Origin of the sequence: Galbibacter sp. PAP.153 (assembly GCF_037029175.1) — a bacterium.
GTDB classification, from domain to species: domain Bacteria; phylum Bacteroidota; class Bacteroidia; order Flavobacteriales; family Flavobacteriaceae; genus Galbibacter; species Galbibacter pacificus.
This window is the reverse complement of the sequence record NZ_JAZEUN010000028.1, coordinates 1-45,440: the sequence shown is the minus strand read 5'-3', so window position 1 is coordinate 45,440 and position 45,440 is coordinate 1. Positions and strand designations below refer to the sequence as shown.

General features: G+C 38.7%; 45 protein-coding genes and 1 tRNA gene. 40 read left to right on the top strand and 6 right to left on the bottom strand.

Annotation, left to right across the window (positions count from 1 at the left end):
- The first annotated feature begins 305 nt into the window (after positions 1–305).
- From UXI14_RS15945 to UXI14_RS15915, 7 genes are all read left to right on the top strand, one after another.
- Positions 306–644 carry a hypothetical protein gene (locus tag UXI14_RS15945; RefSeq protein WP_277900558.1) on the top strand — a complete coding sequence of 113 codons (339 nt, stop codon included), beginning with the start codon at positions 306–308 and terminating at the stop codon, positions 642–644.
- A gap of 197 nt (positions 645–841) precedes the next feature.
- Positions 842–1,936 carry an alpha/beta fold hydrolase gene (locus tag UXI14_RS15940; RefSeq protein WP_335966977.1) on the top strand — a complete coding sequence of 365 codons (1,095 nt, stop codon included), beginning with the start codon at positions 842–844 and terminating at the stop codon, positions 1,934–1,936.
- A gap of 434 nt (positions 1,937–2,370) precedes the next feature.
- Complete coding sequence (gene folB, locus UXI14_RS15935; RefSeq protein ID WP_277900556.1) at positions 2,371–2,727, top strand: dihydroneopterin aldolase; 357 nt, start codon at positions 2,371–2,373, stop codon at positions 2,725–2,727.
- 91 nt (positions 2,728–2,818) lie between these two features.
- Positions 2,819–2,889 (top strand) — tRNA-Cys (locus UXI14_RS15930).
- Positions 2,890–3,092: 203 nt separating this feature from the next.
- Entirely contained in the window at positions 3,093–5,168 is a 2,076-nt protein-coding gene (locus tag UXI14_RS15925) for a hypothetical protein (protein WP_335966976.1), read from the top strand.
- 119 nt (positions 5,169–5,287) lie between these two features.
- Positions 5,288–5,842, top strand: coding sequence for a gluconate 2-dehydrogenase subunit 3 family protein (locus UXI14_RS15920; RefSeq protein WP_277900554.1), 555 nt, complete (start codon positions 5,288–5,290; stop codon positions 5,840–5,842).
- Positions 5,835–7,553: a GMC family oxidoreductase gene (locus UXI14_RS15915; RefSeq protein WP_277900553.1), complete on the top strand. Its 1,719-nt coding sequence runs from the start codon at positions 5,835–5,837 to the stop codon at positions 7,551–7,553. Before UXI14_RS15920 ends, UXI14_RS15915 begins: the two co-directional genes overlap by 8 nt.
- Before the next feature lie 2 nt (positions 7,554–7,555).
- On the opposite strand, the gene UXI14_RS15910 is transcribed toward UXI14_RS15915, so the two are convergent.
- Entirely contained in the window at positions 7,556–8,449 is an 894-nt protein-coding gene (locus UXI14_RS15910; protein ID WP_277900552.1) for a tetratricopeptide repeat protein, read from the bottom strand.
- 210 nt (positions 8,450–8,659) lie between these two features.
- Here UXI14_RS15910 and UXI14_RS15905 point away from each other — a divergent pair, with 210 nt between their 5' ends.
- Both UXI14_RS15905 and UXI14_RS15900 read left to right on the top strand, forming a co-directional pair.
- Positions 8,660–8,800: a DUF6364 family protein gene (locus UXI14_RS15905; RefSeq protein ID WP_335966975.1), complete on the top strand. Its 141-nt coding sequence runs from the start codon at positions 8,660–8,662 to the stop codon at positions 8,798–8,800.
- Positions 8,801–8,912: 112 nt separating this feature from the next.
- On the top strand, positions 8,913–9,335 hold the full coding sequence (locus UXI14_RS15900; RefSeq protein WP_335966974.1) for a PIN domain-containing protein: 423 nt from the start codon (positions 8,913–8,915) through the stop codon (positions 9,333–9,335).
- Positions 9,336–9,381: 46 nt separating this feature from the next.
- On the opposite strand, the gene UXI14_RS15895 is transcribed toward UXI14_RS15900, so the two are convergent.
- Positions 9,382–10,530, bottom strand: a complete 1,149-nt coding sequence (locus UXI14_RS15895; protein WP_277900550.1) for a DNA polymerase III subunit delta' — start codon at positions 10,528–10,530, stop codon at positions 9,382–9,384.
- A gap of 195 nt (positions 10,531–10,725) precedes the next feature.
- On the opposite strand from UXI14_RS15895, the gene UXI14_RS15890 reads away from it, so the two are divergent.
- The 3 genes from UXI14_RS15890 to UXI14_RS15880 all read left to right on the top strand — a co-directional run bounded on the left by UXI14_RS15890 (position 10,726) and on the right by UXI14_RS15880 (position 14,673).
- A complete protein-coding gene (locus UXI14_RS15890) occupies positions 10,726–11,916 on the top strand; it encodes a phosphoglycerate kinase (protein WP_335966973.1) in 1,191 nt (396 codons plus the stop codon).
- Positions 11,917–12,059: 143 nt separating this feature from the next.
- A complete protein-coding gene (locus tag UXI14_RS15885; protein ID WP_277900548.1) occupies positions 12,060–13,646 on the top strand; it encodes a lytic transglycosylase domain-containing protein in 1,587 nt (528 codons plus the stop codon).
- Between the two features lie 19 nt (positions 13,647–13,665).
- Positions 13,666–14,673, top strand: a complete 1,008-nt coding sequence (locus UXI14_RS15880; protein WP_335966972.1) for a DUF4837 family protein — start codon at positions 13,666–13,668, stop codon at positions 14,671–14,673.
- A 97-nt stretch (positions 14,674–14,770) separates the two neighbouring features.
- Here the strand turns inward: UXI14_RS15880 and UXI14_RS15875 are convergent, their stop codons facing one another.
- The gene (locus UXI14_RS15875) at positions 14,771–14,965 is read right to left on the bottom strand and encodes a twin-arginine translocase TatA/TatE family subunit (RefSeq protein WP_277900546.1); all 195 of its coding nucleotides are present in this window, start codon (positions 14,963–14,965) and stop codon (positions 14,771–14,773) included.
- Between the two features lie 180 nt (positions 14,966–15,145).
- Between UXI14_RS15875 and UXI14_RS15870 the strand changes: the two genes are divergently transcribed.
- The 4 genes from UXI14_RS15870 to UXI14_RS15855 all read left to right on the top strand — a co-directional run bounded on the left by UXI14_RS15870 (position 15,146) and on the right by UXI14_RS15855 (position 20,401).
- Positions 15,146–16,021, top strand: a complete 876-nt coding sequence (locus UXI14_RS15870; protein WP_277900545.1) for a M23 family metallopeptidase — start codon at positions 15,146–15,148, stop codon at positions 16,019–16,021.
- Between the two features lie 6 nt (positions 16,022–16,027).
- Positions 16,028–17,521 (top strand): GH3 auxin-responsive promoter family protein, encoded by a 1,494-nt coding sequence (locus UXI14_RS15865; protein ID WP_335966971.1) that lies wholly within the window; start codon positions 16,028–16,030, stop codon positions 17,519–17,521.
- A gap of 115 nt (positions 17,522–17,636) precedes the next feature.
- Positions 17,637–19,328: a hypothetical protein gene (locus UXI14_RS15860; RefSeq protein WP_335966970.1), complete on the top strand. Its 1,692-nt coding sequence runs from the start codon at positions 17,637–17,639 to the stop codon at positions 19,326–19,328.
- 5 nt (positions 19,329–19,333) lie between these two features.
- Positions 19,334–20,401, top strand: a complete 1,068-nt coding sequence (locus tag UXI14_RS15855) for a hypothetical protein (RefSeq protein ID WP_335966969.1) — start codon at positions 19,334–19,336, stop codon at positions 20,399–20,401.
- An 86-nt stretch (positions 20,402–20,487) separates the two neighbouring features.
- On the opposite strand, the gene UXI14_RS15850 is transcribed toward UXI14_RS15855, so the two are convergent.
- Positions 20,488–20,694: a uracil phosphoribosyltransferase gene (locus UXI14_RS15850; RefSeq protein WP_277900541.1), complete on the bottom strand. Its 207-nt coding sequence runs from the start codon at positions 20,692–20,694 to the stop codon at positions 20,488–20,490.
- Positions 20,695–20,742: 48 nt separating this feature from the next.
- On the opposite strand from UXI14_RS15850, the gene UXI14_RS15845 reads away from it, so the two are divergent.
- Entirely contained in the window at positions 20,743–21,666 is a 924-nt protein-coding gene (locus tag UXI14_RS15845; protein WP_335966967.1) for a DUF6427 family protein, read from the top strand.
- Here UXI14_RS15845 and upp read toward each other — a convergent pair.
- Entirely contained in the window at positions 21,655–22,311 is a 657-nt protein-coding gene (gene upp, locus UXI14_RS15840; RefSeq protein ID WP_335966966.1) for a uracil phosphoribosyltransferase, read from the bottom strand. The genes UXI14_RS15845 and upp overlap by 12 nt on opposite strands.
- Before the next feature lie 164 nt (positions 22,312–22,475).
- Between upp and UXI14_RS15835 the strand changes: the two genes are divergently transcribed.
- Genes UXI14_RS15835 through UXI14_RS15825 form a run of 3 tightly spaced genes read left to right on the top strand, consistent with a single transcriptional unit; the run spans position 22,476 to position 24,954 of the window.
- Positions 22,476–23,075: a DUF4254 domain-containing protein gene (locus UXI14_RS15835; protein WP_335966965.1), complete on the top strand. Its 600-nt coding sequence runs from the start codon at positions 22,476–22,478 to the stop codon at positions 23,073–23,075.
- A 14-nt stretch (positions 23,076–23,089) separates the two neighbouring features.
- The gene (locus UXI14_RS15830; RefSeq protein ID WP_335966964.1) at positions 23,090–24,127 is read left to right on the top strand and encodes a glycosyltransferase family 9 protein; all 1,038 of its coding nucleotides are present in this window, start codon (positions 23,090–23,092) and stop codon (positions 24,125–24,127) included.
- On the top strand, positions 24,124–24,954 hold the full coding sequence (locus tag UXI14_RS15825) for an alpha/beta hydrolase (protein ID WP_335966963.1): 831 nt from the start codon (positions 24,124–24,126) through the stop codon (positions 24,952–24,954). The genes UXI14_RS15830 and UXI14_RS15825 overlap by 4 nt, the downstream gene beginning before the upstream one ends.
- Before the next feature lie 295 nt (positions 24,955–25,249).
- Here the strand turns inward: UXI14_RS15825 and UXI14_RS15820 are convergent, their stop codons facing one another.
- Positions 25,250–26,296, bottom strand: a complete 1,047-nt coding sequence (locus tag UXI14_RS15820) for a ferredoxin--NADP reductase (RefSeq protein ID WP_335966962.1) — start codon at positions 26,294–26,296, stop codon at positions 25,250–25,252.
- Between the two features lie 160 nt (positions 26,297–26,456).
- Between UXI14_RS15820 and UXI14_RS15815 the strand changes: the two genes are divergently transcribed.
- From UXI14_RS15815 to UXI14_RS15720, 20 genes are all read left to right on the top strand, one after another.
- A complete protein-coding gene (locus tag UXI14_RS15815; protein ID WP_335966961.1) occupies positions 26,457–27,929 on the top strand; it encodes a DUF5687 family protein in 1,473 nt (490 codons plus the stop codon).
- A 4-nt stretch (positions 27,930–27,933) separates the two neighbouring features.
- Entirely contained in the window at positions 27,934–28,656 is a 723-nt protein-coding gene (locus UXI14_RS15810; protein ID WP_335966959.1) for an ABC transporter ATP-binding protein, read from the top strand.
- A gap of 348 nt (positions 28,657–29,004) precedes the next feature.
- Positions 29,005–31,467, top strand: a complete 2,463-nt coding sequence (locus UXI14_RS15805) for a hypothetical protein (protein WP_335966958.1) — start codon at positions 29,005–29,007, stop codon at positions 31,465–31,467.
- Positions 31,468–31,472: 5 nt separating this feature from the next.
- Positions 31,473–31,898 (top strand): polymer-forming cytoskeletal protein, encoded by a 426-nt coding sequence (locus tag UXI14_RS15800; protein WP_335966957.1) that lies wholly within the window; start codon positions 31,473–31,475, stop codon positions 31,896–31,898.
- On the top strand, positions 31,855–32,088 hold the full coding sequence (locus tag UXI14_RS15795) for an AtpZ/AtpI family protein (protein ID WP_277900532.1): 234 nt from the start codon (positions 31,855–31,857) through the stop codon (positions 32,086–32,088). Before UXI14_RS15800 ends, UXI14_RS15795 begins: the two co-directional genes overlap by 44 nt.
- A gap of 9 nt (positions 32,089–32,097) precedes the next feature.
- Positions 32,098–32,475: a hypothetical protein gene (locus tag UXI14_RS15790; protein ID WP_335966956.1), complete on the top strand. Its 378-nt coding sequence runs from the start codon at positions 32,098–32,100 to the stop codon at positions 32,473–32,475.
- Between the two features lie 189 nt (positions 32,476–32,664).
- A complete protein-coding gene (atpB, locus tag UXI14_RS15785) occupies positions 32,665–33,690 on the top strand; it encodes a F0F1 ATP synthase subunit A (protein ID WP_277900582.1) in 1,026 nt (341 codons plus the stop codon).
- A gap of 36 nt (positions 33,691–33,726) precedes the next feature.
- Positions 33,727–33,918 carry an ATP synthase F0 subunit C gene (gene atpE, locus UXI14_RS15780; RefSeq protein WP_277900530.1) on the top strand — a complete coding sequence of 64 codons (192 nt, stop codon included), beginning with the start codon at positions 33,727–33,729 and terminating at the stop codon, positions 33,916–33,918.
- Positions 33,919–34,001: 83 nt separating this feature from the next.
- Positions 34,002–34,502: a F0F1 ATP synthase subunit B gene (locus tag UXI14_RS15775; protein ID WP_277900529.1), complete on the top strand. Its 501-nt coding sequence runs from the start codon at positions 34,002–34,004 to the stop codon at positions 34,500–34,502.
- A 16-nt stretch (positions 34,503–34,518) separates the two neighbouring features.
- Entirely contained in the window at positions 34,519–35,070 is a 552-nt protein-coding gene (gene atpH / locus UXI14_RS15770; protein WP_335966955.1) for an ATP synthase F1 subunit delta, read from the top strand.
- A 59-nt stretch (positions 35,071–35,129) separates the two neighbouring features.
- Positions 35,130–36,707, top strand: coding sequence for a F0F1 ATP synthase subunit alpha (gene atpA, locus UXI14_RS15765; RefSeq protein ID WP_335966954.1), 1,578 nt, complete (start codon positions 35,130–35,132; stop codon positions 36,705–36,707).
- A 102-nt stretch (positions 36,708–36,809) separates the two neighbouring features.
- A complete protein-coding gene (gene atpG / locus UXI14_RS15760) occupies positions 36,810–37,673 on the top strand; it encodes an ATP synthase F1 subunit gamma (protein WP_277900526.1) in 864 nt (287 codons plus the stop codon).
- 336 nt (positions 37,674–38,009) lie between these two features.
- Positions 38,010–38,498: a hypothetical protein gene (locus UXI14_RS15755; protein ID WP_335966953.1), complete on the top strand. Its 489-nt coding sequence runs from the start codon at positions 38,010–38,012 to the stop codon at positions 38,496–38,498.
- A 157-nt stretch (positions 38,499–38,655) separates the two neighbouring features.
- On the top strand, positions 38,656–40,134 hold the full coding sequence (locus UXI14_RS15750) for a polysaccharide biosynthesis C-terminal domain-containing protein (protein WP_335966952.1): 1,479 nt from the start codon (positions 38,656–38,658) through the stop codon (positions 40,132–40,134).
- Positions 40,135–40,221: 87 nt separating this feature from the next.
- Complete coding sequence (gene dut, locus UXI14_RS15745) at positions 40,222–40,656, top strand: dUTP diphosphatase (RefSeq protein WP_335966951.1); 435 nt, start codon at positions 40,222–40,224, stop codon at positions 40,654–40,656.
- Between the two features lie 51 nt (positions 40,657–40,707).
- Positions 40,708–41,718, top strand: a complete 1,011-nt coding sequence (locus tag UXI14_RS15740; protein ID WP_335966949.1) for a sugar phosphate nucleotidyltransferase — start codon at positions 40,708–40,710, stop codon at positions 41,716–41,718.
- A gap of 64 nt (positions 41,719–41,782) precedes the next feature.
- Positions 41,783–42,529: a subclass B1 metallo-beta-lactamase gene (bla, locus tag UXI14_RS15735; RefSeq protein WP_335966948.1), complete on the top strand. Its 747-nt coding sequence runs from the start codon at positions 41,783–41,785 to the stop codon at positions 42,527–42,529.
- Positions 42,530–42,574: 45 nt separating this feature from the next.
- Positions 42,575–43,504 (top strand): tetratricopeptide repeat protein, encoded by a 930-nt coding sequence (locus tag UXI14_RS15730; RefSeq protein WP_335966946.1) that lies wholly within the window; start codon positions 42,575–42,577, stop codon positions 43,502–43,504.
- Between the two features lie 19 nt (positions 43,505–43,523).
- Entirely contained in the window at positions 43,524–44,303 is a 780-nt protein-coding gene (locus UXI14_RS15725) for a DUF4292 domain-containing protein (RefSeq protein ID WP_335966945.1), read from the top strand.
- Between the two features lies 1 nt (position 44,304).
- Positions 44,305–45,440 (top strand): peptidoglycan DD-metalloendopeptidase family protein (locus tag UXI14_RS15720; RefSeq protein WP_335966944.1); only part of this gene is annotated, 1,136 nt, incomplete at its 3' end.

Below are 45,440 nucleotides of genomic sequence, written 5' to 3'. Positions count from 1 at the left end.
AGTAAGCCTAAAATTACTAGTATAAAAAGGCGTGAAACTCAACTTACCGACTAGAGGTACTGGTATACCTTGGAAACGATAAGAGAGCCCACGCCCGCGGTCGTGAGCAAACTTACTTATCATCTCGTTTCCATAAAAAGTACCAGTTTTCTAGTCGAGACTCAAAGCAATTGCTTCTAATATTTTTCTAAAAGAAGAATCACAAAAATAGCCCTTTATCTTATAAGGCTCCACCAAATATAATTAAAATATTTTAACGACACAAACGTCGTTGAAATATTTTGATTTATTCTCTTCCTTTGAGTATGATTGATGAGGAAACCATTTTACATTACACCACTTCAATAGAGATGGTACTAAAAGAGCTAAGAGAGGAGAAAGGAATTGCTTCAGGACTAGGCAAGCAAGCATCTCAATCATTTGTTAATGGTGATTTCGAACAAAAGTATGGTTTCACAACAAATATGGGCCGAAACGAGTCTAACCCAAATTTTGAGATGAGGACTTTATTTTACCTCTGTGATTATTTTGATATTTCTGTAATAGATTTTTTTAAAAGAGTCTTTAATAAAAGGGAAAAAGAAATTTCCGATTTTTTAAAGATTAAAGAAAAAAGAAGGGAAAAACGTAAAAGATATAAATGAGCCAATCCAATGTGATTGGTATTTTTCTTTCATGGGGTTTTGGATTTCAGTTATTGCTCCTTGGCAAAATCTTTTTAACGTTTCATGGACTATCCATGATTTATCCCAGGCTTATTTATAAGAGATGCAACAATGTGATTAAAATTTTGATAGCATGCAACAAAGGTTTTATTTAATCTTCAAGATAAAGTGATTCAATGAAACAAATTATTTGTAGTGCCCTAAATTTAATTCTTCTTATTGCCCTTGTAGGGTGTAAAAACCCTAAAAAATCAGAACAGCAGAATTTTATTTCACCTATTTCCGAAAATGTCTCTTTCGAAAATTCCAAAGACCGTATTACCTTCAAGGGAACTTTATCTTTACCAAATGAACCGTCAACTTTTCCTGCTGTTATTCTAATAAGTGGAAATGGTAGAAATAACAGAGATTCTGAATTTGGTGACCATAAACCCTTTTTGGACATTTCCAACTATTTGACTAAAAACGGTATTGCGGTGTTGAGATACGACAAAAGGGGAGTGGGACAATCAGAGGGGAATTTTGATGCTGCAAATTCATATGATTTTGCCGAAGATGTAAGTGCTGCTCTAGATTATCTTTTAACGAGAAAAGAAATTCAAAAGAACAATATTGGCTTGATAGGTCACAGTGAAGGAGGTCTAATTGCGCCTATTGTAGCTTCAAATTCATCAGCTATAGCATTTATAGTTTCATTGGCGGGACCGAGTCTGCCAGGAGATAAAATCTTACTAAACCAACAAAGGGCCCTTGCTGAAATAAGAAGGGTGGACCAAGTTAAAATAAATCGATTGCAGAAAGTAAATCGAGAGGCATTTGAACTTGTAAAGCAGAATAAAAACGATACTGTTTTGAAAGAAAAAATGATAGCCTATATCCAGGAAATATCTAAAAACGACCCTGATAAACCAAAAGATATGACCTATGAAAAGTATGTGTCGGCACAAGTCAATTCGATATTAAGACCGTGGATGATCAATTTCTTGAGATATGACCCGAAAGTATATATAAGGAAAGTGAAATGTCCTGTTCTTGCACTTAACGGCTCAAGGGATTTGCAAGTTTTAGCAAAAGAAAATTTATCGATGTGGAAAAAGGTATTAGTGGAATCAGGCAATAAAAATGTAACTATTAAAGAACTTCCAGATTTAAATCACCAATTTCAGACTTGTGAAACAGGATTGCCAAAAGAATATGCAACGTTAAATGAATCATTTTCTCCTATTGCCTTACGCGAAATGACAGAATGGATAAAAAAACAAGTAAGATAAAGCTGCCAATAGCTATGCGTTCGTATGATCGGAACGTCATTCACTCTGATAGATTGTTGAATTTAGCAATGTCTTAACTTGGGTAAGGCTACATTTTTTGGGAGGAGGTCACATTGTCGAAAGCTGTTTTAAATCATCGAAAGTTTATGTGGGTTTCAGTAAAAGCACCGATAGCTTCCCGCAAGCCAATGGGGGAGGTTAACGGAATGCCGTGCAAATTATTTAAGGGCCAACTCACGTCATATAATACAATCTCCCAATAGAATAAATACTATTGGACAGGACAAAGGATCAATTTCAAAATTTTTTGTAACAGAAATGTGCTAAATTTGTTACAGGCTGTAAGTTGATATGGATCAAAATATCAAATTACATCCATCTTGTTTCTATAAACTCCTAATTTTAGCAGTACTTTTGCAGAAAAATAATTTGGTGTGGGAATAATAAAAGTAACCAATATACAGGTATATGCCTATCACGGCTGTTTGGTAGAAGAAGGAAAAATAGGCAGTGATTATCGGGTAGATGTAGAGGTGAAGGCCAATTTACAGCCATCTGCGGCGAGCGATCAACTTAAAGACACGGTAGATTATGTACAGATAAACCGTATTGTAAAAGAAGAAATGGCCATACGGTCAAAGTTATTGGAACACGTAGCCAAGCGGATTATCGACCGGATTTTAGAAGAAATAGCTATTGCCGATCAGGCCACGGTCGAGGTTTCTAAAATAAATCCGCCCATTGGCGGCAATGTAGAGCAGGTAACCATACAAATGACACTTGCCAGATAGTTTATGGTTTCAACCTTTAAGTTTTTAAATTAAATAAAAAACTCTTTTGGATTAAAAGCGATATTTTTGTTACATTTGCCGTCCGTAAAAGGGCATCGTGGCCGAGTGGCTAGGCAGAGGTCTGCAAAACCTTGTACAGCGGTTCGAATCCGCTCGATGCCTCAAAAATCCACCTTTTTTGAGGTGGATTTTTTTATGCCCCGAACCATGCGTTTCCAAGCAGACACAGCATCAATTTTTAAATGACCATTAAAAAGAAGTTACAGGCTCACCGAAAAAATAAACGTACATCTTACTATTTATCAGGCAATAGTTTTTTATTTTAGTGGATTAATACCAACCATTTTAACCAATTAAACCGCTTTATGAAAACCTATTTTTTTATTGCTATTTTCCTAAAAACCCTCTTTTTAACTGCTCAAATCCCTGTTTCCATACCCGAAAATCTCGCTGAAAACGAAACAAAATTCAAACTTCAGAAAAAAGAGATGGAAGTGACGTGGCCCATCGCAAATAAAAATGTGGCCAAAATGATACTTAGCCTTGAAGCAAACAAGCCTTTGTTCCGTTCCATCGGCATTATTGAAAATGGTAATTTGAAAGAAATAGCCACGCAATTGGAGCCCCGTTTTTTAATAAATGTTGGCAAAAGAACCTTAAAGCCTGAAAACGGATGGACCATTTTTTTTGATAAGGTGCCCACACGGCCCTATACTTCACATGTGCTGGAACTCAATAAAAAGGAGGTAAAGGTTACCAAGAGCGGAAACCGGACTAAAATTACAATAGGGGAAGTTACGGCACCCGATTTTTCCGGGAACATTGAAATAACAATCTATAATGGCGTGCCCCTTTTCAATATAGCAGCGGAGGTTGCTACCAAAAAAGACAGTACGGCGATTCTGTATGATGCCGGGCTGGTTGGTGCCAAAGCATGGGATAAAATTGCATTTATGGGCAATGGACATACGTTTCAGGAAATAAAACCGTCAATTGAAGATAAAAGTATAAATACAGCCGTAAAATACCGAACCATTATCGGCAGTTCCAAAAATGGGGCAATCGCTGTCTTCCCGCCTCCGCACCAATATTTTTACCCCTTGGATGAGGCCTTCAACTTAAAGTTTACCTGGTATGGGGCCAATTACAGGGAAATGATCCCGGGATATGGTATCGGTATTCGGCAGGATCCGGAAGGCGATCATAGATATGTGCCATGGTTTAATGCGCCCCCGGGAACGGAACAACGGCTTAATTTCTTTTGTTTGCTGGGCGTCGATGGCCCGGACGCATTGTTGGACTCGGTAAAAAAATATACACATGCCGACACATACAAATCCATTCCATCCCATAAAACAATGGCAAGTCATTTTCACAATGAATTTATAATGAACGTGGTAATGAAAGGGGGACCGGTCCCGCAAAAACCTGAATTTGTGGATGTTTTTAAGCAAATGGGGGTCGATATTGTCCACTTAGGGGAATTCCATTACACGGCGCACCCGAAAGGTCCCGATCCTAAGCGCTTGTTGGAACTGGACGCGTTGTTTGAACAATGCAGGCGGCTTTCTGACGATACATTTCTTCTGCTCCCCGGGGAAGAGCCCAACGAGTTTCTGGGCGGACATTGGATGGCCCTGTTTCCCAAACCTGTTTATTGGGTTATGAACAGGGAAGACGGTAAACCCTTTGTCTCCGAAGATGAAACCCATGGAAAAGTATACCGGATAAAAGACAAAGACGAAATGTTGCGTTTGCTTGAACTGGAAAAAGGATTGGCATGGACGGCCCACCCGAGGATTAAAGGCTCTACCGGATATCCCGATGCATATAAAGAGGAAGTGTTTTTTAAATCTGACCGGTTTTTGGGCGGCGCATGGAAGGCCATGCCGGCAGACTTGTCCCAACGACGGTTGGGGCTTCGCGTACTCGACTTAATGGACGATATGAACAATTGGGGCCTTCGGAAAAAAGTAATTGCCGAGTCGGATCTTTTTACCATTGCCCACGAAAACGAAATGTATGCCCATATGAACATCAATTATTTAAAAATGGACGCATTGCCAAACTTTAAAAATGGATGGCAACCGGTTTTAACGGCCATGACAGAAGGAAAATTCTTTTCAACTACAGGGGAAATTTTAATTCCGTTGTTTTCGGTAAACAATTCAGCTTCCGGGCAAACCGCATCGGGAGCCCAAAAAAAGAAAGCAACGATACAGATGAAGGTCGATTGGACTTTTCCCTTACATTTTGTGGAAATCGTAACTGGCGACGGGGAAAAAACGTATAGGGAGCGTATTTCCCTTGACGATACAAGAGCGTTTGGAACCAAGAATTTTTCGTTTTCCGTTGATCTGACCGGAAAAAAATGGGTGCGTGTAGAGGTTTGGGACGTTGCGGTAAACGGTGCCTTTACCCAAACGGTATACTTGGAATAAACATCAATTACGTTAAAATAAAACGCTTTTTTACTTTTATTCAACATTATTTTTATATTTACCTTCTATCATTAATCGTGCTGAAAAACAGATTGATGACAAACTAAAACGTTAAATCCATGAAAAGACGTACTGCTATTCGAAACCTTGGCCTGGTAACGGGAGGGCTTTTTTTATTGCCGTCCTGTAATTTTTCTGAAGAAAGGGTGCCTTTGGTGCTTAGCAAGCTTAAAATTACCACAGAAGAAGAAATATTGTTGGAAGCTATGATAGATACCATACTTCCGGAAACCGATACCCCGGGCGGGGTTTCGCTAAAAGTGCAAAATTTTGTCTGGACAATGCTGGACGATTGTGCCTCGCCAGAACAGCAAGCCTCTTTTTTAAATGGGTTAAGGGGGTTTAATGCATCCGTTAAGGAAAAACATGGAGATAATTTTGTTGATATGGACAAAAAGGAAAGGTTAGCAACATTGCAAAACCTGATGGACGATGAAACTTTAAACAAAGACCTTTCAAACTTTTTGCATACCACCAAGCATACAGCGGTTTGGGGCTATAAAAACACCGAGTATTACATGACGCAGTTAATGCCTTACAAATTAATTCCCGGCGCCTTTTCATACAGAACCAAAACAATAGACCCTAACGAAAAAATAAACATCAATGCCTAATTTTAATATAGATAGTACAAAGAAAAATACATTCGACGCGATTGTAATCGGTTCTGGAATGAGCGGGGGATGGGCTGCCAAGGAATTTACCGAAAAAGGCTTAAAAACCTTGGTGCTGGAACGTGGCCGCAATGTAACGCATATAAAAGATTACCCCACCACCAATTTAATGCCTTGGGAGGTAAAGGATGCCAACCAAGTTTCATACGATGTAAAAAAGGAAAACCCTATTGCCGCAAGGTGTTATAATTTTAAGGAAGATTCACAGCATTTTTTTACCAAAGACAAAGAACAGCCTTATATACAAGAAAAGCCTTTTGATTGGATCCGGGGCTATCAAACCGGGGGCAAATCATTGCTTTGGGCACGGCAGACCCAACGGTTGAGCGATTTCGATTTTGAAGGCCCCGACCGCGATGGTTTTGCAGTAGATTGGCCTATCCGCTACAAAGATTTGGCGCCTTGGTACAGCTATGTAGAAAAATTTGTGGGAATTTCTGGGGAATACGATGGTTTGGAAACGCTTCCCGATGGTGAATTTTTAAAGTCGATGGGGTTAAATGCCACGGAACAGTATTTTAAGGAAGTGGTTGCCAAAAAATACAACAACCAGCGCCATGTAATTTATGGCCGGTGTGCACATATTACCGAAAACAAGGAAATTTTCATGAAACAGGGCCGGGCCATGTGCCAAACCCGTGACCTCTGTAGGCGTGGTTGTCCGTTTGGCGGCTATTTTAGCAGCAATGCAAGCACCCTTCCATGGGCCCAGAAAACCGGAAATTTAACCATGCAGCACGATGCCGTGGTACATTCCGTTATTTATGACGATGAAAAGGAAAAGGCTACCGGAGTACGGGTAATCGATGCGAAGACCAAGGAAATGACCGAATATTATGCACCGGTTATTTTTGTAAATGCAAGTGCATTTAATTCTAATATGATTTTACTGAACTCTAAGTCCAAACGTTTCCCGAACGGCCTTGGAAATGATAATGGCCTTTTAGGAAAATACATAGCCTTTCATAATTACCGGGTAAGCATTAGCGCCGAATACGATGGGAACCTGGACAAAACCACCACGGGAAGAAGGCCAACAAGCGGTTATGTGCCCCGTTTTAGAAATATCCATAAACAGGAAACTGATTTTTTAAGGGGCTATGCTGCCGGTTTTGGCGCATCCCGACAGATTATTCAAGACTCCGAGGGTCTGGGAGAAGCATTAAAACAAAACTTGGTAAGCCCGAAATACGGAAACTGGCGGGTGGGATCGCATATGATGGGGGAAACCATTCCGAAAGAAGAAAGTACGCTTAGTCTGGATACAGAAAAGACCGATCAGTACGGGATTCCGCAGCTGCGTATCAATTTGGATTACGACGACAACGATGAAAAAATGATTGCAGATTACGTAGAACAGTTTACCGAAATGTTCGAAGCGGCAGGATTTACCAACATAAAAGCCCATGACATCCCCGATAAAGCGCCCGGTTTGGACATACACGAAATGGGCGGGGTACGTATGGGCCACGATCCTAAAACATCGTTGCTAAACAAATGGAACCAATTGCATGCCTGTAAAAACGTATATGTAACCGATGGTGCCTGTATGACTTCAACAAGTACGCAAAACCCTTCGCTTACCTACATGGCATTAACCGCCAGAGCGTGTGACCATGCAATAAAAGCATCTAAAAAGGGGGAGGCATAGTTTTACGGGTGCGCTTCAATAATTTTCCTGGCATTGTCATTTTCAGGGTTTAATTCAAGTGCCTTTTTATAGGCCTGTATGCCTTGGCCTGTTTTTCCCAGCTTTAATAAGCATTCGCCCAGGCTGTCGTATGTATTGGCAGCTTCGGGATAGAGTTCGGTATTGATTGTAAATATTTTTAGGGCTTCTTCATTTTTGTCCTGGTTCATTAAATTGTACCCAAGCATGTTCAGCATGTTTTCAGACACGTTATAGGTCGCTTCATCCCCTTTTTCAAATTCAGTTTTAATTAATGTTATGGTTTTGTCGATGGAATTGGTTTCCTTGTAAAAAGTGCCCACTTGCTTTAATTTCATTTGTCGGTGCTTTTCTCTTTGCTCTGCGAGCGTTGGCACATAATAATACTGGCGCTCTTCGTCGGTTACTTTGGTGGTGTCGGTTTTGTATTGCGCCATTATGGTATTCCCGTTTCCATCATCTGTTTGTACATATTGCGTACCATAGATTTGCGGCGCTCCCCTTCTCATCAAGTCTCTGTCCACCGCAGCCGCATACCACCATCTGTTAAGCGAGGGATCCATATTAATGGCCTTATCAAAGCAGGTAACGGCCATTTTAGAAGCAATGGTGTCGTTTCCGTGCTGAAAGATAATCCCGGCATTGAGGTAATCTTGAGCGGTTTTAACTTTTCCGTCTTTTAACAGCTTGTAAACTTTTGTTCTTCTAATGCTGTCCTGTTCAATTAAGGCCTTCCAATCCCCGGCGGCGAAAGTGTTCATTCGTGCTTTTTGGTCGGCATCGGCCATTTGTTGCAATTGGATGTTATTTTGTGCGTTTAAATAGGTTGAAGTGGAAGCGATTAGCAAAAGCAAGCGTAATTTTAATAGGGTGTTCATTTTATTAAGTTTTGTGTTGATTGTTGGTTACACGCATAATTTATTGATGAAAAACTAAAAATGCGATTAAAATCGTAATTTACAGTAAATATATTTTCATCATTAAAAGTTTAAGAGATGTTTAACAAAGCACGTGTGCATGAAAAATGAATAGCACGTGTTGTGGATTTATTTCTTGTCTTTGCAAGCGTAATTTACAATGCTATTATTATGAACACCAAGTTGACATTAACAATTGAAAAAGAAATAATTGAACGCGCCAAAAATTATGCAAAAGAAAAAAATAGAAGTTTATCGGATATCATTGAAAATTATTTAAAAATGCTTACTGAAAAAGGAGCAAAAAGATGAAGGCGAAAATTTAAATGCAATGGTGGCGTCTTTAAAAGGGTCTTTTAAAATGCCGAAGGATATGGATTACAAGAAGGAACTTAGAAATCGTATAGAGAAAAAATATTTATAAATGGATAAGGCTCTAATTGATACAGATGTTTTAATGGACTTCTTTTTTGATCGAAAACCATTTTCAAAATATGCAACTCGAATATTAAACGGCTGTGCAGAAAAACAATTGGAAGGGTATACCACTCCTGTGATAATTTCCAATGTATATTATTTGCTTAGAAAAGCAGTAAGACACGATATAACTATAACGAAGATAAAGCAACTTTTAACGATTGTCGACATCATTGAAATTGATAAAAATGTTGTTTTAAAGGCACTTAACTCCGAATTCAAAGATGTTGAAGATGCATTGCAGAATTTTTCTGCAATAGAAAACAAAGAGATCAAAATTATCCTGACCAGAAATATAAAGGACTTTAAAAAAAGCCGGCTTTCAGTCTTTACACCAGAAACCTACTTAAAAGGAAAAACCGCAATCTAATCAATCTAACTTGTCTAACAACATCTACCATTCTTACCAATCTAATTCACTCCTTGGCATGTAGCAACCGGGTTAATTTTATGGAAAGGTCGGTAAAAATTATTTTGCCGTTTCCGTTTCGTTCCACATGATAAATAGCATCTTCCAATTCACGGGTAATTTCTAAAATATTGCCTCCGTGCACAAAAGGCGCAAATTTTTCCAGTTGAAAGTTTTCGGCAGAAAAATCCATAAAAGCCAATTGCTGGGCTTGATAGTTAACAAGCATTGCCTGGCGGAAGACATCCATGCAAAACTGAAGGAACTTTTTTTGCGTTTCACGTCCCGTTTTGGCCACTTCGTCACTCCATAAAAGCAGATCGTGAATAACCGCCTTGTTTCCGCGTGCCTTAAAGGCGCTTCGTACCCAAAGAACAAACCATTTCTCGAACACCAGATCTTCCGAATCGCGGTTTACCAAATCAATTGCTTTGTTATAATTTCCGTTGGCCTGGTGTGCTATTTTTAGGGCCGTGTTTTCATCCAGGCCTTTTTTTTGCAGCGCATCGGTAATTACAGCTTCTGCCAGTGGCGGAAAATGCAATAGTTGGCAACGGGAGCGTATGGTTTGTATTATCTGCTCTTCGTCTTCGGCAATTAAAATGAAAAAGGTTTTATTGGGTGGTTCTTCAATAAGTTTCAGTAATTTGTTGGCCGCAGCGGTATTCATTTTGTCGGCCATCCAGATAATCATGGCTTTATAACCGCCTTCATAGGCTTTTAAAGAAAGCGACTTTACAATATCCTGCGCTTCATCTACCCCAATCTGGCCTTGTTTGTTTTCAATTTCCAGTATTTGGTACCAGTCAAAAAGATTTCCGTACGGCTGTTCTTTTATAAATGTGCGCCATTCTTCCAAAAAATGACTGCTTACGGGGTTTTTCTTTATTTTTCCGTTGGCCGCCACCGGAAAGGCAAAATGCAGGTCGGGATGAGATAGGTGGTCGAACTTTAAATTGCAGGAAGCATTTCCCGTATTGTTTTCGGCTCCGGTATTTTTACACAGAACATATTGTGCATAAGCTACGGCCATGGGCAAAACACCGCTTCCTTCTGCTCCTACAAAAAGCTGTGCGTGCGGGATACGGCCATTATCGGCACTGTATGTTAAATGCTTTTTTATGTGTGGCTGGCCTAAAACTTCGCTGAATAGCATACAAACAACTTTATGCCGTGAAAGTAACCTTTCTTGTTTGTTTGTACAAGTGTTATTTGCTTTAAAAAGCACCTTAAACGTTAACGGTGCCGGGAATCAACAAATTTAATGCCGTTTTAACTTTATATAACACGCATTCTTTTCTTACCTTCCCATAAATAATTAAATTAGCGGCTTAATTAACCTTAGTATATAATGAAGACGATAGACGATTTTAATTTTGAAAATAAAAAAGCACTTGTCCGTGTAGATTTTAACGTACCATTGGATGCCGATTTTAACGTAACAGACGCCACACGGATCGAAGCGGCCAAACCGACCATTATAAAAATTTTGGAAGACGGCGGAAGCGCTGTATTAATGAGCCATTTAGGAAGGCCAAAAGGCGAAGCAAGAGACGATATGTCTTTGAAGCACTTAGTGGCAAAAGCTTCTGAAATAATTGGCGTTCAGGTAAAATTTGTAGACAAGTCTATTGGAAGAAAAGCCGAAGAAGCGGTAGCAAGCCTGGAGCCGGGAGAAGTTTTATTGCTGGAAAACCTCCGTTTTTATGCGGAAGAGGAAAAAGGAGATGAGGCCTTTGCCGAGCAGCTTTCAAAATTGGGCGATATCTATGTGAACGATGCCTTTGGCACTGCACACCGCGCACATGCTTCCACAACGGTCGTTGCTAAATATTTTGGGCAGAACAAATGCTTTGGGTATTTGCTGGCAAAAGAAATTGAAGCTATTAAAAAAGTAATGGAAACGGGTGAAAAACCGGTAACGGCAATTTTAGGGGGCTCTAAGGTATCTTCAAAAATTACCATCATTGAAAATATATTAGACAAAGTAGATCATTTGATTATTGGCGGAGGAATGACCTATACGTTTATAAAAGCCCAGGGCGGCAAAATAGGGGATTCCATTTGCGAAGACGATAAACAAGAACTTGCGTTGAGCATTTTAAAAGAAGCCGAGGCCAAAGGTGTAAAAGTACATTTGCCGGTTGATGTAATTGCCGCCGATGATTTTAACAATGATGCAGAAACGCAAATAACTCCGGTAAACGAAATTCCCGATGGTTGGCAAGGGCTTGATGCCGGGCCTAAAACATTAGAGAATTTCAAAGAAGTTATTTTACAATCAAAAACCATTCTTTGGAATGGCCCGATCGGCGTTTTCGAGATGGAAACTTTTTCAAAAGGAACCATAGCCATTGGTAAATTTATAGAGGAAGCTACCAAAAACGGGGCTTTTTCCCTTGTTGGCGGAGGAGATTCTGTTGCGGCGGTAAAACAATTTGGCTTCGAAAATAAAGTAAGTTACGTATCGACTGGCGGTGGTGCAATGCTGGAAAGCTTAGAAGGGAAAACATTGCCCGGAATTGCTGCTATTCTTGCGTAAGGAAAGAAATTTTACATAAAAATAATACAAGTCCTTCAATTTTTTTGAAGGACTTTCTTTTTTTAACAAAATTGATGCGATTTTTTTTCAAAAAAATACGACTTTTACAGATTGTTCGTCCAAAAGTAAATTTATATTGATTCATGAAGCATGTATGTGTAGCACTGTTATTCAGTGCTTTTGGCTCCCTCGCCTTTGCCCAGCAACTAGTACCAACAACGCAGCGTAATGATAAAGAGCTGGAAGTATCCAGCGATACCACGAGCATTGTTGAAGATGATTTACTAAAAGATTTAGATTCTGTAACAATAGACGGAAAACGCTATACTTTACAGAAGCAAACGGCTATTTATGGATATGCAGACCATCCGCAGGCTAAAAAAATAGATAGCATGTGGCTAAACGAATTCCTAGCCTCCGGTCTTTACGATACCATTTATCAAGATATAACAAACCTTGATTACCAACCAATAGAATACATAGATTTGCCAACAGACACTTTAAAGGCCAGGTTGGCAAAGCTTAACCAGAAAACGCCTTTCAATGTGGAATACAACCCCTCTTTGGAAAGTGTTATAAAAATGTTTTTAAAAAACAAGCGGGAATTCCTTACCCGCGTCATGGCCAGGAGCAAGTTTTATTTCCCGCTATTTGAACAGCAATTGGACAATTACGATATTCCTTTGGAAATTAAATACCTGGCGGTTATTGAGTCGGCTTTAAACCCAAAGGCAAAATCAAGGGTTGGCGCGACCGGGATTTGGCAGTTTATGTTCCCTACCGGAAAAATGTACGGATTGGATGTTAGCAGTTATGTAGATGAGCGCAGTGACCCCATAAAGTCTACCGAGGCCGCCTGTAAATATTTAGGGAAACTCTACGAAATGTTTGGCGATTGGGATCTGGCATTGGCAGCCTATAATTCGGGCCCCGGAAATGTTAACAAAGCCATTAGAAGAAGTGGCGGCTATAGCAATTACTGGAATATCAGGCCGTTCCTGCCCCGTGAAACTGCTGGGTATGTGCCCGCCTTTTTGGCTACCATGTATATTATGGAATATGCCAAAGAACACGGCTTTAATGATTTTGCATCAGAAGAGGGCGGCTATTATTTTGAAACAGATACTGTCCATGTAAAAAAACTAATCACTTTCGATCAAATTTCAGAATATTTACAAATAGACAGGGAACAAGTGCAATTTTTCAATCCTTCCTATAAGCTGGACATTATCCCCTACATAGACGATGAAGGCTACGCCTTAAGACTTCCAAGGAAAGCCATTGGTCGTTTTGTAGCCAACGAAGATACCATCTATTCGCGCGTGGCCAAAGAACTTGAGAAAAAAGAAAAGCCATTGCCACAATTGGTAGAAACAAGTGCGCAAATACGGTACCGTGTAAAAAGTGGTGACTATCTTGGTAAAATAGCCGAAAAATATGGGGTGCGCGTTAGCGAGCTTAAACGTTGGAACGGATTGAGAAATAATAATATCCGTGTGGGCCAACGACTAATTATTTACCCTAAAAAGCCCATTGCGGCAACTACAAAGCAAGCAAAAAGCAGGACAAGCCAAACGGCTCAAAAAGAATATATTGTACGCAGTGGCGACTCTCTTTGGAGCATCTCCAGAAAATTTCCAGGAATTTCTATTAAAAATATCCAAGAATGGAACGATATTAGCGGTAGTAAATTAACACCCGGCACCAAACTCGTGCTATGTAAATGTTAATGACAAAAAACCTGAAACAATGAAAAAACTTTTAATGGGATGTCTGGTATTTTTGCTAGTGTTGTCTTGCAAAGACAAAAAGCAGGAAAAATACCTTCCGGATTCTGTGGGGGCCATCAATACCTTGGCAATAGTAATAGACAACAACATGTGGAAAGGCAGGGTAGGAGATTCTATAAGAAAATACTATGCTGCTGCCGTAGATGGACTTCCATGGGAAGAACCGCTTTTCTCTATCCACCAAATGCCCCCGGAAGTATTTACCGATTTTGCCAGAAATAGCCGTAATATCCTATTGGTGCAAAAAGATTCTTCTAAAGTAGCCGGAATAAAAGACGACTTATATGCAAAGCCCCAAAGAGTGGGCATTGTTAAAGCCCCTACCGAAGATGAACTTATTGCAGAAGTAGCCAAAACGGCACCAGAAATAATAGCTTCCTTTAAAAAGAACGACATCCGCGAAAGCCAAGAGCGCTTTACAAGGTCCCTTAACAGGGAAACGGCCTTGAAAGAAGAATTGGGGGTTTCCCTCACAATGCCCTCTATTTATAAAATTGCCAAACAGGAGAACAACTTTTTCTGGATAGAAAGGCAAATACGCAAGGGAACCATGAATATTTTGGTATACGAAATGCCTCTAAACAGCATACCGAACGATTCTACAAGAGTCGATGCCATTATTAAAATGCGCGATTCTATTGGCCAAAAATACGTCCCCGGAAGGGAAGAAGGAATGTACATGATTACCGAAAAAGCATATGCACCTTATGTTTTTAGTGCAAAGATTGCCGGAAGGAACGCCATAGAGACAAAAGGGATGTGGGAAGTAAAAAACTTTATGATGGCCGGCCCGTTTATTAACTACATTGTTGAAGACAAACCGAACAACCGTTTACTGGTAATTGAAGGGTTTACCTTTGCGCCGTCCACCAATAAACGTGATTATATGTTTGAACTGGAGGCCATTTTAAAAACCCTTAAGTTTGACGATAAAGACAAAGGGGAATTGGCAAAAGCCGAAAAATAAAACCTTTTATGAAAATAAATCAAAAAGCCCATTTGCAATTTATCGCAAATGGGCTTTTTGATTAAATCATATTTTAAAAAACAACTAACGGTATGTATTAGTTATTTTCTTTTTTCTGATCAACATTTGATTCTTCTTCTTTTGAGGCATCTTTAAATTCTTTGATACCGCTACCAAGACCACGCATCAATTCCGGTATTTTCTTTCCCCCGAACAAAAGGAGTACTAAAATAACAACAATTGCTATTTGCCATGGACCAACAATTCCTAGTAAAATGTTTAATGATATCATTTTAAATAAATTTTAGACAACAAAGGTAATAAGAAATGTATACAAAAAACCATCTTTTTTCTTAAAATCATCACTTTTACCACTTTGCAAGTTTAAATGTAGGCAAAAGTAAACTTCAGTAGCGTTAAAAAAAAACAAATTCATGTATATAAAAGGTGCTAATAATTATATTTGCCCTTAATGATACAAAAGAAGAAAAAGAGAAAAAGAAAGCAGATTAAAAAGAAACTGCTTCACAAGTACAGGCTTGTTATTTTAAACGAGGATACTTTTGAGGAGAAGCTTTCGTTTAAACTCAACAGGCTCAATGTTTTTGTGCTTGGAACACTTTTCTCTGTCTTTCTTATTGCTTTTACAACGTTGCTTATTGCTTTTACCCCATTGCGGGAATACATACCTGGATATTCGTCTACGGCCCTTAAAAGGCAGGCAATAGACCTGACTTATAAAACCGATTCCCTTACGGCCACTTTACGGGCCAATGAGCTTTATTACGATAAAATCCAAAAAGTACTGAAAGGCGAAATAAACACACAGGAAATTAATAAGGATTCGTTGTTTGAAGAATTTAAAAGGGATACCATAACCGCAAATTTGAGTCCGAACAAACAAGATTCCCTACTCAGGGAGCGCGTTGCCACGGAAGATAAATACAATTTGTTCCAATCGGCCACAAGTGCTTCAGACTTTGTCCTTTTTCCGCCGGTCAACGGAACATTGTCTCAAGAATACAACATTCAAGAAAAACATTATGCCGTAGATATTTTAGCACCAAAAGATACGCCCATTAAGGCCGTAGCCGACGGAATGGTAATTTTTGCCGAATGGACTGCCGAAACCGGATATGTATGTATAATAGAGCACGAATCCGGGTTAATTTCGGTTTACAAACACAATTCGGCATTGAGCGTCCATCAAGGAGATCAGGTCAAGGCGGGACAGGTAATCGCCATAATTGGCAATACCGGAGAACTTACCACGGGCCCCCATTTGCATTTTGAATTGTGGAGCGAGGGCTACCCGGTAAACCCTTCAAATTACATAGATTTTCAATAAAAATATATGAGCCTTAAATCGTTTGCAGCCAAAATATTTGCAAAGTACATTCATTTTAAAAACACAAAATGGATAACAAATCCGGTAGCTGCCCAAAACCATGTATTTAAAAAACTTATTGAGCAGGCCCGGGAAACACAGTTTGGTAAGGATCACCAGTTTGCAGCAATTGCCACCTATAACGATTTTACAAAAAAAGTTCCCATTCGCGATTATGAAGACCTAAAACCGTATGTGGAGCGTGCCGTAAATGGCGAAAAGGACATTCTCTGGAAGGGAAAGCCTATTTATTTTGCAAAAACATCCGGGACAACTTCGGGAGCCAAATATATTCCTATTACCAAAGCATCGATGCCCCAGCATATCCAAGCAGCACGAAATGCCATTTTAAGCTATATTCATGAAACCGGAAATGCCGATTTTGTTGACGGGAAAATGATTTTTTTACAGGGAAGCCCGGTACTTCAGGAAAAAAACGGCATAAAATTAGGCCGCCTTTCAGGAATCGTGGCGCATTATGTGCCCGGATATCTTCAAAAAAACAGAATGCCGAGCTGGGAGACCAATTGTATAGACGATTGGGAAACCAAGGTCGATGCCATTGTAACGGAAACGCTTCCGGAAAACATGACGGTAATAAGTGGAATTCCATCGTGGGTGCAAATGTATTTTGAAAAGATTCAGCAGAAAACTTCAAAAAAAGTAGGAGAAGTATTTAAAAACTTTAATTTATTCATATACGGAGGCGTTAATTATGAACCGTACCGAGCAAAATTCGAATCGTTAATAGGAAGGAAAGTAGACAGTATTGAACTTTTTCCTGCCAGTGAAGGCTTTTTTGCCTATCAGGATTCTCAAAAAGAAAAGGGCATGCTTTTGTTGCTCAACGCTGGTATTTTTTATGAGTTTGTAAAAGCCGATGAATTTTTTGATGAAAACCCGGAACGCATTACCATTGAAAAAGTTGAGGTTGGCGTAAATTATGTAATGATTATTTCTACCAATGCCGGACTTTGGGCCTATAATTTGGGCGATACCGTTCAGTTTACATCTGTTAAGCCATACCGCATAATTGTTTCCGGTAGGATAAAACATTTTATATCGGCATTTGGCGAACACGTGATTGCAAAAGAAGTGGAGCAGGCCATGAAAGAGGCCACCCAGCAATTTAATGTTGCCATCAACGAGTTTACCGTGGCACCGCAAATAACGCCCGAAGGGGAAGAACTGCCATACCATGAATGGTTTATTGAATTTGAAAGGCAGCCGTCCAACATGCATGGTTTTGCCGAAAAATTAGATGAATCCCTTCAGCGGCAAAACAGTTATTATTTCGATTTAATTCAGGGGAAGGTATTGCAACGCTTAAAAATAACGGCCTTAAAAGAAGGAGCGTTCACGGCCTATATGAAGTCGCAGGGCAAGCTTGGAGGACAAAACAAAATACAACGGCTGGCAAACGATAGAAAAATAGCCAACTTTCTTACAAAACAAACATAGAGTCACACTTTTTTATGCCTTAGTTATCTTATTATAAGGATATTATGTAGGTATACCCTTATAAAAAGTGCACAAATTAAAAAAGAACTTGTATTTTTGTACAGTAAAATACCTTATGAGTAAAATTAGATCAAGAACAAGGGCTCAAGAATCTTCAGGGGCCATCGAGCGAATGTACATCGCCATGAGACATCTTTTTAATCGGGGCTTTTACAAACCTATGGGCGTATCGGGAGAAACACTACGCGAAGCATTATTACAATTGCGTCCCGAAATATATGGTTCGGTCGCAGAACCAAAAACAGAACTGAATGGGCTTGTATACATTCTGGACAGGCTTCCCGTTGGAATAGAACAGTGCAGATATATTAACTTAACATCAGAAGAAGGCTATAAAAATTCGAGTTTTGATGTAATTATCCCCCCAAAAAGAAGAAGAAACTGTTACCGAATCGATGAGGAGCAGATGAATATTGAGATTACCCGCGGGCGTTCGGACATATACGATATTCTTACCCATTTAACTTTTTTGTTTATCGAGTCTCATAAAATAGCCGACCGTGTTTTTATAGAAGAAACAGGTCAGACTATCCGGGATTGGCAAAAACTGGAAGAAGCGGCCTATAAAAAGAAACTTAACCAGTCTGAAAGGGAAATTGCATTAAGCCATACGGCCAGTATTTTAGGAAGGACTTTTGAAGAATGTCTGGCGGCACATAAGGTTTTTGCCACGAAAGATAATCCGGAACGCTTTTTAAACATTGTTTACTGGATGGGAAAAATAGCCCTCGAAGAATTAATCGATGGTTACAAGCGTTCCATAACGTTTAGCCCCGTGCTCAGGGAACGTCTGGGGCATCATATTCACGGAGAAATTTGGGCCAACAATATAAAACGCATCCTAAAAAAGAACAATCTGTTAAACCGCCCGTTGCATATTATAAGCGCTAATATGCACAGCGTTATGAACTCTATTTTTGCTTCCGCAGTATTGAAAAAAGAATTTGCGGCACAGAAAAACGATTACGATGTATTTGAAATGTTGAGCCAGCCGGAGAGCAGTTTTTTAAGGGGTAAAGTAAAGGCATATGCCGAGAAGAACGGAATGATAAGCATTGACGACACATCTGGAACGAATATTGATGTGCAAATTTTTGATACGGCAAAGATTGATTTTGATAAAATAAATTTTACTTTTGATGCCAAGGCAGCAAAAAATGAAATGCCCGTGCTGTTTGTAATGGATTATGCTTTTGGAGAACAGGCCTATGAAACCATAGACGAATTTTTAAAACCTTACAGGGTTAAAGGAGAAGATAAAATATTCCTGAACATAGATTCGGTTTCAATAATGGGAAAAGCGGGTATTTTGGAAGGCGGGAAGGGCGATTTAATGATACCGAGCGCGCATATCTTTGAAGGCACAGCCGATAATTATCCTTTTAAAAACGAACTTTGTGCCGAAGATTTTAAAGGAAATGGATTACGTGTTTTTGAAGGAACAATGATAAGTGTGCTGGGAACCTCCTTGCAAAATAAGGACATCCTGAAATTCTTTTACGACAGTACGTGGAACGTAATCGGATTGGAAATGGAAGGGGCGCATTACCAAAAGGCAATACAATCGGCTTCCAAAATACGCAAAAGTATTTCAGGCGATGTAAAAGTACGGTATGCATATTATGCTTCAGACAATCCATTGGAGACAGGAAGTACCTTGGCATCTGGCGGATTGGGTATAACAGGCGTAAAACCAACTTATTTAATAACGAAGAAAATTTTAGAGCAGATTTTTAATAATAGCTAACAAACATGAGCGAGCATACACAACCTAACAATCAGCATAATAATTCCGAAGAAATTGACTTGGGACAACTTTTCAAGTTAATTGGGGACGGGTTTAGAAAGTTTTTCAACTTTATAGGAGATATCTTTAAAGGGATTTTTAATATTATTATTTCCTTTTTGCTTTTTATACAAAGGCATATTATAAAATTTGTAATTGCCGGTGTAATCGGTGTTGTTGTTGGTGTCGTTTTGGACATGAATAAAGCGCCTAAATATGTTTCCACCATGGTGGTGGAACCAAACTTCCAAAGTGTGCAACAGCTTTACAACAATATTAATTTTTATAATGAATTAGCCGAAGCAGAAGATTCGGTCGCCTTGGCCGAAGCATTGGGCATTGAAGTGCATGAAGCTTCGGCGGTTAAAAAAATTACCGCAGAATCCTATTCGGACGAAAATCAAAAGGTCAAGCTTTTCGATGAATTCGTAAGAAGCTTGGATACAACAACGCGAAGGGCTATCGATATGGAAAAGTATCTAGAGAATTTTAATTCTTTTGACGCAAGATATCATACCATAATTGTTGAAGCAACCAACAGCATGGTCGCCAAAAAATTACAGAACCCCATCATTACCTCTATTTCTTTGAATAAATATTTTCAAACGCAAAAAGAAACGAGTACAGAAAATATTGAACTACAAAAAGAAATCCTTAACGGGCAGTTGGCAAAAATAGATTCCCTTCAGCAGTTGTATAAAAGGGTAATGGAAAAAGAGGCATCCAAACCAATGCAGGGGACCAATATATCCTTGGGCGAAAATGGGGATAAGGAAAGCAGGGAATTGGCATTAATCAGGGAAATCGATCAGATTAAAAACAATTTAGTGGAAATTAATGAAGAAGAAGCCAATAAATCCAGCATACTTAATGTAATATCGGACTTCCCGAGAAGGGGCGTTGAAATGAAAGGGATATTTAAGAGTTATAAATTTTTGGTGCCAATAGCTTTATTGGGCATTCTCTTACTTGGCCTTTCTTTATTAGAGCTTGATAAGTTCTTGAAAGAGGTTGCCAGGCAGCAGCAAAAATAAAAAGAACATATGTATGTAGATATAAACAAAAAAATCCTGTCTCAATGACAGGATTTTTTTGTTATTTGAATAAATTTAGTAGCAAACTAAGCAGATTGGTAGGTATCTTTTTCTTGTTCGCTATATATTTTCATTTGTTTCATCCAATAAAAAAATGCAATAAAACCAATGGTTATAAAAATACAATTAATAATATTGGACAACCACCAGCTATGTATAGAGCGTAATCCGTCTAAAGGAATAAACAAAACGTTCTCAAATAAATCCTGAATACCATAGAAAAAGTCACTCATCAGTAAAAGATATATTAAATTTACAGCGCAAAAATACAAAAACCAGTTATGATATCAAGCATTTTTGGAAGAACTAATCCCGTTAATTTTTTAATTGTCTCCCTTTTTCTTAGCTTTTTTTTAATAGGCGGTTACTTTTTGTATCTTGATATTGCCTTTAGCACACAAACATTATGGTTGCTGGTAGAATCTTTGGCATTAGTTTTAATGATCTTGTTTTTGGTTGATTTTATCAATAAAAAAAATAATCTGACCAAGGGAAATTCCTACACCGTTTTGTTTTTTGTATTGCTATTTTGTCTTTTCCCTAAGATATTTAACGAAATCGACCTTCTTATTTCCAACGTTTTTATCCTTATGTCATTTAGAAGGATAATAAGCCTTAGGTCTAACCGCGATGTAGAAATTAAGATATTTGATGCATCACTGTGGATTTTTGTGGCCAGTTTTTTTTACAGTTGGGCACTCTTTTTTATTGTTTTGGTATTTTTTGCCTTGTTTCTGTACAAAAAGAACGACTATAGAAATGTATTAATACCATTTGTAACGTTGTTTGTTGTTTTAATCTTAGCGTTTACGTTTTATTTTTTAACCAATAAGATAAATGGTTTTTACGACTTGTTGGATTTTTCGCCAAGGTTTGTTATTGAAAAATACGAAGACATTAGATATATTGTTCCGTTAATATTTATGTGCACAATGGGCGGCTGGGCTGCCATCGTTTTCTTTTTGAAAAAGCAGAGCAAAGCCTTTAAAACAAGGGTTCCCGGCATTTTGGTAATGTTGCTTTTGGGGGTTTCTATTCTTGTGGCCATATTGTCTGAAAGCGCTAATACATCCGAGCTTGTTTATGCCCTTTTTCCTTTGGCTGTTATTATAGCCCGGTATGTAGAATCGATAAGGCGTTTGTGGCTTAGGGAAGTTTTTATAAGCACCTTTATAATAATGCCCTTTATTGTGTTATTTCTGTAACTTTTCGCCAAATGCCAAGTCGCCGGCATCGCCAAGGCCAGGTATTATATAGCCCTTTTCATTAAGTTTGGCATCAATGTCGCCAATCCATAAATGCGTTTCCTTGGGAAGTTTCTTTTGTAAAAAGGCAATTCCGGGTCGCGCACCGATTACAGACAAAATATGGACCTCTTTTGGCAAACCTACTTTGGTAAGCGCATCAAAAGTTGCCAAAATAGATTGTCCGGTGGCGAGCATGGGGTCGGCCAAAATCAATGTTTTATTGTCCAAATCTTGAGAAGCCAGATATTCCACATGAATTTCAAAATCGGTTTCAGAGGTATGGCAACGATATGCAGAAATAAACGAACAATCAGCCCCATCCAAGTAATTTATAATGCCTTGATGCAGCGGTAATCCGGTACGCAGTATTGAACATACCACGATTTTGTTCGAAATTTCAACACATCCTTTTTTGCCTAAAGGAGTGATGGTTTCCTTATCGGAAAAGGAGAAAGACATGCTCATTTCATAAGTCAGGATCTCGCCAATGCGCTCTATGTTCCGCCTAAAGCGCATTCGGTCTTTTTGAATGGATTGATCTCTTATTTCTGATAAAAAATGATGAAGAACGGAATGTTTTTTACTTAGTTGATGAATGTACATACGATTATATTTTTGAAGCCCTTTTTTAAAAACACATAAAATGAAGCTGAAAACTTTCGCATTGCCACTGTTTCGATTCATTTTACAGAAGAAATTTAAGGAATTATCCCTATTCACAGCCTATTAAATAAGTATATTTGTGGTTTCAATAAAAACTACAGAATATGTTCAGCGAATCTGCATTTAAAATATTTGATGAAAGTATTGCCAAGTATCATATAAAAGACGATGTAAACCAACCTTTTGAAAACCCATATCCAAAAGATAAGATAGCACATTTGTTGTATCGAAAAAATTGGATCGATACAGTGCAGTGGCATTACGAAGATATTATAAGAGATCCTAATATAGACCCGAAAGAAGCATTGGAGCTTAAACGCAAAATAGATGCCTCTAATCAAGATCGTACCGATACGGTTGAGTATATAGATAGTTATTTTTTAGACAAATACAAAGACGTTCAGGTAAAGGCTGATGCCACCATTAATTCCGAAAGTCCGGCATGGGCAATCGACCGGCTGTCTATTTTGGCTTTAAAGATATATCATATGAAAGAAGAAGCGGAACGGGAAAATGCTTCAGAAACACATAAAGCACAATGTAAAGCAAAGCTGAATGTTTTATTAGAACAAAAAAAAGACCTTTCCACGGCAATTGATCAATTATTACACGATATTGAAACCGGAAAAAAATACATGAAAGTGTATAAGCAAATGAAAATGTACAACGACGAATCGTTAAATCCGGTGCTTTATAAAAAATAATTGGGTTTTATTCAATGAAAAGCAAGCATATTCTAGCAATTCGGTTTTCTGCGGTAGGCGATGCAGCCATTGCCGTGCCTGTGTTACGCTGTTTACTTCAGCAGAATAAAAATTTAAAAGTCACCGTAGCCACAAAATCTTTTTTAAAACCTGTTTTCGAAACGGTAGAAGGCATTGAGGTGGTATGTGCAGACATTCGCGGAAAACACAAAGGATTAAATGGGCTGCTGAAATTTTATGGCGAGATAAAACACCGAAAGTTTACCGCCATTGCCGATTTGCACGGTTCGTTGCGGAGCAATGTATTAAAAGCACTTTTTCTTTTTAACGGAGTTCCTTCTAAAACAATTGATAAGGGACGCGCTGAGAAACGAAAATTGGTAGCCGGAAAAGCATTTAAGCCATTAAAAACAACTACCGAACGTTATGCCGATGTTTTTAGGGCCTTAGGCCATAAAGTGGACCTGTCAGGAGATGTTTTCCCGCCTCCGCAACAAATAAATGCTAAAACGTACTCAATTGTAGGGAAAGACACAAAAAAGTGGATAGGGATTGCCCCTTTTGCTTTTTTCGACACAAAAATGTATCCGTTGGATTTAATGGAAAAAGTAATTGCGTACCTTTCAAGGGCAAATAACTACAGACTCATTCTTTTTGGCGGAATAAAGGAAGAAGCAGAATTAAAACGATTGTCGGAAACATATCAAAACACCATCTTCACATTCGGAAAAATTTCATTTGAAGAAGAAATCAAACTTATTTCAAACCTCGACCTTATGGTTTCTATGGACAGCGGAAATGCACATTTGGCAGCCATGCAAGGGGTAAAGGTAATTACGCTTTGGGGAGTAACGCATCCGTATGCCGGGTTTTATCCGTACAAACAACCTGAAGGTTATGGTTTGTTGTCCAATCGGGAAAAGTACCCGTTAATCCCCACATCGGTATACGGAAATAAGGCGCCAGAGGGTTATGCAGCTGTAATGCGTAGCATTCCGCCGGAAAAAATCATTCAAAAAATAGAAGAAGTAACCAAAAACCAACCTTCATGATACGAATAAAAAAAGCAGAAATTTTTTTAATGATGATGCTGACTTTTCAACTCCTTTCAGCTCAAGAAACAACGTACAAAACCATTACCAATATTCATTATTACGATGAAGCAACCAATGCCTCGGATGCATATATCAACGAACGTTGCGTGTTGGATTTGTACTATCCTACCAATGCTGAAAATTTCCCGACGGTGGTTTGGTTTCATGGTGGCGGACTTACGGGGGGCTCTAAAGAACTTCCCGAAGCATTAAAAAATAAAGGAATGGCGGTTGTAGGGGTTAATTACCGTTTAAATCCCAAAGTAAAAGCACCAAAATATATTGAAGATGCCGCCGCGGCCGTGGCATGGGTCTTTAAAAATATAAAGGATTACAAAGGCGATGCAGGCTTAATCTTTGTTTCGGGCCACTCGGCCGGCGGGTATTTAACAAGCATGATTGGCTTGGACAAATCGTATTTGGCGGCTTTTGGCATAGATGCCAATGATATTGCAGGATTGGTTCCTTTTAGCGGACATACCATTACACATTTTACCGTTCGGCAAGAACGGGGAATTCCCGGAACACAACCTATAGTTGATAGTTTGGCACCCTTGTACCATGTTCGCAAAGATGCACCGCCCTTGTTATTGATTACCGGGGACCGCGAGCTGGAAATGTTGGGTAGGTATGAAGAAAATGCGTATTTAATGCGGATGATGAAAGTGGTCGGCCACAAAGAAACAACGTTATATGAAATGGATGGTTACGGACACGGAATGACCGAACCTGCTTTTCCGTTATTGGTAAAAGAAGTACACCGTATTATGAAGGAGAAAAAATAAAAATCAGGAAATTGAGCTGGTATATTACTTTTATTTAAAAATAATTAGCAACACATGTTGAATATGGCAAATCCTGTGAAATCTTTTTTTTAACTTGTAAGTGTGTATTTTTTGATTGGTAAAATATCTACAAGGTTTTTAGGAAAAACCTTGCAGGAATATAACTCAATAGAGGTGTTGACGTTACTTCTGTTGAAATTATTTAATTGAACATGATATTTCCCTGCGGTCGAAAAGACTTCGGTGTATCTATACTTTTGCTATGGTTCCTCCCTTTAGGGAATGTAAGGTGGGGCTATACATCATCATAATCAATAGAAATGCTATCGGTGGTCGGGTGTGCCTGGCAGGTAAGGATGAGCCCTTCTTCTAGCTCACTGTCAGTTAAGATCTGGTTTTTTATCATTTCCACTTTTCCCTCAGTGAGCCTGGCTACACAACTACTGCATATCCCGCCCTGACATGAATAAGGGGCGTCTAAGTCTTCTTCTAAAACGGCATCCAGAACCCGCTTTTTTCGGTCCATTACAAATTCGGTTTCTTCGTCATCGATTATGACTTTTACTTTTGTTTGTCCTTCAGCATTAATCTCGACAGTACTTCCATCATCAGAAGTCGTGAAAAATTCGGTTTTTACCATTTCCTTTTTAATGCCGTTCTCCAAAAGTGTTTCAGAGACCGTTTCGATCATGGCTTCGGGGCCACATAAGTAAAAAGTGCCAAAAGGGGTGTCCTTGTGCTTGTTTTTTAGCATGTAATTAATGGTAGAGCGTTCAATACGGCCAAACAGAGCACCTTCTTCTTCCTCTTGGCTATATACGAATTGAACGGACAACCTGCTTGGGAATTTTGTTAGAAGCTCAGTAATTTGTTTATGGAACATGGTTTCTTTCAATGTTTTGTTTCCATAAACCAGTAAAAACTTTTCATCGGTAGTATTAAGCACGTCTTTCATAATGCTCATAATGGGAGTAATCCCGCTCCCGGCCGCAAAAGCGGCAATATTTTTGCCAGAATGGGCCTTGGTGTCAAAAGTAAAATGCCCTTCGGGTGGATAGACTTCAAAAGTATCGCCTACTGCAATGGTTTGGGCGAACTTAGAAAAGGTTCCGTTTTCCATTTCCTTTATACCAATGGAAAAGTCGGTGTTTTCTTTTGATGAACATATGGAATATGAACGACGGACTTCTTTTCCGTTAATTTCTTTTTTTATGGTAATATGTTGTCCCGGAACAAAGGAAAAAGTTTCCTTTAGGTCTTGGGGGATATTAAAAGTAATCACCACCGATTTTGGAGTGGTTTTTTCAACTGCTTTAACTTTAAGTGTGTGAAAATGAATCATTAAAAAAAATTTTTGCAAAAATAGTGATTAAAGCCCCGAATTGAAACCCGATTAAGAAAAATTTATACCTGAAAGTATTTTTCCTGATAAAATATCCATAATTTGTAACGCGATTAATCAATTCTGCACTAATGAATTAACGATAACCATTATCAAATATATGATTAAACACTTCTTTTCCCTTCAATGGAAATCATTTTTTAGGTCGGCTTCCTTCTCAAGCAACCTAGTTATAAAAATATTCATGGCTTTTTTTGCATTGTATATGATTGCCAGTTTTTTAATACTTGGTGGTAGTGCGTATTATTTAATTGAAGAAAAATTACAGCTCAACGCATTGGAGGTAATCAACCAATATTTATTTTATTATTTGGTTTTGGACCTTTTTATGCGGTATATGTTGCAAAAAATGCCCGTTGTAAACATCAAACCCTTGTTGTATTTACCTTTTGAGAAGGCTAAGGTCGTGCAATTTAGTTTATGGAAGACCGCTATTTCTTTTTTCAATGTTATACATGCCTTTTTCTTTATTCCGTTTTCAGTCGTCTTAATAATAAACGGATATCCGCCATTACAGGTTTTGGCCTGGTTAATGGCCATCTATGCACTTTTGTACTGCAATAACTTTATCAATGTTTTTTTAAACGGCATAGACGCAATCCTTTTTGTGGTATTTGGCTTTATTGTAGCTTTAGGCACATTGCAATATTATGCCATGTTTGATGTTACACAATATACACAGCCTGTATTTCAGTATTTTTACAGTGTTCCTTATCTGGCTTTTGTTCCCGTGCTGTTCATGGTTACATTGTATTATTTTGCATATAAATATTTTAAGGGGAACTTATACCTGGATGCCGGCCTGGCATTAAAACATCAAGAGGCAGCTACAGAAGATTTAAACTGGCTGAACCGTTTTGGGAGTATTTCCGTGTTTTTGAAGAATGACATTAAGTTAATTAAAAGAAACAAGCGCACCAAAACAACGGTGTTGATGAGCTTTCTCTTTATTTTTTATGGGTTGCTGTTTTTTACCAATGCCGTAGAGGTTTATCAGGCGCCCCCGTGGCGGTTCTTTGCCGCGATCTTTATAACGGGTGGTTTTTTGTTTAGCTTTGGGCAATTTGTGCCGAGTTGGGACAGCGCTTATTATCCGCTTATGATGAGCCAAAACATCCGTTATCGCGATTATCTCAATGCCAAATGGTGGCTTTTGGTGGCCGCCACGCTTTTAACTACTATATTGGCATCTTTTTACCTTTATTTTGGGTGGGAAATATACCTTACCATCATAGTGGCGGGCTTATACAATATCGGGGTAAATTCGTATATGGTATTATGGGGCGGGGCGTATGTTAAGACCCCAATCGATCTTACAAGCAACAAAAAAGCATTTGGCGACTCGCAAGCTTTTAATGCCAAGACACTGTTGCTAACCGTTCCAAAAATACTAATCCCCATTATTTTATATTCCATTGGGCATTATGCAGTAGGACCGTTCCTTGGATACTTATTGGTAGCCCTGGCCGGGGTTCTTGGGTCTGCCTTTAAGGATAAAGTATTTAATAAAATTGAAAAAGTTTACAAAGCCGAAAAGTATAAAACCTTGGTAGCGTACAAACAAAAAAATTAAAAATATGATTGTTACAGAAAATCTTTCAAAAGCATATAATGGTACAACTGTACTTAATGTAGGAGCGTTGGAAGTCCCCACTGGACAGGCCTTTGGGCTCGTGGGGAATAACGGAGCGGGGAAAACAACTTTTTTTAGCTTGTTGTTGGATTTGATCCAGCCAACATCCGGACATATTACAAACAATGGCATTCAGGTCAATACCAGTGAAGAATGGAAACCTTATACATCGGCTTTTATTGATGAAACATTTTTGATAGGATATTTGACCCCAGAAGAATATTTCTATTTTATTGGTGAGTTGCGCGGCCTCAACAAAGAAGATGTCAATGTTTTTTTGAATGGATTTGCCGATTTTTTTCATGGGGAAATTTTAGGCGGCAAAAAATATTTAAGGGACCTTTCCAAGGGGAACCAGAAAAAAGCAGGAATCGTAGCAGCTTTTATAGGCAAGCCTAAAGTAATTGTCCTGGACGAGCCTTTTGCCAATTTAGATCCGACAACGCAAATCCGGTTAAAGAAAATTATTGCGGCCTACAAAGAAAAAGATGCGGTTACCGTACTTATTTCCAGCCACGATCTGTTGCATGTTACCGAGGTTTGCGAACGCATTGTGGTGCTCGACAAAGGGGCCGTTGTAAAAGACATTAAAACATCCCGGGCTACATTGCAAGAACTTGAAGGTTTTTTTGCCGAAGAGATTTTAAATGTACCCGGTGAAGATTAGTTTTTATGAACATTCATTAATCAAACAATGGCGGCCTTCTTATATGTGCCATCAGCTATTTTGAACTTTTTGTAAATCTCTTTTATTTTATGAGTTGCGTATTTCAAAATAGAGGTCTTCAGCAAAAGGGGTCGTTAAAACAGCAGCAGTACAACTTGAGAAAATAGGGGTAATAATTGCAGGAAAAAAAAGATAATGTATTTTTACCTCGTTTCAGCAATAAATAGCTAACTTAGAAGTTACTATTTAAAAACTAATACTTTTTTGTGTAAACACCTTAAAATACCGACCTGCTTGTTGCTTTTGCTGCTTGTCGCCATGGCGTGCTCAACAAAGAAAGACGCTTTTGTGAACAGGAATTTTCATGCGCTTAATACCAAGTTCAATGTTTTGTACAACGGTAAGGTGGCCCTGGAGAAAGGGCAGCAGGAACTCATTAACTCTTATGTGGACAATTATTGGGAAGTTCTCCCCGTGGAACGGATGGAAATCCGGGACGAAATCATAATAGACACAGCATTGCTGAACCCAAATTTTAGACGTGCTGAAGAAAAGGCCACAAAGGCCGTGCAAAAGCACGGGATGAACATTGGAGGGCAAGAAAGAAACCCGCAGATAGACGAAGCATATTTGCTCTTGGGAAAAGCCCGATATTACGACCAGCGGTTTGTTCCGGCCTTGGAAGCGTTTAATTATATCCTACGGAAATATACAGACAGCGATATTATTGTAGAAGCAGCCATTTGGAGGGAAAAGACCAATATCCGGATGGAGAACGAAGAAGTGGCCATTACCAACCTTAAAAAAGTGCTTCCGCTAGACATATCACCACAACAATATGCGGATGCATCGGCAATGATGGGGCAGGCATACATCAACCTAAAACAACCGGACAGTGCTATTTACCGATTAAAATTGGCCGCAAACACTACCAAAAACAATGAAGAAAAGGGCAGGTACAATTACATTATTGGCCAGCTTTACAATAATAAAGAAGTTATAGACAGTGCCAACATGGCCTTTGACAAGGTAATCGCCCTTAAGCGGAGAACCCCGCGCGTATATATGATGAATGCCTATGTTGAAAAAATTAAAAACGAGTACAAACGGGGCGAAGAAGATTCTACATTATTGGTATTACTTGATAAACTTGAAAAAAATCGTGAAAACAGGCCGTATCTGGGTAAATTGTACCGACTGAATGCCATGTATTACCTGCAAAACGAGCAATTTGATTATGCACAATACTACTTAAACCAGTCCTTAAAACACACCGAAAATGATCCTTATTTAAGCGCATTGAATTACGAAAACCTTGCTACAATGTATTTCGACAATGCTTTGTACCAAGAAGCGGGCGCATATTACGACAGCACATTGACAAATGTGGATCCCAATTCTAAAAAATTTAGGGCGCTTACCAGAAAACGGGAGAACCTGGAAAGTGTTATCAAGTACGAAAACATAGCCCATAGAAACGATAGTATTTTATATGTTATAAGCTTGCCGGACGATCAAAAAACGGCGTATTACCAAAGGTATATCGACTCGATAAAACTGGTTGAGGAAGAGCGTCTGGAAAAAGAAAAAATTGCCCTGCTGAAACAAAACAGCCAAGGAAGCGGAAGTCTGTTCGATAATAAAAACAGTGCTTCCGTAGATTTTTATTTTTACAATCCCACAAGCGTGCAATACGGCATTCAGGAATTTAGAAAAGTGTGGGGGAGCAGGGCACTGGAAGACAATTGGCGCTGGGACAGCAACACCACATCGGCCCAGGGTAATGCCATTATTGCCGAGGAAGGCCCTGCTGAAAATGCCAACTATTATTCGCTGGATTTTTACCTCGACCAACTGCCAAAAGAGGCAAAGGCCATTGATAGCATTCAAGCCGAAAACAATTTTGCCTATTATCAATTGGGACTGATTTACAAAGAGAAATTTCAGGAATACAAACTGGCGGCCGACAAACTGGAAAAAGTACTTAAAAACGAGCCAGAAGAGCGGTTGATATTGCCTTCTAAATACAACTTGTACAAAATATATGAGCAGTTGGGATCGCCTTTGGCAGAGCAGTACAAATTGGACATTATTAGCAACCACTCATCGTCCCGATATGCAGAAATCCTGAAAAATCCGCACGCACAGCTCGCCGATGATGGCTCAAGCCCGGAAGCTGTTTATGCCGCATTGTACAAAGGTTTTGAAAATCAACAGTATCAAAAAGTCATTTCTCAGTGCAACGAATATATTTCCCGGTATAACGGGGAAGATATTATGATGAAGTTTGAAATGTTGAAGGCATCGGCGAATGCCCGATTGTACGGATTTGAAAAATATAAAAAATCGCTCAACGATATTGCCCTAAATTACCCGAACTCCGAAGAAGGGCAAAAGGCACAACAAATAATAAATGAAACCTTGCCCGCAATAGCCGATTCAACTTTTAACATGGACGCCAATGCATCAAATAATTGGAAAGTTATTTATCCGTTTTCAGAAAAAGATACTGCAGGGGTTAATACGTTGACCAAAACGATAGACAAATCGCTAAAAGATTTAAAATACGACCATATTACCCATTCAGAAGATGTGTACAGCCCAGAAAGCATATTTTTGGTGATACATGGTTTTGATAGTCAGTTACATGCCGAAGGTTACGCAGAATTGCTAAACATTAACAAAGATTATTTGGTTGATAATGAGAAATTTGTAATTTCGTCTTCCAATTATAAAACGCTTCAAATACATAAAAACCTAGATGCGTATTTAACTGAATTTAAAAACAATAACCCGAATCTTAATAATTAGAAAAGATGTTCGCAGAATCTAAAAAAAACCGAATCGAGCCAGCTATTGGACAAACTAACCGAATAGTAGAAAACACAAAAATAAAAGGGGATTTTATTTCTGAGGCCGATATCCGTATCGATGGAGAACTCGAAGGAAGCATTACTGCCAAAGGAAAGGTTGTAATTGGCAGGGCAGGCAAAGTAAGTGGCCAGATAGACTGTATGAACGCCGATATTGAAGGGAAATTTGAAGGCGATTTAAAAGTAGAAAACGTCTTGAGCCTAAAAAGCACGGCATTGATAGAAGGCGATGTAATTGTTGGCAAGTTGGCCGTAGAGCCGGGCGCCACCTTTAACGCTTCGTGTTCCATGAAAGGGGGCTCTTTAAAATCAGTCAAAGAAGAAAATGCAGGAAAAGAACAACAAAAAGCCAACGAAAAATCAGCTTAAAAACTTTGCGGTATTTTCTGGAATAGCCATACAAATGGGAGTTACTATTTTCCTTTTTGTTTACCTCGGGAAATGGCTCGATGGCAAATACAATAACGGAGAGAAACTGTATTTAATAATATTTACACTGCTGGGACTGGCATTGTCTATTTATGTGGTTATAAAACAATTAAATAGATACCAGAATTAAAGCTATTTCATGCAATCACTTTTATACCGATTTACGGCAGCGCTTATAATTGTTATGGGCGTTTCTTCTTTTGTACATGCTTTGATCCTGGATAACTTTTTTCCGGGCAATGCTATCAATAGCCTCGGGCTGGCCTATGTTGTTAATGGTGTGCTGGCAATGGTTATTTTCAGCGTTATTTATATCTTCAGAAAGAAATTATACTCACAAATAGGGTTTTTATTCTTGGCAGGGAGCCTCTTAAAGTTTTTAGTGTTCTTCCTTGTTTTTTTGCCAATTTACAATGCCGATGGAACCCTTTCTAGAATGGAATTTATTACTTTTTTTATTCCCTATGCTTTTGCCCTTATAATAGAAACCATATCGGTTTCCCGCCTGTTAAAATAACGTGCTTTTACACAGCATTTTGTGTGTCTGTTAAGGAAGTTATAAATAAAGAGAAAAAATTGTTTTTGTTTTTCATTTAAAGCCTTACATTTGCACCGATTTTTAAGACACCATTATTTAAGTGATATGCAAAGAGAATTTACAGTAAAAATCCTTGCTTTTTTATTTTTTATGGCACCTCTTTTCGGAATGGCTCAGCACGAGCTTAATGGTAAAGGGGCAGAAGTGGGAAAAGATGATAAGCGCTCGTCTATTAAAGAGTTTATAAATCATCACTTATTAGATTCGTACGATTTTACGTTGTATACTGTAGATGAAGAAAACAACGAGCATGTTAGCTTGCCATTACCGGTTATACTTTGGGATGGTGGCCTTAAGGTGTTTTCTTCTTCAAAATTTCATCACGGGGAAGAAGTAGCCGAAGTAAATGGAGACTTCTACAAGCTATATCACAATAAAATATACAAAACCGATGCTCAGGGAGCATTAGAGTTCGACGATCACCATCACCCTACAAATGCAAAACCTTTGGATTTTTCAATCACCAAGAACGTTGTAACCATGTTGTTGGTTTCTATTTTAATGTTCTTGTTGTTTAGAGGGCTGGCAAAATCATACAGTAAAAACAGCGGAATTCCAACGGGAATTGGAAGATTTTTTGAGCCGTTGGTGGTTTTTGTAAGAGACGAAATTGCAATTCCAAACATAGGCGAGAAAAAATACAAGAAGTACATGAGCTTTTTATTGACCATTTTCTTCTTTATCTGGTTCTTGAACTTATTGGGGATGACCCCGCTTGGGGTAAACGTGACAGGGAATATTGCGGTAACTTTTGGATTGGCGTTATTGACCTTCCTTATCACCACGTTTACGGCCAATAAAAATTATTGGGGGCATATATTTTGGATGCCCGGCGTGCCTAAGTTAATGAAAATCGTTTTGGCGCCCATAGAATTGTTGGGGGTATTCATTAAGCCCTTTTCGTTAATGATCCGTTTGTACGCAAACATGACGGCTGGCCACGTGGTAATCATGAGCATTATAGGTTTAATGTTCTTGTTTAAAAACTGGATAGGGAGCTCGTTGTCGTTTTCACTGGCTTTTGCACTGTCGTTGTTGGAGTTGCTGGTTGCAGCATTGCAGGCATACATATTTACAATGCTTTCAGCCTTGTATTTTGGGATGGCCAACGAAGAGCATCACGACGACCATTAATAAATATTGAATGTTTAATTTTTAATACATATAATTATGAACATCCCAGAAATCGTAGGAGCTGGTTTAATCGTTATCGGTGCTGGTTTAGGTATCGGTAGAATCGGTGGACAGGCAATGGAAGCTATTGCACGTCAACCTGAAGCTTCAGGAAAGATCCAAACAGCTATGCTTATTGCTGCTGCACTTATTGAAGGTATTGGATTTGCTGCTTTGTTTGCGGCATAATAAAAAGCATCCGGTTTTAACGGTTGGTTATCACCGGGTGTTGTTTTAAAAATTGAATTAAACATTATTTTTAGAAGATAAAAATGGAAAAACTATTAGATCAATTTTCATACGGATTATTTTTTTGGCAATTACTTATATTGGTGGTGCTGGTTTTGGTTCTTAAAAAATATGCATGGAAACCTATTCTAAATGCGGTTAACGACAGGGAAGAAGGGATAAAAAATGCACTTGCATCTGCCGAAGAAGCGCGCAAGGAAATGCAAAACCTTCAGGCAGACAATGAAAAACTGCTCCAGGAAGCACGTGCCGAAAGAGAAGCAATGATAAAAGAAGCGCGTGAGGTTAAAGAGAAAATGATAGCCGATGCAAAAGGGGAGGCACAAACACAGGCCGATAAAATAATCAAACAGGCGCAGCAAACCATCGAAAGCGAAAAACAGGCGGCGGTTGCCGAATTGAAAAACCAAGTGGCTTCTTTGTCTGTGGAAATCGCTGAAAAAGTAGTTAAGTCAGAACTTTCATCAAACGACAAACAATTAAAGTTGGTTGATGACATGCTGGAAGAAGTAACTTTGAACTAATCTGTAAGTTAAAGCAATGAGAGGTACCAGAGCAGGACATAGATATGCAAAAGCCGTTTTAGGCTATGCAAAAGAGCAAAACGCCCTTGAAGCTGTAGATAGGGACATGAAAGATATTTTTGCAACCATTGCCGGGAGCAAAGAGCTTCAAAACGTACTTCAAAGCCCCGTTATTAAATTAGCTGACAAAAAAGCGGTTGTAAAAGAGATTTTCTCAGGTTTGAATGCCGTATCGGTAGGCTTGATAGACGCACTAATAGAGAACAACCGTATAGATTTGTTAAAAATAGTAGCCGAAAAATACATCATCCTACACGATGAATTAAGAGGTGAGGAAGTAGCAATAGTAACCACGGCGGTTCCCTTGTCAAAAGAATTAGAGCAAAAGGTGCTTGCAAAAGTAAAAGAGCTTACAGGAAAAAAGGCAACCATAAAAAATAAAATAGACGAAAGCATTTTAGGTGGTTTTATTTTACGGGTTGGAGATTTACAATACAATGCAAGTATTGCCAACCAGTTGAACAACTTAAAAAGGGAATTACAAAACAATACATACATTAACAATTAAATAAAAGGTAAGGTGTTTTTGTTTGTTTGAAAGCGCCTAAAATCTAAATACTAAATAAGATGGCTGAAGTTAAAGCGGCTGAAGTATCAGCAATATTAAAAAAGCAACTATCAGGATTTGAAGCAAAAGCTTCATTAGACGAAGTAGGAACTGTACTCCAGATAGGGGATGGTATCGCCCGTGTATACGGATTGTCGAATGCACAATACGGAGAGCTGGTTCAGTTTGAATCTGGCTTGGAAGGGATTGTACTTAACCTTGAAGAAGACAATGTTGGTATTGTACTTTTAGGGCCTTCAAAAGAAATCAAAGAAGGAGATACCGTAAAACGTACTCAGCGTATCGCATCTATCAAAGTAGGTGAAGGTATGGTAGGACGTGTTGTAGATACTTTAGGAAACCCAATTGACGGTAAAGGGCCTATTGAAGGTCAAACGTATGAGATGCCTTTAGAGCGTAAAGCACCCGGAGTTATCTTCCGTCAGCCGGTTAACGAGCCTTTGCAAACAGGAATCAAGTCGGTTGACGCCATGATCCCGGTTGGTAGAGGACAGCGAGAATTGGTAATTGGTGACCGCCAAACCGGTAAAACAACCGTTTGTATCGATACCATTATTAATCAAAAAGAATTTTACGATGCAGGTCAACCTGTATTCTGTATATATGTAGCTATTGGGCAAAAAGCATCAACAGTAGCTGCCATTGCTAAAAATTTAGAAGATAAAGGAGCATTGGCCTATACGGTAATCGTTGCCGCAAATGCATCCGACCCTGCACCAATGCAGGTATATGCGCCATTTGCAGGGGCTGCTATTGGGGAATATTTTAGAGATACTGGCCGCCCGGCATTAATTGTTTATGATGATTTGTCGAAACAAGCCGTTGCTTACCGTGAGGTATCATTATTGCTTCGTCGTCCACCGGGACGTGAGGCGTATCCTGGAGACGTTTTCTTCTTGCACTCAAGATTGTTGGAGCGTGCTGCAAAAGTAATTGCCGATGATGATATTGCAAAGGGAATGAACGATCTTCCGGAATCTTTAAAACCAATTGTAAAAGGCGGTGGTTCGTTGACAGCCTTGCCAATTATTGAAACACAAGCAGGAGACGTTTCAGCATATATTCCAACCAACGTGATTTCCATTACGGACGGACAGATTTTCTTGGAGTCAGATTTATTCAACTCTGGGGTACGTCCTGCAATTAACGTAGGTATTTCGGTATCGCGTGTAGGAGGGTCGGCTCAAATTAAATCGATGAAAAAAGTGGCGGGTACATTAAAGCTGGACCAAGCACAATATCGTGAACTAGAGGCATTTGCCAAGTTTGGGTCCGATTTGGATGCGGCTACTATGAACGTTATCAGCAAAGGTAAGCGAAACGTAGAAATCCTTAAACAGGCACAAAACGATCCATATACCGTAGAAGATCAGATTGCAATAATTTATGCAGGATCTAAAAACCTTTTAAGAGACGTTCCCGTTGATAAGATAAAAGAGTTTGAAAAAGACTACCTGGAGTTCTTAAACGCGAAACACAGAGGCATATTGGATACTTTAAAAGCAGGGAAGCTGACCGATGAAGTAACCGACACACTTACACAAGTAGCAAAAGAGCTTTCGGCTAAGTATAAATAAGCCCTACTCAATCTCCCCTAAGGGGAGAAGATTGGATTGAATAGTTTTAATAATTAAAATGTTTAAGTCCGCTCCTTGAGAGAGGACTTAGGAGAGGCTAAAATGGCAAATTTAAAAGAAATACGAAGCAGGATTACATCGGTAGGTTCAACCATGCAGATTACCAGTGCCATGAAAATGGTATCGGCCGCCAAGTTGAAAAAAGCGCAGGACGCTATTACGGCCATGCGACCATATGCCGATAAACTTACGGAATTACTGCAAAGTTTAAGTGCAACTTTAGAAGGGGACTCCGGAAGTGTTTTTGCCGAGCAGCGTGAAATTAAAAGTGTTCTTGTGGTTGCAATAACTTCCAATAGGGGCTTATGCGGTGCGTTTAATACCAATATCGTAAAAGAATCCAATAGATTGGCCAATACGGTCTATGCTGACAAAAAGGTCAGCCTTGTTACCATTGGTAAAAAAGGGAACGATGTACTAAAAAAGAATCATTATATAACCCATAACAACAACGAAGTTTTTGATGATTTAACCTTCGAGCATGTTTCTGATATTGCAGAACATTTAATGGCGCTGTATGGCGAAGGGACATACGATAAAATAATATTGGTGTACAATCACTTTAAAAATGCAGCGACACAAGTTGTTAAAACGGAAGATTTTCTGCCAATAAAACCCATCGAGTCTGAAAATGCAAATGCAACAGCCGATTATATTTTTGAACCTTCAAAAGTGGAAATCGTAGAAACATTAATACCAAAGTCGTTAAAAACACAATTATACAAAGCCATTCGCGATTCATTTGCATCAGAACACGGCGCACGTATGACGGCCATGCACAAGGCAACAGACAATGCTGCCGAGTTAAAAGCAGAGCTTACGCTTACATATAACAAAGCGCGTCAAGCCGCCATTACCAACGAAATTTTAGAAATTGTTGGAGGTGCTGAGGCACTGAACAATTAGCGACTGATAAGGAGCAAATTTTCCCTTCCGAGGCACTGAACAATTAGCGACTGATAAGGAGCAAATTTTCCCTTCCGAGGCACTGAACAATTAGCGACTGATAAGGAGCAAATTTTCCCTTCTGAGGCACTGAACAATTAGGCGTTAGCCAAATTTTTCAATAAGAGCGGAAGTCTTAAATAATTAAGAAATTTTTCAGTAGAAATACCGAATCTAACTATATTCAACCCCCCGAAGGTTTTAAACCTTCGGGGGTTTTGTTGTTATTTAAATGAGTTTACAATTAACATCTGGCATCAATTTTGAAATCGTATCTTTAAAAATCAAACGCAACAAATGAAAAAAATATACAATATAATTATAGGGATCAGCATTGTTTTTGGGTTTTCGAAGTGTGGAACATCGCAAAAACTCATAGAAAACCCGCCATTTACCTTAAATGAAGTACATAAAGAAGCATGGACGGCGGGCGACGATAAGGCCATAAAAGGAGAAAATATCTATATCACCCTTAAATCTGGCGAAGAAGTCATGTTGGACAGTATTTATTATAACAGCCAAGTAGCAAAACTTGAAAAGGTTAAAAGAGGGACGTATTTGGTATATATTGGACGCTTTACAAACCAACAGCCTCCAGATATTGTTATGCATGCCGACCCCAAAAAAGAATTTGGCAACAAGCCACCAAAGCTTCCGGTAAAACCACCGTTTGAATTAAAAAAAGGCGAAGCTTTATTGAGTTACACCGAAAAAGGAAAAACCAATTATTATAAAATAACTAAAATGATATCGGCAACTCCCATTCATTATAAGGAAAGTCCATAAATAATTAGTATTTTCAGATTGAAGGTTTTTCAAATAGTTTAATTTTGTCAATGGCCTCAGGTCATATCAAATCCCGTTTAGCGAGTAAAAAACTAAAGCAACACTTTGCCAACTCTCTATAAATCGATACTTTTAGCGTTATAACACAAACACAACATTGGGGGCTTTACAAAAACTTTTTAAGCATACTTTTATTTATGGCCTGGCAACCGTTTTGCCACGGTTGCTCAACGTAACATTAACCCCGCTGTATACCGATAAACTCCCAACTTCTGCTTACGGGGTGTTTTCAAGCTTATATGTGTATTTAATGCTGGGGAACGTATTGCTTTCCTATGGAATGGAAACGGCGTTCTTTCGGTTTATGAACAAGAGCGAACGAAAGGCCGAAGTACAGGCAACGGCACTTACTTCTATTTTTATATCGTCTATAGTTTTTTTGATTGTTGGCTATTTAATGAGATACCAATTAGCTTCCTGGTTGGAATTTAGTCCCAATTTTATTGTCTACGTTATTTTAATACTGTTCTTGGACGCGCTTTGTGTTATTCCGTTTGCTTGGTTCAGGAATAACGAAATGCCACTTAAATATTCGTTTATAAGAATTTTAAATGTAATTATAAACCTATCGTTCAACCTGTTTTTCTTTTTGGTGCTCCCGATTTTGACAAAAGGAGACAAGTCTTCGTTTTTTAATGCATTGGTATTTGAAAATGAGATCCATTATATATTTATCTCCAATTTAATAGCTAGTTTTATAACGTTATTAATTGTTTTGCCGCTTTATTTTAGAATTGGATTTGGCTTGGACAGCTATATATGGAGAAAAATGTTCCGCTATGCCTTTCCAGTACTTATTGCAGGCCTCGCTTTTTCTATAAACGAAGGGTTCGATAAAATAATGCTCAAATACCTGCTTCCCGAAAATACGGCAAATAGCGTTGTTGGCATATATGCTGCCTGCTACAAACTGGGTATGTTTATGACACTTTTTGTAACTGCATTTAAATTGGGCGTAGAGCCTTTCTTTTTTAGCAATGCCAACAAGAAAAATGCCAAAGAGATTTATGCCGATACCACCCTGTACTTTACCATTTTTGGTACCTTTATTTTTTTGGTGGTGGTAACCTATGCCGATGTGTTTAAATTGATATTGATTCCGAATGCCGATTATTGGGAAGCCCTATGGATTGTTCCGTTTATTTTATTGGCCAATTTGTGTTTGGGAATTTATCACAACTTATCGGTTTGGTATAAGATTACCGATAAAACACGGTATGGTGCCTATATTTCGGTATTCGGCGCCTTGCTTACATTGGTTTTCAATTTTATTTTAATTCCCGTTATTAGCTATAAAGGTTCGGCCATTGCAACCTTAATAGCCTATGCCAGCATGATGTTGCTTTCTTATTATTTCGGACAAAAAAATCATCCCATTCCATACAATTTGAAAAAAATAGTAGGTTACATGGGAATTTCAATATTGTTCGCGCTTCTGTCTTTTTATGTATTTGACCGAAACTTGATTATAGGAACACTATTTGTTTTAGTATTTTTGATGCTGATATATAAAATGGAACAAAACACACTTGTAAAGATTGTTAGGGCGTTATTAAAAAAGAATAATGACATATGAAATGCCCATAACTAAATTTAAGACACCAACCGGAATGATAATTAAGGGCATTCCATCTGACCATTAAAAACAATAAAATAGTAACAGATGAAAGTAAAAATAGTCAACAAATCCCAACATAAAGCCCCGCATTACGAAACCGAAGCATCGGCAGGCATGGATATCCGTGCAAATATAGAGGCCTCAATTACCTTAAAACCCTTGGAGCGGGCAATTGTAAAAACCGGACTTTTTATAGAACTTCCGGCAGGTTTTGAAGCCCAAGTGCGCCCCCGAAGCGGATTGGCAGCCAAAAAAGGCGTAACAGTTTTAAACGCTCCCGGAACCATAGATGCAGACTATCGGGGAGAAATCGGCGTTATATTGGTAAACCTTTCCAACGAAGATTTTGTGGTGGAAAACGGAGAACGTGTAGCACAATTGATAATAGCCAGGCACGAACATATTCAATGGGAAGAAGTTAACGAACTTTCCGAGACCGTTCGCGGTGCCGGCGGTTTTGGAAGCACCGGAGTAAAATAACTTTTGTATGTGCAAATTTTTTGCACATTTTTAATAAATAGCGATTAACAGATGAAAATTATAGTACCAATGGCCGGGCGGGGATCGCGCCTTAGGCCACATACGTTAACAATACCAAAACCATTAATCCCCATTGCGGGAAAACCAATTGTACAGCGGTTGGTAGAAGATATTGCCAAAGTATTGGATCAGGAAATTGAAGAAGTGGCATTTATTATTAAAGATGATTTTGGCCCAGAAATTGAAGCAAAACTTCATGAAATCGCAAAAAATTTAAACGCTAAAGGCACAATTTGCTATCAAGACAAACCATTGGGAACGGGGCATGCCATTATGTGTGCCAAAGAATCGCTTTCCGGGCCTTGTGTTATTGCCTATGCAGACACCTTGTTTAAAGCCGATTTTAATTTAGATCAAACTGCCGATAGTGTTATCTGGGTAAAACAAGTAGACCAACCGGAGGCCTATGGAGTGGTAAAACTTAATGATGAAAAAAACATTTCGGGGCTGGTAGAAAAACCAAAGGAATTTGTATCGGATTTGGCGGTAATCGGGATTTACTATTTCAAAAAAGGCGAAGAATTAAAAGCCGAACTGCAAAAGGTGCTAGATGCCAATATCCTGCACGGTGGCGAATACCAAATAAACGATGGCATAAAGGCCATGATGGCACAGGGGAAAAAGTTTGTGCCGGGCAAGGTAGACGAATGGATGGACTGCGGAAATAAAAGCGTTACCGTTGAAACCAATGGGCGGATGCTTCAGTTTATATATGAAGAAGGGGAAGATTTGGTTTCAGAATCTGTAAAAAGCGAAAATTCGGCAATTATTCAACCATGCTATATTGGCGACAATGTGGTGCTTAAAAATGCAAAAATCGGTCCAAATGTTTCAATTGGCAACGGGACAGTGATAGAAAATTCAACCATAAAAAATAGCTTGATCCAAACAAACTCAGTAATCAAAAATGCCAATCTGGACAATGCCATGATTGGTAATTTTGCCAGGTTCGACGGGAAATTTACCGAAATCAGCATCGGGGATTATTCGGTTTTGGAGTAGTGTCAATTTTTTTGGTAATTAGCATAATCCTAAAAGAAATGCAATTTAAAAACGCTAAATATTGATGAAATACATATTGGTTCATTATCTTTTTATTGGGTTATGTTTACTTTCTTGTAAAAACTCCTTAAAAAGTGTTGACACTGCTGTTTATGAATCTGATAATTTGATTGTAAATAAAATCTCGAATCAGACATATGAACATATTTCATATTTAAATACAAAAGAGTTTGGAAGGGTTCCTTCAAATGGAATGTTTGTTGTAAACGAAGGAGAAGTGGTAATTTTTGACACGCCTGTAAACAATGAAAGTTCGTTAGAATTGATAGAATTTATAACTAAAAATCTTAAAAGCAATATCACAGCGGTTATCCCGACGCATTTTCATGAAGATTGTGTAGGAGGGCTAAAGGCATTCGCAGATTATGGTATTTCTATATACGCATCAAATAAAACACTGGAGTTATTGAAAGAAAAAAGAAATAAACTTTATGAACCCATAAACGGATTTAATGATACGCTTGTTTTAAATTTGGGAAAAGAAGAAATCTATACAAAGTATTTTGGAGAAGGCCATACAATAGACAACGTTATTGGGTATTTCCCTAAAGACAATGTAGTTTTTGGTGGATGTTTGATAAAAGAAATTGGTGCAAATAAAGGTAATTTAGAAGATGCCAATACAAATGATTGGTCAAAAACCGTAGAAAAAATTAAAACTAGATATCCTGATGTTAAAATTGTAATTCCGGGACATGGAAATAGAGGAGGAGCCGAATTATTTGATTACACAATGAAGCTTTTTAAATAAAAGAAAGCGGTGATATTCACATAAAATATTTAATGGAAGCGTTGAATGTATAAAAAAAGGGTCATACAAGTTATCTGTTCGTGGTTTTTCGTAACTACGTCGCTTACTATTGCCCAAGAAACATCAGCAGATATTTCTAATGAGGAAAACCCGGATGCTTTTCAGGAATATTTTTACGAATCGCTCAAACAAAAGGGGATCGAGAATTACGATAAAGCCATAACAGCTTTGCTGGAATGTAAACAGCTCGATCCAAACAATCATGTAATAGATTACGAACTGGGTTTAAATTACCTATATCAACAACAATATATGGAGGCACAAGGGTATCTGGAAACGGCAATTTCCATGCAACCGGACAACAAATGGTACCTTGACGCCCTGTTGAAATGCTACAAGGCCCAGCACGCTATGGAAAAAGCCATTCAGCTTGCGGGGAAACTGGCAAAGGACAACCCCGAATATTACATGGCCATGGCCGATTTGTACATGGAGCAGCGAGAATTCGACAAAGCCTTGGAGACTCTTGACAAAATGGCCGAAGCCGGTGGAAACCCAGCCGATGTAAAACAAAAAAGGGCAAAGGTGCTCATGTTTAAAAATGTAAATGCCCTTGACGGCGTTGAAGATGATAATGCTGAAAGCAAGTCCGTTGATAACCCGGTTGAAGCATATCGGCAGCAAATTTTAAGACAACTACAAAAAACCGATTACAACGAAATGCTGTCGGTAAGTAGTGAAGCGTTGGACAATTACCCAACACAGCCCGAATTTTATTACCTCAAGGGCATGGCACTCAACAAGCTTCAAAAATACAAAATGGCCGTCGATGTGCTGGAGGAAGGCCTGGATTATATAATTGACGATAATACCTTGCGGAACAATATTTACAACGAATTGGTGTTTGCCTATAAAGGGCTGAACAATCCCGAAAAAACTAAAGTATATCAGCAAAAAATTGATGCAGACAATTAATTTGAAAAAACCTGAATGTGTGAAAATAAAAAATAGAGCCTTAATTTGCCTGTTGACGTTAAGCTTTTTGCTCAACCTTTCCTGCGGAAGTAAAAATGTGTTGGAAGCAGGGGAAATTAAAAGCGACATGTCGGCAAAAAACATTATAAAAAACCATTACGACAATGCGTTGGACTTTGTAACCATGTCGGGAAGGATAAGAATAGATTATACAGACGGGGAAAGTACCCAAGGAGTTACCGTAAGCCTCCGGATGCAAAAAGACGAAGCCATATGGATTAGCGCTCCCCTGTCTGTGGTCAAAGCCATAATTACCCCAACAAGGGTAAGTTTTTACAACAAGCTGGACAATACTTATTTTGATGGGGATTTTTCATATTTAAACAAATTGCTGGGCACAGAACTCAATTACCAAATGGTACAGGACCTACTGCTTGGCCAAGCCATCCTCGATCTTCACGATCAGCAGTATTATGCCGCTTCGGTAGCCAATAAATATCAGTTAAAACCAGAGGACCAAGCAGCCTTGTTTAAAACCTTGTTTTTATTGGAACCTTCTAATTTTAAAATGGCACTTCAGCAGATTTCTCAACCACAAAAAGGACGTTTGTTAAGCATTGATTATAAGAACTATCAAACTGTTGACGGAAAGGTTATTCCAAACGAGATACAGATTAATGCGATGGACAAAGAGCACAAAAACCAAATCGAGATAGAGTACAACAATATAGAGTTTAACAAGCATGTATCTTTCCCGTACAATATCCCCAGTGGTTTTAAACAAGTAGAAATAGAATAATATGGGCAAAAAGCATTTCTTCTTAATAGTATTTTTAACAGCTTTTATTTCGCTTGAAGGGATATATGCCCAGGCAGACGAACAAAAGGAGCTAGAGGCGCGTAAAGAGCGTTTACAGGAAGAAATTCAACAGTTTAATACCTTGCTTTCCCAAAAAAGAAAAGAAAAGACAAATGTTCTGGAAGATGTTGAAGATCTGGACCATAAAATAAAAATCAGGAAAGAGCTTATTAAAGTTACCAACCAACAAACCGACCTTATACAGCGCCAAATAAATAACAACATCAATAAAATATCGAAACTTCGCGACGATTTAAAGGAACTAAAAGCCGATTATGCGGAAATGATACGTAAATCGTACAAAAGCAGTTCCCAACAAAGCCGTTTGATGTTCCTGCTTTCATCTGAAAATTTCCTGCAGGCCTATAAGCGGCTCCAGTATATGAAACAGTACGCCAATTACCGTAAAGAACAGGCTGCCGAAATTCAAGCTAAAACAAAGGAACTCCAACAATTAAACGATGGTTTGGTAGTGCAGCGCGAGGAAAAGGAAAACTTAATTGCCGAAAACAGAAAGGAACAGGAATCGCTTGAACGCGAACTGAATACCCAAAAGGGATTAATTGCCAGCATTAAGGAAAAAGAAGAGGAATACGCCTCGCAAATCAGGCAAAAACAGCGTCAGGCCGATGAAATAGACCGTCAAATAGACAAATTGATTAAAGAGGCCATTGCAAAGGCAAACGCCGCCAATAAAGAAACTACAGCCGAAACCCGTGAAAATGCAACCAAGTCTTCTAATTTTGCATTAACGGCAGAGGCTAAGCTTGTAGATGCCGACTTTGTTGCCAACAAAGGAAAACTTCCCTGGCCGGTTGAAAAAGGGGTTATTAAAATGCGCTACGGAAAACAACCACACCCGGTAGTAAAATCGGTTACCATACAAAGCAACGGGGTACGCATTGCCACCGAAAAAGGAGCCAGGGCCCGTGCAATATACAGAGGAAAAGTATTGGCGGTACAGGCTATAAAAGGGGGCAATAAAGCAGTTTTGATACAGCATGGTAATTACATATCTGTTTACAACAACCTTGGGAAGGTATATGTAAAAGAAGGCGATAATGTAGTTACAAAACA

Excerpts from the sequence above, each read along its gene's own strand:
- UXI14_RS15905 (WP_335966975.1), top strand. The coding sequence starts at position 8,660 with ATGAACACCAAGTTGACATTAACAATTGAAAAAGAAATAATTGAACGC.
- UXI14_RS15940 (WP_335966977.1), top strand. The coding sequence starts at position 842 with ATGAAACAAATTATTTGTAGTGCCCTAAATTTAATTCTTCTTATTGCC.
- UXI14_RS15915 (WP_277900553.1), top strand. The coding sequence starts at position 5,835 with ATGCCTAATTTTAATATAGATAGTACAAAGAAAAATACATTCGACGCG.
- dut (WP_335966951.1), top strand. The coding sequence starts at position 40,222 with ATGAAAGTAAAAATAGTCAACAAATCCCAACATAAAGCCCCGCATTAC.
- UXI14_RS15880 (WP_335966972.1), top strand. The coding sequence starts at position 13,666 with ATGAAAAAACTTTTAATGGGATGTCTGGTATTTTTGCTAGTGTTGTCT.
- UXI14_RS15875 (WP_277900546.1), bottom strand. The coding sequence starts at position 14,965 with ATGATATCATTAAACATTTTACTAGGAATTGTTGGTCCATGGCAAATA.
- UXI14_RS15945 (WP_277900558.1), top strand. The coding sequence starts at position 306 with ATGATTGATGAGGAAACCATTTTACATTACACCACTTCAATAGAGATG.
- UXI14_RS15815 (WP_335966961.1), top strand. The coding sequence starts at position 26,457 with ATGATTAAACACTTCTTTTCCCTTCAATGGAAATCATTTTTTAGGTCG.
- UXI14_RS15925 (WP_335966976.1), top strand. The coding sequence starts at position 3,093 with ATGAAAACCTATTTTTTTATTGCTATTTTCCTAAAAACCCTCTTTTTA.
- UXI14_RS15740 (WP_335966949.1), top strand. The coding sequence starts at position 40,708 with ATGAAAATTATAGTACCAATGGCCGGGCGGGGATCGCGCCTTAGGCCA.
- UXI14_RS15870 (WP_277900545.1), top strand. The coding sequence starts at position 15,146 with ATGATACAAAAGAAGAAAAAGAGAAAAAGAAAGCAGATTAAAAAGAAA.
- UXI14_RS15795 (WP_277900532.1), top strand. The coding sequence starts at position 31,855 with ATGCAGGAAAAGAACAACAAAAAGCCAACGAAAAATCAGCTTAAAAAC.
- atpA (WP_335966954.1), top strand. The coding sequence starts at position 35,130 with ATGGCTGAAGTTAAAGCGGCTGAAGTATCAGCAATATTAAAAAAGCAA.
- UXI14_RS15825 (WP_335966963.1), top strand. The coding sequence starts at position 24,124 with ATGATACGAATAAAAAAAGCAGAAATTTTTTTAATGATGATGCTGACT.
- UXI14_RS15910 (WP_277900552.1), bottom strand. The coding sequence starts at position 8,449 with ATGAACACCCTATTAAAATTACGCTTGCTTTTGCTAATCGCTTCCACT.
- atpH (WP_335966955.1), top strand. The coding sequence starts at position 34,519 with ATGAGAGGTACCAGAGCAGGACATAGATATGCAAAAGCCGTTTTAGGC.
- UXI14_RS15820 (WP_335966962.1), bottom strand. The coding sequence starts at position 26,296 with ATGATTCATTTTCACACACTTAAAGTTAAAGCAGTTGAAAAAACCACT.
- UXI14_RS15790 (WP_335966956.1), top strand. The coding sequence starts at position 32,098 with ATGCAATCACTTTTATACCGATTTACGGCAGCGCTTATAATTGTTATG.
- UXI14_RS15835 (WP_335966965.1), top strand. The coding sequence starts at position 22,476 with ATGTTCAGCGAATCTGCATTTAAAATATTTGATGAAAGTATTGCCAAG.
- UXI14_RS15775 (WP_277900529.1), top strand. The coding sequence starts at position 34,002 with ATGGAAAAACTATTAGATCAATTTTCATACGGATTATTTTTTTGGCAA.
- atpE (WP_277900530.1), top strand. The coding sequence starts at position 33,727 with ATGAACATCCCAGAAATCGTAGGAGCTGGTTTAATCGTTATCGGTGCT.
- UXI14_RS15885 (WP_277900548.1), top strand. The coding sequence starts at position 12,060 with ATGAAGCATGTATGTGTAGCACTGTTATTCAGTGCTTTTGGCTCCCTC.
- UXI14_RS15860 (WP_335966970.1), top strand. The coding sequence starts at position 17,637 with ATGAGTAAAATTAGATCAAGAACAAGGGCTCAAGAATCTTCAGGGGCC.
- bla (WP_335966948.1), top strand. The coding sequence starts at position 41,783 with ATGAAATACATATTGGTTCATTATCTTTTTATTGGGTTATGTTTACTT.
- UXI14_RS15920 (WP_277900554.1), top strand. The coding sequence starts at position 5,288 with ATGAAAAGACGTACTGCTATTCGAAACCTTGGCCTGGTAACGGGAGGG.
- UXI14_RS15900 (WP_335966974.1), top strand. The coding sequence starts at position 8,913 with ATGGATAAGGCTCTAATTGATACAGATGTTTTAATGGACTTCTTTTTT.
- UXI14_RS15865 (WP_335966971.1), top strand. The coding sequence starts at position 16,028 with ATGAGCCTTAAATCGTTTGCAGCCAAAATATTTGCAAAGTACATTCAT.
- UXI14_RS15845 (WP_335966967.1), top strand. The coding sequence starts at position 20,743 with ATGATATCAAGCATTTTTGGAAGAACTAATCCCGTTAATTTTTTAATT.
- upp (WP_335966966.1), bottom strand. The coding sequence starts at position 22,311 with ATGTACATTCATCAACTAAGTAAAAAACATTCCGTTCTTCATCATTTT.
- UXI14_RS15895 (WP_277900550.1), bottom strand. The coding sequence starts at position 10,530 with ATGCTATTCAGCGAAGTTTTAGGCCAGCCACACATAAAAAAGCATTTA.
- atpB (WP_277900582.1), top strand. The coding sequence starts at position 32,665 with ATGGCTCAGCACGAGCTTAATGGTAAAGGGGCAGAAGTGGGAAAAGAT.
- UXI14_RS15730 (WP_335966946.1), top strand. The coding sequence starts at position 42,575 with ATGTATAAAAAAAGGGTCATACAAGTTATCTGTTCGTGGTTTTTCGTA.
- UXI14_RS15850 (WP_277900541.1), bottom strand. The coding sequence starts at position 20,694 with ATGAGTGACTTTTTCTATGGTATTCAGGATTTATTTGAGAACGTTTTG.
- UXI14_RS15855 (WP_335966969.1), top strand. The coding sequence starts at position 19,334 with ATGAGCGAGCATACACAACCTAACAATCAGCATAATAATTCCGAAGAA.
- atpG (WP_277900526.1), top strand. The coding sequence starts at position 36,810 with ATGGCAAATTTAAAAGAAATACGAAGCAGGATTACATCGGTAGGTTCA.
- UXI14_RS15890 (WP_335966973.1), top strand. The coding sequence starts at position 10,726 with ATGAAGACGATAGACGATTTTAATTTTGAAAATAAAAAAGCACTTGTC.
- UXI14_RS15810 (WP_335966959.1), top strand. The coding sequence starts at position 27,934 with ATGATTGTTACAGAAAATCTTTCAAAAGCATATAATGGTACAACTGTA.
- UXI14_RS15800 (WP_335966957.1), top strand. The coding sequence starts at position 31,473 with ATGTTCGCAGAATCTAAAAAAAACCGAATCGAGCCAGCTATTGGACAA.
- UXI14_RS15830 (WP_335966964.1), top strand. The coding sequence starts at position 23,090 with ATGAAAAGCAAGCATATTCTAGCAATTCGGTTTTCTGCGGTAGGCGAT.
- UXI14_RS15755 (WP_335966953.1), top strand. The coding sequence starts at position 38,010 with ATGAAAAAAATATACAATATAATTATAGGGATCAGCATTGTTTTTGGG.